67 protein-coding genes, 3 tRNA genes and 1 pseudogene (2 of these 71 running past the window's edge) are annotated in these 52679 nt (G+C 64.9%); 29 read left to right on the plus strand and 42 right to left on the minus strand.

The window, feature by feature from the left end; all coding sequences use genetic code 11:
• The 6 genes in view from nuoE to BN1313_RS09820 are tightly spaced (at most 7 nt apart) and all read right to left on the minus strand, a layout consistent with a single transcriptional unit that may run on beyond the window.
• Positions 1-483: the 5' portion of an NADH-quinone oxidoreductase subunit NuoE gene (gene nuoE / locus BN1313_RS09795; RefSeq protein ID WP_091739732.1), read on the minus strand. It extends 180 nt beyond the left edge of the window; the window shows 483 of its 663 coding nt (coding positions 1-483); its start codon is at positions 481-483; its stop codon lies beyond the left edge, outside the window.
• Positions 484-490: 7 nt separating this feature from the next.
• Positions 491-841, minus strand: a complete 351-nt coding sequence (locus tag BN1313_RS09800) for a nuclear transport factor 2 family protein (RefSeq protein WP_091739734.1) — start codon at positions 839-841, stop codon at positions 491-493.
• Positions 838-2094, minus strand: a complete 1257-nt coding sequence (locus BN1313_RS09805) for an NADH-quinone oxidoreductase subunit D (RefSeq protein WP_091739736.1) — start codon at positions 2092-2094, stop codon at positions 838-840. The genes BN1313_RS09800 and BN1313_RS09805 overlap by 4 nt, the downstream gene beginning before the upstream one ends.
• Positions 2091-2720, minus strand: a complete 630-nt coding sequence (locus BN1313_RS09810; RefSeq protein WP_091739738.1) for an NADH-quinone oxidoreductase subunit C — start codon at positions 2718-2720, stop codon at positions 2091-2093. The genes BN1313_RS09805 and BN1313_RS09810 overlap by 4 nt, the downstream gene beginning before the upstream one ends.
• A complete protein-coding gene (locus BN1313_RS09815) occupies positions 2717-3310 on the minus strand; it encodes a NuoB/complex I 20 kDa subunit family protein (protein ID WP_091739740.1) in 594 nt (197 codons plus the stop codon). Before BN1313_RS09815 ends, BN1313_RS09810 begins: the two co-directional genes overlap by 4 nt.
• On the minus strand, positions 3280-3657 hold the full coding sequence (locus BN1313_RS09820; RefSeq protein ID WP_091739743.1) for an NADH-quinone oxidoreductase subunit A: 378 nt from the start codon (positions 3655-3657) through the stop codon (positions 3280-3282). Before BN1313_RS09820 ends, BN1313_RS09815 begins: the two co-directional genes overlap by 31 nt.
• A 176-nt stretch (positions 3658-3833) precedes the next feature.
• On the opposite strand from BN1313_RS09820, the gene BN1313_RS09825 reads away from it, so the two are divergent.
• Positions 3834-3910 (plus strand) — tRNA-Asp (locus BN1313_RS09825).
• Positions 3911-3961: 51 nt separating this feature from the next.
• Here BN1313_RS09825 and BN1313_RS09830 read toward each other — a convergent pair.
• The 8 genes and pseudogenes from BN1313_RS09830 to clpX all read right to left on the minus strand — a co-directional run bounded on the left by BN1313_RS09830 (position 3962) and on the right by clpX (position 10914).
• Complete coding sequence (locus BN1313_RS09830) at positions 3962-4768, minus strand: MliC family protein (protein WP_176695955.1); 807 nt, start codon at positions 4766-4768, stop codon at positions 3962-3964.
• Between the two features lie 50 nt (positions 4769-4818).
• Entirely contained in the window at positions 4819-5739 is a 921-nt protein-coding gene (locus tag BN1313_RS09835) for an aldo/keto reductase (protein WP_091739748.1), read from the minus strand.
• Between the two features lie 58 nt (positions 5740-5797).
• Positions 5798-5874 (minus strand) — tRNA-Val (locus BN1313_RS09840).
• Between the two features lie 34 nt (positions 5875-5908).
• Complete coding sequence (locus tag BN1313_RS09845) at positions 5909-6220, minus strand: HU family DNA-binding protein (protein ID WP_281176476.1); 312 nt, start codon at positions 6218-6220, stop codon at positions 5909-5911.
• Between the two features lie 125 nt (positions 6221-6345).
• On the minus strand, positions 6346-8736 hold the full coding sequence (gene lon / locus BN1313_RS09850) for an endopeptidase La (protein ID WP_091739752.1): 2391 nt from the start codon (positions 8734-8736) through the stop codon (positions 6346-6348).
• Between the two features lie 244 nt (positions 8737-8980).
• Positions 8981-9142: a hypothetical protein gene (locus BN1313_RS16880; protein ID WP_245620157.1), complete on the minus strand. Its 162-nt coding sequence runs from the start codon at positions 9140-9142 to the stop codon at positions 8981-8983.
• A gap of 105 nt (positions 9143-9247) precedes the next feature.
• A pseudogene (locus BN1313_RS17105) lies at positions 9248-9538 on the minus strand (energy transducer TonB); the annotation flags it as partial.
• A gap of 113 nt (positions 9539-9651) precedes the next feature.
• Positions 9652-10914, minus strand: a complete 1263-nt coding sequence (gene clpX / locus BN1313_RS09860; RefSeq protein ID WP_091739757.1) for an ATP-dependent Clp protease ATP-binding subunit ClpX — start codon at positions 10912-10914, stop codon at positions 9652-9654.
• 263 nt (positions 10915-11177) lie between these two features.
• Here clpX and BN1313_RS09865 point away from each other — a divergent pair, with 263 nt between their 5' ends.
• Complete coding sequence (locus BN1313_RS09865) at positions 11178-11822, plus strand: HAD-IB family hydrolase (protein ID WP_091739760.1); 645 nt, start codon at positions 11178-11180, stop codon at positions 11820-11822.
• A gap of 21 nt (positions 11823-11843) precedes the next feature.
• Here the strand turns inward: BN1313_RS09865 and BN1313_RS09870 are convergent, their stop codons facing one another.
• Entirely contained in the window at positions 11844-12461 is a 618-nt protein-coding gene (locus BN1313_RS09870; protein ID WP_091739762.1) for an ATP-dependent Clp protease proteolytic subunit, read from the minus strand.
• A gap of 164 nt (positions 12462-12625) precedes the next feature.
• On the opposite strand from BN1313_RS09870, the gene BN1313_RS09875 reads away from it, so the two are divergent.
• On the plus strand, positions 12626-13885 hold the full coding sequence (locus BN1313_RS09875; RefSeq protein WP_141653112.1) for a glutamate carboxypeptidase: 1260 nt from the start codon (positions 12626-12628) through the stop codon (positions 13883-13885).
• Here BN1313_RS09875 and BN1313_RS09880 read toward each other — a convergent pair.
• Positions 13874-14503 (minus strand): hypothetical protein, encoded by a 630-nt coding sequence (locus BN1313_RS09880; RefSeq protein WP_176695957.1) that lies wholly within the window; start codon positions 14501-14503, stop codon positions 13874-13876. The two genes, BN1313_RS09875 and BN1313_RS09880, sit on opposite strands and share 12 nt — an antisense overlap.
• A gap of 97 nt (positions 14504-14600) precedes the next feature.
• Here BN1313_RS09880 and BN1313_RS09885 point away from each other — a divergent pair, with 97 nt between their 5' ends.
• Positions 14601-14819 carry a hypothetical protein gene (locus BN1313_RS09885; RefSeq protein ID WP_091739769.1) on the plus strand — a complete coding sequence of 73 codons (219 nt, stop codon included), beginning with the start codon at positions 14601-14603 and terminating at the stop codon, positions 14817-14819.
• A 5-nt stretch (positions 14820-14824) separates the two neighbouring features.
• Here BN1313_RS09885 and BN1313_RS09890 read toward each other — a convergent pair whose 3' ends face one another.
• Complete coding sequence (locus tag BN1313_RS09890; protein WP_091739772.1) at positions 14825-15178, minus strand: DUF6481 family protein; 354 nt, start codon at positions 15176-15178, stop codon at positions 14825-14827.
• A 76-nt stretch (positions 15179-15254) separates the two neighbouring features.
• On the minus strand, positions 15255-15674 hold the full coding sequence (ndk, locus tag BN1313_RS09895) for a nucleoside-diphosphate kinase (protein WP_091739775.1): 420 nt from the start codon (positions 15672-15674) through the stop codon (positions 15255-15257).
• A gap of 197 nt (positions 15675-15871) precedes the next feature.
• On the opposite strand from ndk, the gene BN1313_RS09900 reads away from it, so the two are divergent.
• Complete coding sequence (locus tag BN1313_RS09900; RefSeq protein WP_091742596.1) at positions 15872-17743, plus strand: ABC-F family ATP-binding cassette domain-containing protein; 1872 nt, start codon at positions 15872-15874, stop codon at positions 17741-17743.
• 60 nt (positions 17744-17803) lie between these two features.
• Here BN1313_RS09900 and BN1313_RS09905 read toward each other — a convergent pair whose 3' ends face one another.
• From BN1313_RS09905 to BN1313_RS09915, 3 genes are all read right to left on the minus strand, one after another.
• Positions 17804-18085 carry a hypothetical protein gene (locus tag BN1313_RS09905; protein WP_091739777.1) on the minus strand — a complete coding sequence of 94 codons (282 nt, stop codon included), beginning with the start codon at positions 18083-18085 and terminating at the stop codon, positions 17804-17806.
• Between the two features lie 69 nt (positions 18086-18154).
• Entirely contained in the window at positions 18155-18655 is a 501-nt protein-coding gene (locus BN1313_RS09910; protein WP_091739779.1) for a DUF192 domain-containing protein, read from the minus strand.
• A gap of 23 nt (positions 18656-18678) precedes the next feature.
• A complete protein-coding gene (locus tag BN1313_RS09915) occupies positions 18679-19245 on the minus strand; it encodes a cold-shock protein (RefSeq protein ID WP_091739782.1) in 567 nt (188 codons plus the stop codon).
• Between the two features lie 545 nt (positions 19246-19790).
• Between BN1313_RS09915 and BN1313_RS16555 the strand changes: the two genes are divergently transcribed.
• From BN1313_RS16555 to BN1313_RS09930, 4 genes are all read left to right on the plus strand, one after another.
• Complete coding sequence (locus BN1313_RS16555) at positions 19791-19946, plus strand: hypothetical protein (RefSeq protein WP_176695958.1); 156 nt, start codon at positions 19791-19793, stop codon at positions 19944-19946.
• Positions 19939-20298 (plus strand): hypothetical protein, encoded by a 360-nt coding sequence (locus tag BN1313_RS09920; protein ID WP_091739785.1) that lies wholly within the window; start codon positions 19939-19941, stop codon positions 20296-20298. The genes BN1313_RS16555 and BN1313_RS09920 overlap by 8 nt, the downstream gene beginning before the upstream one ends.
• A 31-nt stretch (positions 20299-20329) precedes the next feature.
• Positions 20330-20596 carry a hypothetical protein gene (locus BN1313_RS09925; protein WP_091739787.1) on the plus strand — a complete coding sequence of 89 codons (267 nt, stop codon included), beginning with the start codon at positions 20330-20332 and terminating at the stop codon, positions 20594-20596.
• Positions 20597-20741: 145 nt separating this feature from the next.
• On the plus strand, positions 20742-21485 hold the full coding sequence (locus BN1313_RS09930; protein ID WP_091739791.1) for an ATP-grasp domain-containing protein: 744 nt from the start codon (positions 20742-20744) through the stop codon (positions 21483-21485).
• Here BN1313_RS09930 and BN1313_RS09935 read toward each other — a convergent pair.
• The 7 genes from BN1313_RS09935 to BN1313_RS09965 all read right to left on the minus strand — a co-directional run bounded on the left by BN1313_RS09935 (position 21457) and on the right by BN1313_RS09965 (position 28859).
• On the minus strand, positions 21457-21744 hold the full coding sequence (locus tag BN1313_RS09935; protein WP_091739794.1) for a hypothetical protein: 288 nt from the start codon (positions 21742-21744) through the stop codon (positions 21457-21459). The two genes, BN1313_RS09930 and BN1313_RS09935, sit on opposite strands and share 29 nt — an antisense overlap.
• A complete protein-coding gene (locus BN1313_RS09940) occupies positions 21744-22136 on the minus strand; it encodes a hypothetical protein (protein WP_091739797.1) in 393 nt (130 codons plus the stop codon). Before BN1313_RS09940 ends, BN1313_RS09935 begins: the two co-directional genes overlap by 1 nt.
• Complete coding sequence (locus BN1313_RS09945) at positions 22133-22627, minus strand: M15 family metallopeptidase (protein ID WP_091739800.1); 495 nt, start codon at positions 22625-22627, stop codon at positions 22133-22135. Before BN1313_RS09945 ends, BN1313_RS09940 begins: the two co-directional genes overlap by 4 nt.
• Positions 22628-22651: 24 nt before the next feature.
• On the minus strand, positions 22652-22873 hold the full coding sequence (locus tag BN1313_RS09950) for a hypothetical protein (protein ID WP_245620158.1): 222 nt from the start codon (positions 22871-22873) through the stop codon (positions 22652-22654).
• 75 nt (positions 22874-22948) lie between these two features.
• Entirely contained in the window at positions 22949-25507 is a 2559-nt protein-coding gene (locus tag BN1313_RS09955) for a hypothetical protein (RefSeq protein WP_091739805.1), read from the minus strand.
• 63 nt (positions 25508-25570) lie between these two features.
• Complete coding sequence (locus BN1313_RS09960) at positions 25571-27190, minus strand: phage head spike fiber domain-containing protein (protein ID WP_091739808.1); 1620 nt, start codon at positions 27188-27190, stop codon at positions 25571-25573.
• 1 nt (position 27191) lies between these two features.
• Positions 27192-28859, minus strand: a complete 1668-nt coding sequence (locus BN1313_RS09965; RefSeq protein ID WP_091739811.1) for a phage tail length tape measure family protein — start codon at positions 28857-28859, stop codon at positions 27192-27194.
• A gap of 85 nt (positions 28860-28944) precedes the next feature.
• Between BN1313_RS09965 and BN1313_RS09970 the strand changes: the two genes are divergently transcribed.
• Both BN1313_RS09970 and BN1313_RS09975 read left to right on the plus strand, forming a co-directional pair.
• The gene (locus tag BN1313_RS09970) at positions 28945-29253 is read left to right on the plus strand and encodes a type II toxin-antitoxin system HigB family toxin (protein ID WP_091739814.1); all 309 of its coding nucleotides are present in this window, start codon (positions 28945-28947) and stop codon (positions 29251-29253) included.
• A 9-nt stretch (positions 29254-29262) separates the two neighbouring features.
• Positions 29263-29646: a helix-turn-helix domain-containing protein gene (locus BN1313_RS09975; protein WP_091739817.1), complete on the plus strand. Its 384-nt coding sequence runs from the start codon at positions 29263-29265 to the stop codon at positions 29644-29646.
• A gap of 39 nt (positions 29647-29685) precedes the next feature.
• Here BN1313_RS09975 and BN1313_RS09980 read toward each other — a convergent pair whose 3' ends face one another.
• Entirely contained in the window at positions 29686-30240 is a 555-nt protein-coding gene (locus BN1313_RS09980) for a hypothetical protein (protein WP_091739820.1), read from the minus strand.
• Between the two features lie 3 nt (positions 30241-30243).
• On the opposite strand from BN1313_RS09980, the gene BN1313_RS16560 reads away from it, so the two are divergent.
• Positions 30244-30588 (plus strand): hypothetical protein, encoded by a 345-nt coding sequence (locus BN1313_RS16560; protein ID WP_176695959.1) that lies wholly within the window; start codon positions 30244-30246, stop codon positions 30586-30588.
• 250 nt (positions 30589-30838) lie between these two features.
• Here the strand turns inward: BN1313_RS16560 and BN1313_RS09990 are convergent, their stop codons facing one another.
• The 8 genes from BN1313_RS09990 to BN1313_RS10025 form a co-directional block, all read right to left on the minus strand.
• Positions 30839-31381, minus strand: coding sequence for a hypothetical protein (locus BN1313_RS09990; RefSeq protein ID WP_091739826.1), 543 nt, complete (start codon positions 31379-31381; stop codon positions 30839-30841).
• A gap of 470 nt (positions 31382-31851) precedes the next feature.
• Positions 31852-32058 carry a hypothetical protein gene (locus BN1313_RS09995; protein WP_091739829.1) on the minus strand — a complete coding sequence of 69 codons (207 nt, stop codon included), beginning with the start codon at positions 32056-32058 and terminating at the stop codon, positions 31852-31854.
• Positions 32058-32336, minus strand: coding sequence for a hypothetical protein (locus tag BN1313_RS10000; protein WP_141653113.1), 279 nt, complete (start codon positions 32334-32336; stop codon positions 32058-32060). Before BN1313_RS10000 ends, BN1313_RS09995 begins: the two co-directional genes overlap by 1 nt.
• Before the next feature lie 31 nt (positions 32337-32367).
• Positions 32368-33348 (minus strand): hypothetical protein, encoded by a 981-nt coding sequence (locus tag BN1313_RS10005; protein WP_091739835.1) that lies wholly within the window; start codon positions 33346-33348, stop codon positions 32368-32370.
• A gap of 43 nt (positions 33349-33391) precedes the next feature.
• Positions 33392-33772 carry a phage tail assembly chaperone gene (locus BN1313_RS10010; protein WP_091739838.1) on the minus strand — a complete coding sequence of 127 codons (381 nt, stop codon included), beginning with the start codon at positions 33770-33772 and terminating at the stop codon, positions 33392-33394.
• 29 nt (positions 33773-33801) lie between these two features.
• Positions 33802-34239: a hypothetical protein gene (locus tag BN1313_RS10015; RefSeq protein ID WP_091739841.1), complete on the minus strand. Its 438-nt coding sequence runs from the start codon at positions 34237-34239 to the stop codon at positions 33802-33804.
• A gap of 82 nt (positions 34240-34321) precedes the next feature.
• Positions 34322-34801 (minus strand): hypothetical protein, encoded by a 480-nt coding sequence (locus BN1313_RS10020; RefSeq protein ID WP_091739845.1) that lies wholly within the window; start codon positions 34799-34801, stop codon positions 34322-34324.
• Between the two features lie 58 nt (positions 34802-34859).
• Positions 34860-35267 carry a phage tail terminator-like protein gene (locus BN1313_RS10025; RefSeq protein ID WP_091739848.1) on the minus strand — a complete coding sequence of 136 codons (408 nt, stop codon included), beginning with the start codon at positions 35265-35267 and terminating at the stop codon, positions 34860-34862.
• A 270-nt stretch (positions 35268-35537) separates the two neighbouring features.
• On the opposite strand from BN1313_RS10025, the gene BN1313_RS10035 reads away from it, so the two are divergent.
• The 15 genes from BN1313_RS10035 to BN1313_RS10100 all read left to right on the plus strand — a co-directional run bounded on the left by BN1313_RS10035 (position 35538) and on the right by BN1313_RS10100 (position 43188).
• A complete protein-coding gene (locus BN1313_RS10035) occupies positions 35538-36203 on the plus strand; it encodes a DNA cytosine methyltransferase (RefSeq protein WP_091739856.1) in 666 nt (221 codons plus the stop codon).
• Positions 36204-36220: 17 nt separating this feature from the next.
• Positions 36221-36934 (plus strand): hypothetical protein, encoded by a 714-nt coding sequence (locus BN1313_RS10040; RefSeq protein WP_141653114.1) that lies wholly within the window; start codon positions 36221-36223, stop codon positions 36932-36934.
• Positions 36934-37173 (plus strand): hypothetical protein, encoded by a 240-nt coding sequence (locus tag BN1313_RS10045; RefSeq protein ID WP_091739862.1) that lies wholly within the window; start codon positions 36934-36936, stop codon positions 37171-37173. Before BN1313_RS10040 ends, BN1313_RS10045 begins: the two co-directional genes overlap by 1 nt.
• Entirely contained in the window at positions 37163-37435 is a 273-nt protein-coding gene (locus BN1313_RS10050; protein ID WP_141653115.1) for a hypothetical protein, read from the plus strand. The genes BN1313_RS10045 and BN1313_RS10050 overlap by 11 nt, the downstream gene beginning before the upstream one ends.
• 187 nt (positions 37436-37622) lie before the next feature.
• Positions 37623-38144, plus strand: a complete 522-nt coding sequence (locus BN1313_RS10055) for a hypothetical protein (RefSeq protein ID WP_091739868.1) — start codon at positions 37623-37625, stop codon at positions 38142-38144.
• Positions 38137-38685: a DUF1281 family ferredoxin-like fold protein gene (locus BN1313_RS10060; protein WP_091739870.1), complete on the plus strand. Its 549-nt coding sequence runs from the start codon at positions 38137-38139 to the stop codon at positions 38683-38685. The genes BN1313_RS10055 and BN1313_RS10060 overlap by 8 nt, the downstream gene beginning before the upstream one ends.
• A gap of 17 nt (positions 38686-38702) precedes the next feature.
• Entirely contained in the window at positions 38703-38975 is a 273-nt protein-coding gene (locus BN1313_RS10065) for a hypothetical protein (protein ID WP_091742597.1), read from the plus strand.
• On the plus strand, positions 38972-39256 hold the full coding sequence (locus BN1313_RS10070) for a hypothetical protein (RefSeq protein ID WP_091739872.1): 285 nt from the start codon (positions 38972-38974) through the stop codon (positions 39254-39256). The genes BN1313_RS10065 and BN1313_RS10070 overlap by 4 nt, the downstream gene beginning before the upstream one ends.
• A complete protein-coding gene (locus tag BN1313_RS16565; RefSeq protein WP_176695960.1) occupies positions 39253-39390 on the plus strand; it encodes a hypothetical protein in 138 nt (45 codons plus the stop codon). Before BN1313_RS10070 ends, BN1313_RS16565 begins: the two co-directional genes overlap by 4 nt.
• The gene (locus BN1313_RS10075; RefSeq protein WP_091739875.1) at positions 39387-39641 is read left to right on the plus strand and encodes a hypothetical protein; all 255 of its coding nucleotides are present in this window, start codon (positions 39387-39389) and stop codon (positions 39639-39641) included. Before BN1313_RS16565 ends, BN1313_RS10075 begins: the two co-directional genes overlap by 4 nt.
• Positions 39622-40686: a tyrosine-type recombinase/integrase gene (locus tag BN1313_RS10080; protein WP_091739879.1), complete on the plus strand. Its 1065-nt coding sequence runs from the start codon at positions 39622-39624 to the stop codon at positions 40684-40686. The genes BN1313_RS10075 and BN1313_RS10080 overlap by 20 nt, the downstream gene beginning before the upstream one ends.
• Positions 40687-40761: 75 nt before the next feature.
• Positions 40762-40837, plus strand: a tRNA-Thr gene (locus BN1313_RS10085).
• A gap of 404 nt (positions 40838-41241) precedes the next feature.
• Complete coding sequence (locus tag BN1313_RS10090; RefSeq protein ID WP_091739882.1) at positions 41242-42486, plus strand: MFS transporter; 1245 nt, start codon at positions 41242-41244, stop codon at positions 42484-42486.
• 31 nt (positions 42487-42517) lie between these two features.
• Entirely contained in the window at positions 42518-42718 is a 201-nt protein-coding gene (locus BN1313_RS10095; RefSeq protein ID WP_091739885.1) for a hypothetical protein, read from the plus strand.
• 2 nt (positions 42719-42720) lie between these two features.
• Positions 42721-43188, plus strand: coding sequence for a c-type cytochrome (locus tag BN1313_RS10100; RefSeq protein ID WP_091739888.1), 468 nt, complete (start codon positions 42721-42723; stop codon positions 43186-43188).
• Here the strand turns inward: BN1313_RS10100 and BN1313_RS10105 are convergent.
• The 4 genes from BN1313_RS10105 to glpK all read right to left on the minus strand — a co-directional run bounded on the left by BN1313_RS10105 (position 43185) and on the right by glpK (position 49537).
• On the minus strand, positions 43185-43496 hold the full coding sequence (locus BN1313_RS10105; RefSeq protein ID WP_091739893.1) for a DUF1272 domain-containing protein: 312 nt from the start codon (positions 43494-43496) through the stop codon (positions 43185-43187). The genes BN1313_RS10100 and BN1313_RS10105 overlap by 4 nt on opposite strands.
• A 5-nt stretch (positions 43497-43501) precedes the next feature.
• On the minus strand, positions 43502-46723 hold the full coding sequence (locus tag BN1313_RS10110) for an efflux RND transporter permease subunit (protein ID WP_091739896.1): 3222 nt from the start codon (positions 46721-46723) through the stop codon (positions 43502-43504).
• Positions 46720-47898 carry an efflux RND transporter periplasmic adaptor subunit gene (locus tag BN1313_RS10115; RefSeq protein WP_141653116.1) on the minus strand — a complete coding sequence of 393 codons (1179 nt, stop codon included), beginning with the start codon at positions 47896-47898 and terminating at the stop codon, positions 46720-46722. The genes BN1313_RS10110 and BN1313_RS10115 overlap by 4 nt, the downstream gene beginning before the upstream one ends.
• 139 nt (positions 47899-48037) lie before the next feature.
• The gene (gene glpK, locus BN1313_RS10120) at positions 48038-49537 is read right to left on the minus strand and encodes a glycerol kinase GlpK (protein ID WP_091739899.1); all 1500 of its coding nucleotides are present in this window, start codon (positions 49535-49537) and stop codon (positions 48038-48040) included.
• Positions 49538-49621: 84 nt separating this feature from the next.
• On the opposite strand from glpK, the gene BN1313_RS10125 reads away from it, so the two are divergent.
• Entirely contained in the window at positions 49622-50416 is a 795-nt protein-coding gene (locus BN1313_RS10125; RefSeq protein ID WP_091739902.1) for an NAD kinase, read from the plus strand.
• Here the strand turns inward: BN1313_RS10125 and BN1313_RS10130 are convergent.
• Positions 50413-50646: a hypothetical protein gene (locus tag BN1313_RS10130; RefSeq protein WP_091739905.1), complete on the minus strand. Its 234-nt coding sequence runs from the start codon at positions 50644-50646 to the stop codon at positions 50413-50415. The genes BN1313_RS10125 and BN1313_RS10130 overlap by 4 nt on opposite strands.
• Before the next feature lie 117 nt (positions 50647-50763).
• Between BN1313_RS10130 and BN1313_RS10135 the strand changes: the two genes are divergently transcribed.
• A protein-coding gene (locus tag BN1313_RS10135) for a UvrD-helicase domain-containing protein (RefSeq protein WP_091739907.1) crosses the window boundary here: on the plus strand, positions 50764-52679 show its 5' portion. 427 nt of this gene lie beyond the right edge of the window; the window shows 1916 of its 2343 coding nt (coding positions 1-1916); it begins with the start codon at positions 50764-50766; its stop codon lies beyond the right edge, outside the window.

The following is a 52679-nucleotide window of genomic DNA, read 5'->3' on the forward strand; positions in this document are numbered from 1 at the left end:
GGTCTCGACCGTCAGGTCTTCGTAGTAATAGTCGTTGATCGCGGCCATCGGCGCGTTGGAGCAAGCGCCGAGGCACTCGACTTCCTGCCAGTAGAACTTGCCGTCCGCGGACAGGTGGTTCGCGGGGCCGATGCGGCTGCGGCACAGGCTCAGGAGATCTTCCGAACCGCGCAGCTGGCAAGGCGAGGTGCCGCACACCTGGATCAGGGCGACGTCGCCGACCGGCTCCAGCATGAACATGGTGTAGAAGGTCGCGATCTCCAGCACGCGGATCACCGGCATGCCGAGCAGCTCCGCGACAGTGCGGATCGCGGGCTCGGAGACCCAACCTTCCTGCTTCTGAACCAGCCACAGGGCGGGGATCACCGCCGAGGCCTGCTTGCCGGCGGGGAAATTGGCCATCCACTTTTGAACTTCGGCCAGCGTCTCGGCGCTGAAGGCGAAGCTCTCGGGCTGGACGGCGGCTAGTCTGCGAACGCTCACGGCCCGTCTACCTCGCGAAGTCCACGCGGGCGATCTTGCCGCCCGCGAGGGTGTAGATGCAGATGATCTCGAAGGTCTCGCCGCCGGGGCTGCGGACCACGCGCTCATGGTCGACGACCGTGCCGCCCACGTGCATGCGCGAAACCAGTTCGGCCTTGTTCTGCGGGAATTGGGCGAAGGTCGCCTCGTACTTGGCGCGATAGGCGGCGATACCGTTGACGCTGACCGCGCCATTCAGGTCGGCGACGATCACATCATCGGTGAAGAAGGCGCAGTAGGCGTCCAGATCCTGGGCGTTGTAGGCGTCGAACTGCGCCTGGATCAGGTCCTTGGCGGCGAGAACGGCTTGGGCGGTCATCGGTCAATCTCCCCGAAGACGATATCGAGCGAGCCCAGGACGGCGGAGACGTCGGCCAGCATGTGGCCGCGGTTGATCCAGTCCATGGCCTGCAGGTGCGGATAGCCCGGCGCGCGGATCTTGCAACGGTAGGGCTTGTTGGTGCCGTCGCTCACCAGATAGACGCCGAATTCGCCCTTCGGCGCTTCTACGGCGGCATAGACCTGACCGGCGGGCGGACGATAGCCCTCGGTATAGAGCTTGAAGTGGTGGATCAGGGCTTCCATCGACCGCTTCATCTCGCCGCGACGCGGGGCCGAGATCTTGTTGTCATCGATCAGGACGATCCCGGGTTCCTTCAGCAGGCGATCGCAGCACTGCTTCATGATCTTGGTCGACTCCCGCATCTCCTGCATCCGGCAGAGGTAGCGGTCGTAGCAGTCGCCATTGATCCCCAGCGGCACGTCGAACTCGAGCTGGTCGTAGCACTCATAGGGCTGCGAGCGGCGCAGGTCCCAGGCTATGCCCGAGCCGCGGACCATCACGCCGGAGAAGCCCCAGGCGACGGCTTCTTCTTTGGTCACAAGGCCGATGTCGACGTTGCGCTGCTTGAAGATCCGGTTCTCGGTGATCAGGCCTTCGATGTCGTCGCAGACCTTCGGGAAGGCGTCGCACCAGTCGGAGATGTCCTGGACCAGCTCGGTCGGCAGGTCCTGGCGCACGCCGCCCACGCGGAAGTAGTTGGCGTGCATCCGCGCGCCGGAGGCGCGCTCATAGAACACCATCAGCTTCTCGCGCTCTTCAAAGCCCCAGAGCGGCGGCGTCAGCGCGCCCACGTCCATGGCCTGGGTCGTCACGTTCAGCAGGTGCGACAGGATCCGGCCGATCTCGGAATAGAGCACCCGGACCAGCTGGCCGCGCATCGGAACCTGCACGTCCATCAGCTTTTCGATGGCCAAGCAGTAGGCGTGCTCCTGGTTCATCGGCGCGACGTAGTCGAGGCGGTCGAAGTACGGGATCGTCTGCTGGTAAGGCCGGGCCTCGATCAGCTTCTCGGTGCCGCGGTGCAGCAGGCCGATGTGCGGATCGACACGTTCGACGACTTCACCGTCCAGCTCCAGCACCAGACGCAGCACGCCGTGGGCCGCGGGGTGCTGCGGGCCGAAGTTGATGTTGAACTTGCGAACCTTGGTCTCGCCCCCGGAGGCGAGATCCACCGCGGACGGATCGAGGAAGAAGTCTTCGGATTTCGCGGGTGCGGCGTCGCCGGTCATTGCTTGGCCTCGCCTTCGGTCTTTTCGTCGCCCGGAAGGGGCGCGAAGCCCTTTTCGATGCCTTCCCAGGGCGACAGGAAGTCCCAGTTGCGCCACTCGACCGACTTCACCGGCTCATAGACGACCCGCTTCAGCTCGTCGTCGTAGCGAACTTCGACATAGCCGGTCATCGGGAAGTCTTTGCGCAGCGGATGGCCGTGGAAGCCGTAGTCCGTGAGGATCCGGCGCAGGTCGGGGTGGCCGTCGAAGAAGACGCCGTACATGTCGAAGGTCTCGCGCTCGTACCAGTCGGCGCAGGGGAAGACCGCCGTGGCGGTCGGGACGGCGGTGTCCTCGTCGGTCTGCACATTCAGGCGCACGCGCACGTTCCGCGTGAAGGACAGCAGGTGATAGACCACGTCGAAGCGCAGAGGGCGCTCCGGGTAATCCGCGCCGCACAGGTCGATCAGCTGCTCGAACTTCTCGACATCCCGCAGATGGGTAAGTGCGTCGACGATCCGGCCGGCCGGACCCGTCAGGTTCAGCTCGCCGAACGCCACATCATAGGACGCAATCGCGCCCAGGCTGTTGGCCACGCAGGCCTGGCCGATCGCTTCCAGATCGGCGCGGGTCGCGGGCCAACTCATCGAATGATCGTCCCGGTGCGACGGATCTTCTTCTGCAGTTGCAGAATGCCATAGACCAGCGCCTCGGCGGTCGGCGGGCAGCCCGGCACGTAGATGTCGACCGGCAGAATCCGGTCGCAGCCGCGCACGGTGGAATAGCTGAAATAGTAATAGCCGCCGCCGTTGGCGCAGCTGCCCATGGAGATCACGTAACGCGGCTCGGGCATCTGGTCGTAGACCTTGCGCAGCGCCGGAGCCATCTTGTTCACAACGGTGCCGGCGACGATCATCACGTCCGACTGGCGGGGGCTTGCGCGCGGCGCGAAGCCATAGCGCTCGACATCGTAACGCGGCATGGCGGCCTGCATCATCTCGACGGCGCAGCAGGCCAGACCAAAGGTCATCCACATCAGCGAGCCGGTGCGGGCCCAGGTGATCAGGTCATCGGCGGCGGCGGTGACGAAACCCTTGTCGGCGAGCTCCTGGGAGACGCCGTCGAAATAGGGATCGTGCAATTTCGGATCATAGCCCTTGACCGTCGAACGGCCGGCGGCCAGGGCCGGGGTTTGGGCCGGGATGACTACTCCCATTCCAGGGCTCCCTTTTTCCATTCGTAGACGAAGCCCACCGTCAGCACGCCCAGGAAGGTCATCATCGACCAGAAGGCGAATTGCGACATCTCAGGCGGCAGCTTCATGAGGCTGATGGCCCAGGGGAACAGGAAGGCGACTTCCAGGTCGAAGATAATGAACAGGATCGAGACCAGATAAAACCGCACGTCGAACTTCATGCGCGCATCGTCGAAGGCGTTGAAGCCGCACTCGTAGGACGAGAGCTTCTCCGGGTCCGGCGCCTTGGGCGCCAGGATCGCGGCGCCCAGCACGAAAACAAGTCCGAGAGCCGTCGCGATGCCGATGAGGATCACGATCGGAAGATACTGAAGGAGGAACGCGTTCATGGAATCCTCGGGGGAGTCGGCGCCCTTCTAGACCAGCGAGCGTTCGGTTTCAAAGCGCTGATTCCGCACTGCGAAGCGCTCGCAACTGCCGCGCCCTCAAGCGCCTAATTTCGCTCCAGATCACTCAGCCGTTGACACGATTCCGACCGGCCCTTATCAGACGCGCCTCGCAGCACGCGGATGTAGCTCAGTTGGTTAGAGCGCCGGCCTGTCACGCCGGAGGTCGCGGGTTCAAGTCCCGTCATTCGCGCCACTTCTCCTGGAGAGAAGGGGCGCGGATCTCCCCCATAAAGAACGCGCCGCCTTACGGCTTCAGCTCGATTTGGCTGATTCCCCAGAGCCTTTCCTGCGCCGTCGAACCCGGCACGTCATTGATCCGCTTCAGGATGACCTTGCCGGACTGGTGCAGTTCCGCGCCGTTCATCATGCGACCGTAGATCACGACGGGGACCTCAATGTAGAGGCTGCCGGCCGCGCCGTCCGTCAGGCCGGGCGCGCCGACCTGGGCGTTGTAGGCCGCATAGCGGGCGAATCCCTGGGCGAACTCCGCCTGGGTCTGGTTCGAGGCCGCGCCGCCGCCGCGCCACAGCTTCCAGGCCGCGGCGTAATCCTTCTCGCCAATGTGGGCGTAATAGGTCTGCACGACGTTGGCCGCGCCTTGCGCGCTGGTCGGGGTGAACGGCGCTTCCGAGATGGGCGTGCGATCATCGGGCAATCCGCCCGGCGCACCCGGCGCGGGAGGCTCAACGGCAGGGAGCGGCGTCGTCGAGCAATAGACGCCCTCGGCGTCGGCGACATCCTCGCCGGCCTTCAAGACGCTCAGGGTCCCCTCGGTCATGCCCTTAGTCCACCACTGGACACCCTCGCCCACATAACGCGCGCCGCTGCCCGAGCGGGCGACCTTCAAGGTCAACTTCCGCCCCTCCACCATTAGGACCGCCGTGTCGCTGTCCGGATAGGCCGCCCGCAGCGTCTTGCCGTCGAGGCAGCCGTAGATGGTCGCAGGCCCCGCTTTCGCCACGGTCGCGGCGGGCGCCGCCGCCTTGGGCGCGGCCGTCGGCTGCTCACAAGCGGCCAGACCCGCCAGGGCGATCAGATAGGCATGGCGCATGGGTGGTCCTCCAGACTGCCGCGCCATAACGCGCGAACCCGCTTATCCGCTCAGGCCACGGCCGCCTGCGTGCGCACAATCTGCGCGTGGAGGTCCGCGGGCAGAGCCACGCCCGACGCCTGCACATTTTCCGCCAAGTGCGCCGGGCGCGTCGTGCCGATCACCGCGGAAGCGACGTTCGGATCGCCCAGGACATAGGCCAGCGCGGCCTGCGAGCCGGTTATGTCAGACCGCCGATGCAGAAAGCTGAACGCCACGCCGGCCTTCACCTCGCGCCGGTGGCGCACAAGCCCGCGCGCGGCGTACCATACGTCCTGCAGGTCGCCGATCCTCGCGACCTTCAGGCCGGTGTGGCCCATCGCCAGCGGCATGCCGGCCAAGACGCCGAGGCCAGCTTTCACGGCGCGCGCGATGAGCGGCGCGCGCTCCGGCCGCAAGACATTGTAATCGACCATCATGACGTCGAAGACGCCCAGGCCGATGGCGTGCTCGAGCACGACCGGGTCGAAACTATTGAGACCCAGGGACCGCACCAGGCCCCTTGCCTTCAGCCCGGCGAGGGCCGCCAGCAGCTCGGCGGTGAGGTCGCTGCGCGCAGGGCCATGCAGTTGCAGGACCGGCAGTGCATCCAACCCGAGGTTGGCCAGGGACGCCTCGGCGCTGCGCACTACGCCTGCGGGCGTGAAGTCCCGGCCGATCCGCCCTCGCCCTGCGTGAAAAGTGCCGGCCTTGGTTGAGATGACAAGCGACGAAGCATCCCGGCCTTTCAACGCCCGCCCCAGCCGCGGCTCCGCCTCTCCTGCTGAATAGCTCGCGCCGGTGTCGAAGACGGTGACGCCGAGATCTAACGCCTGATGGACCAGGCCGATGGCCCTGCGTTCCGAAAACCGCGGCTTGCCCCAATAACTCGCGCAACCGAAGCCGATCTCAGAGACAGTGAAGCCCGTACGGCCGAGGGTTCGGTAGAGCATCCTGCTTCGCCTCTAGGCGTCGATCCCAATCCTGCGAGACCCCATGGGTGAAGCAGAGTGGTGGGCGGCGAGGGATTCGAACCCCCGACCCTCTCGGTGTAAACGAGATGCTCTAACCAACTGAGCTAGCCGCCCTCGCCCGCCTCGTATCTCACACGCGGGCATGACGCTACTGGCCGTTGAGCAAAGCCTTCAGCGCATCTCCCGACTTGAACTTGCAAGTGACCGTGGCGGCGCGTTTGACCGTTTCGCCGGTGCGCGGGTTACGCGCGACGCCAGCGGGACGCTTGACTGGGCTGAAACTGCCGAAGCCGACCAGCCGAACCTCGTCTCCGGTCTTCAGCGCCTCGCACATGGATTGCAGCATGGCGTCGACCGCCGCCTTGGCCTGGACCCTGGTGAGGCCCGCTTGGTCGGCCACCGCCGCTGTCAATTCCGCCCGCGTCATATGCGTTTCCCGACTGTTTTCGTTGTACGCCAAGACTTCGCGAGGGGGTTCTCGACCCTTCGGCGGCGGGGATTATCCCTGCCTGAGCCGACACGTCAAATGACAGTGGCGCGGAGGTCTCGCTCCGCGCCACGCCATATCGACCGAGTGGTCCGACCCTAATGCGTTATCACCGACTCCGAGTCGTCGGGCGGCGTCACCACCGGCGGGGTCGGCTCGGTCCACTCGATGGGCTCCGGCATACGAACCAGGGCCTTGGCCAGAACCTCGTCCATGGTGGAGACAGGGATGATTTCCAGGCCGTTCTTCACCGTGTCCGGCACGTCAGCCAGGTCCTTCTCGTTCTCAGCCGGGATCAGCACCGTCTTGACCCCTGAGCGCAGCGCCGAGAGCAGCTTCTCCTTCAGGCCGCCGATCGCCGTCACCCGCCCGCGCAGGGTGACTTCGCCGGTCATGGCGAGATCGGCGCGGATCGGAATGCCGGTCAGCACGGAGACGATGGCCGTGGCCATGGCCGCGCCGGCGGACGGACCGTCCTTGGGCGTCGCGCCATCCGGCACGTGGATGTGCACGTCGGTCCGCTCGAAGGCCGGCGGCTCGATGCCGAACTTCGTCGCGCGGCTGCGGACATAGCTGTTCGCCGCCGCGATGCTTTCCTTCATCACGTCCTTGAGGTTGCCGGTGATGGACATGCGTCCCTTGCCTGGCATCTTCACGGCCTCGATCGTCAGGATGTCGCCGCCGAACTCGGTGTAGGCCAGCCCGGTGATGATCCCGACCTGGTCTTCCGTGTCCGTCTCGCCATAGCGGTACTTCTTCACACCGGCGTACTTGGCCAGGCGCGCCTCGTCGATGGTGATCGACGTGACCTTCTCGCGCGTCAGATCGCGAACGGTCTTGCGCGCCAGATTGCCCAGCTCCCGCTCCAGCGACCGCACGCCCGCTTCACGGGTGTAGTAGCGGATCAGGTCGTGGATCGCCTTGTCCGGGACGATGAACTCTTCGGCCGTCAGCCCATGATCCTTGGTCAGCTTCGGCAGGACATGGCGCTTGGCGATCTCCACCTTCTCATCCTCGGTGTAGCCGGGGATGCGGATGATCTCCATGCGGTCCAGCAGCGGCTGGGGCATGTTCAGGCTGTTGGCCGTGGTGACGAACATCACCGGCGACAGGTCGTAGTCGACCTCCAGATAGTGATCGGCGAAGGTCGAGTTCTGCGCCGGGTCCAGCACCTCAAGCAGGGCCGACGACGGGTCGCCCCGGTAGTCGGAACCCATCTTGTCGATCTCATCCAGCAGGAAGAAGGCGTTGGTCGACTTGGCCTTCTTCATCGACTGGATGATCTTGCCGGGCATCGAGCCGATGTAGGTGCGGCGGTGGCCGCGGATCTCGGCCTCGTCGCGCACGCCGCCAAGGGACACTCGCACGAATTCGCGGGCCGTGGCCTTGGCGATCGAACGGCCAAGCGAGGTCTTGCCGACGCCGGGCGGGCCGACGAGGCACAGGATCGGACCCTTCAGCGACCCGACGCGCGACTGCACGGCCAAGTACTCGAGGATGCGTTCCTTCACCTTCTCCAGGCCGTAGTGATCCTCATCGAGGATCGCCTCGGCCTTCTCCAGGTCGATCGGCTTGATCTTTGCGGCGCCCCACGGGATCGACAGCAGCCAGTCGAGGTAGTTGCGCACCACCGTCGATTCCGCCGACATCGGGCTCATGTTCCGCAGCTTCTTCAGCTCGGACTGGGCCTTCACGCGTGCTTCCTTGGAGAGCTTGGTGCGCTTGATGCGCTTTTCCAGCTCCATCAGCTCATCGCGCTGGTCGTCCTGCTCGCCCAGCTCGCGCTGGATCGCCTTCATCTGCTCGTTCAGATAATATTCGCGCTGGGTCTTCTCCATCTGGCGCTTCACGCGCGAACGGATCTTCTTCTCCGTCTGCATGACGCTGATCTCGCCCTCCATCAGGGCGTAGACCTTCTCCAGGCGCTTCACGACGTTGAAGACTTCCAGCAGCTGCTGCTTCTCGGCGATCTTCACCGACAGGTGGCTGGCGATACGGTCGGCCAGTTCGCCGGCGGCCTCAATCTGCGGGATCGCCGCCAGGGCTTCCGGCGGCACCTTCTTGTTCAGCTTCACATAGTTGTCGAACTGCTCGATGACCGCGCGCGACAGGGCGTCGGCCTCGGGCGTACCCGCGCCGTCTTCCTCGACGTCGGTGATCTCGGCCTCATAGTAATCGGCCTGGTCGGTGAATCGGACGATCTGGGCGCGCGAACGCCCCTCGACCAGCACCTTCACCGTGCCGTCAGGCAGCTTCAGCAGCTGCAGGACGGTGGCGACAACACCGACGTCGTAGATCGCCTTGGGCTTGGGATCGTCGTCGTCCTTCTCCTTCTGGGTCGCCAGAAGGATTTCCTTGCCGTCGTCGCGCATCGCTTCTTCAAGCGCACGCACGGATTTTTCACGGCCCACAAAGAGCGGCACCGGTTGGTGCGGAAACACAACGATGTCCCGCAGCGGCAGGATCGGCAGAATCTTATTCTCAGACATGATGCCTCTACTCCTGATCGACCCCCGAGAGGCATCGACCCCGAGACCGTGGTCACTAGAGGCGATGCGCCTCAGTCGGACGGTCTGGCCGTTGGTATTGGGACGGCCTTTCGCTCACTTATGTGGCTGCTTCTCGACGTTGTTCAAGCTGAGCAAAAGCGAGAACCGTGCACCAGTGCCCGCACTGTCGTGGAAAAGTCACCAATGGCACGGCGGGGCGCGCTTGGCCGGGGCGAGTTCTTGCCTAGGCGCCGCCAAAGACAACCGGCACGGCGACGTTCAATCCGCCAGCCGTGCCTGAAGGCAGCGGCAGCGTTCTCACATAGTCCAGAGCTGCGGCGTTGAGGGCCGCTGACGTGGAATCGACGACGGCGCAGGCTTCAAATTCAGGCTTCGGCGTCGACATTGCGACCCGGCAGCGAACCGTGACCCGTCCACTCAGCCCATCCGCGCGAGTGAGACGTGCAACTGGGGTCCGTACAAGGGAGGGCAGGTCCCCGATCTGGAAGCGAATTGGAATAGTCACTGCGCCCCCCTTGGTCGGGTTGCCTCCGTAAAACTCCTGCATCTGGAATAAGCCTGCGAGCTTGAGCGCGGCGTCTCCGAAACCAGCGCCCTCAGGATCCTCAGACAGGACCTTACAGTTGGCGAGCATGCCCTTAGCGGCGACAGCACAACCTACTCTGGCTCGCCCCGCCTGATTCAGCTTCGCTGCGGCCCGCGGGTAAAACCGCTGGACATCATCAGCTGACGGCTTTCTGAGCCAACTTGGCGCAGGGGCAGCCTGCTTCGCGCTTACCACGTCAGGCGCTGACTGCAGCGCCGCCGCCAAGAGGATCGCAATGAGCAAACCGATCTCTCCAAACCGCGTGTTTGCTCAGTGAACCTGAACAGACGACCTGCTCAACGCTGCTCCTACGCAGCGCCGCCCTTGTCGCGGCGTTCGGCGTAAATGATCAGCGGCTGAGCCCGTCCTTCGACGACCTCCTGGTTGACCACCACTTCCTCGACGCCGTCGTAGGTCGGCAACTCGTACATCGTGTCGAGCAGGATGCTCTCCAGGATCGAGCGCAGACCACGGGCGCCCGTCTTGCGCTGGATCGCCTTGCGGGCCACGGCGTTCAGGGCGTCGTCGGTGAAGGTAAGGCCGACGTTCTCCATGTCGAAGAGACGGGCATACTGCTTCACAAAGGCGTTCTTCGGCTCGGTGAGGATCTTCACCAGGGCCTTTTCGTCGAGGTCGTCCAGGGTCGCCAGCACCGGCAGGCGGCCAACGAACTCCGGGATCAGGCCGAAGCGCAGCAGGTCATCCGGTTCCACCTGGCGGAAAATCTGGCCAGTGCGGCGGTCGTCGGGATCGGAAACCTTGGCGCCAAAGCCGATCGAAGTGCCCTGCCCGCGCGCCGAGATGATCTTCTCGAGGCCCGCGAAGGCGCCGCCGCAGATGAACAGGATGTTGGTGGTGTCGACCTGCAGGAACTCCTGTTGGGGATGCTTGCGCCCGCCCTGCGGCGGCACGGAGGCGACGGTGCCCTCCATGATCTTCAGCAAGGCCTGCTGCACGCCCTCGCCCGAGACGTCGCGGGTGATCGAGGGGTTGTCGGACTTGCGGCTGATCTTGTCGACTTCGTCGATATAGACGATGCCGCGCTGGGCGCGCTCGACGTTGTAGTCGGCCGCCTGCAGTAGCTTCAGGATAATGTTCTCGACGTCTTCGCCGACATAGCCGGCTTCGGTCAGGGTTGTCGCGTCAGCCACAGTGAAGGGCACGTCGATAATGCGCGCCAGCGTCTGCGCCAGCAGGGTCTTCCCGGTGCCGGTCGGGCCGATCAGCAGGATATTGGCCTTGCCAAGCTCGACGTCGTTGTTCTTGGCCGCGTGGTTCAGGCGCTTGTAGTGGTTGTGCACCGCGACCGAGAGGACCTTCTTGGCGTGGTCCTGACCGATCACATAGTCATCCAGGACTTCGCGGATCTCCTTTGGAGTCGGCACCCCGTCCTTGGACTTCACGAAGGAGATCTTGTGCTCCTCGCGGATGATATCCATGCACAGCTCGACGCATTCATCGCAGATGAACACGGTCGGTCCCGCGATCAGCTTGCGGACCTCGTGCTGGCTTTTGCCGCAGAACGAGCAGTAGAGAGTGCTCTTAGAGTCTCCGCTGGCGGCCTTAGTCATGGTGTGCTCTCACTCTCTCAGCGGCGGTGGTCAGTAGCCGGAAACCCGGATATCGAACCCCGGTATATCGAACCGTCGTCGCCAGCGGGCGTTCCCGAAGCGCGCAACCTATGCGCTGCGGATTTCCCAAGTCTTGACATTCCCCGATCCGGGCTCGGATCACAAGCTTTCGCTGGCTCCAGCGACATTTGGCGCTTCGCCTGCGCCAATTTTGACGCCGCAAAGTGCGCAACGCCGCACGACCAGATGGGAAACCCGCCCGGATGCCGCAAGACCAGGTCGATCCCGCGGAAGGCGCCGGCGATGGAAGACCCATCGTCGCCTTCGACTTCGACGGGACCATCACAGTCAGCGACAGCTTCACGGCCTTCCTTCGCTGGCGGGCTGGCCCCGCGCGTTACGCCCTGGGCATGACGCGACTCGCCCCTGCGGCGCTAGGCTATGTGGTCAATAAAGACCGTGGCCGGATCAAGGCCCGAGCCACGGCGGAGTTCTTGAAGGGCGCCAGGCGCAGCCAGCTGGAAGCCGAGGCTTCGCGCTTCGCGGCTGAAGTCTCCGGAGCCTTCATTCGGCCCGACGCCGCACTGGCCTGGCGGCGCTGGCGCGAGCAACCGGTGCGCCTGGTGATCGTCACGGCTTCGCCGGGGTTCGTCGTGGCGCCTTTCGCCCGCGGGCTGGGGGCCGATCACCTGATCTCGACAGAGATGGCCTACGACGCTGACGATCGGGCGACTGGGGCCTTCGCCACACCCAACTGCCGGGGCGAAGAAAAGGTGAAGCGGCTGCGCGCCGCCTTCGGGCCTGACGTCGAGATCCGCGCCGCCTACGGCGACACCGACGGTGACCGCGCCATGCTGGCGGTCGCCACCGAAGTCGCCGGCTTCAGGGTGTTCAACGGCCGGCCTTAGACTGACCTGCCGCTCCAGGCCCTAGTCGTCGGTGTCGCGCTTCTCCCAGACGTGATCGACGAGACCCCATGCCTTGGCCTCTTCCGCGCTCATGAAGTGGTCTCGGTCTAGCGTTTCTTCCACGACTTCAATCGGTTGCCCGGTGTGCTTGGCGTAGATCTCGTTCAGGCGGCGCTTGGTCTTGAGGATGTCTTCGGCGTGTCGTTCGATATCGGAGGCCTTGCCCGAGTAGCCGCCCGACGGCTGGTGCACCATGATGCGCGAGTTCGGCAGGGCGATCCGCTGGCCCTTCTCGCCGGCCATCAGCAGGAACGAGCCCATGGAGGCCGCCATGCCGAGGCAGAGCGTAATCACCGGGCTCTTGATGTATTGCATGGTGTCGTAGATCGCGAGGCCAGAGGTCACCACGCCGCCAGGCGAGTTGATGTACATCTGGATCTCTTTCTTGGGGTTCTCAGCCTCAAGGTGCAGCAGCTGGGCGCAGATCAGCGCCGCCATGCCGTCCTCAACCGGACCGGCCAGGAAGATGATCCGGTCCTTCAGCAGGCGCGAGAAGATATCGTAGGCGCGCTCGCCGCGGCTCGTCTGTTCGACAACCATCGGCACCAGGCCGAGCGCGGTGGTCACGGGGTCACGCATTTGGGGATAGCCCTTCCAGAAGTCTCTTGGTCGGGCGAAGCGCGCCCGAACACCTGACTGATATCGCGCGCCGTCAGGGCCTGCGCAAGGGAAGCGCCGCCGATGAGGGCTTGATCCTGCTGCAACCTCGGCCATCCTCGCACCCAACAACGGAGGGCGCCGAAATGACGGGCCGTGGACTCATAGCTTCCAGCTTGGCCTTGGTGCTTGTCGCCAGCGCTGCGATCGCTGCGTCGCCGCCGCGCCGTGACGCCAGGGTGTGGAGCGCCGCCCAACAGGCGCGGACCGGCCAGCTCGCCCTGCTGGAAAAGGCGGTGAACATCGATTCCGGCACAGGCGACGTCGACGGCGGCGCCAAGGTGATCGCGCTCCTGCGCCCCGAACTCGAAGCCCTCGGCATGACGGTTCGCACCGAGAAGGCCGAGGCGGAGGGATTGGCTGACAATGTGGTCGCCACCCTCAAGGGGACGGGCAAGGGCCGCATTCTGATGATCGGCCACCTCGACACCGTCTTCGAGGTCGGCGCTGCGGCGAAGCGGCCCTATCGCACCGATGCGGCCCGCGCCTATGGCCCTGGGGTGGGCGACGAGAAGGGGGGCGTGATCGAGGCGATCTACGCCCTGAAGATTCTCAGGGATCTGGGCTTTACCAACTATGCCCAGATCACCCTGCTGATCGAGAGCAGCGAGGAGCGCGGATCGCCGGGGACGCGTAAGCTGATCGACCAGTTGCTTAAGGACGCCGACGTCGAACTGAATCTTGAGCCGGGCGATCCGCCGGACCTGATCACGGTCTGGCGCAAGGGTTCCGCCACCTACTTCATCGACGTGAAGGGCCGGCCGGCGCACGCCGGCGTCGCGCCGCAGGACGGCCGCAACGCGGCGACCGAACTTCTGCACCAGTTGGAAGGCGCTGAAGGCTTTCCGAAGACCGGCGACCAGTTGACGGTGAACCTGACGATTTTGAACGCCGGCAGCCGCGTTAACATCATCCCGGAGGACGCGTCCGCAGGTCTCAATGCGCGGGGCCGCACCAAGGCCCAGCTGCAAAGCGTCGAGGACAAGCTGAACGAGAACGCCAAGATCACGGCGGTGCCCGACACCAAGGTGACGATTCGCCAGCTGGCCGCCTTCCCACCCTTGGCTGACAACCCCGACACCGCCGCGCTCGCCGAACGCGCCAAGGCGATCTACGCCGGGATCGGCATGACGCTGGGCGCCGGCGGCAACGGCGGGGCCTCGGAATCGGCGCTGGCCTATGAGGCGGGCGTCCCAGCGATCGACGGCCTGGGCCCGGTGGGCGGCAAGTTCCACTCGGAAGAAGAATATATTGAGCTTGGGAGCGTCACGCCACGGCTATACCTGCTGACCAAGCTGATCATGGAGTTGGGTCCGAACCCACCAAAGCCGGCGTCAGTCCGCTAGGGGCGCCGGCAGGCCCGCTGCAAGGCGGCGTTGCGTCTCAGCGGCCTCGGCCCGGTCAGCGAAACGCTGGAACACGCCGGGCAAGAGACTGGCGGCTATTTCGTTGCTGTTCTTCTGCAGCCCATCGGCCATGCGCTGCATCTTGCGCCCGAAGGATTGCGCCGCTGGCGTCGATAACAAGCGCATCGTTTCCCTTGACGGGCGAAACGCGGCCGGCGGCTCACCTGAGGCGACGGCCTTGAACATCGCCAGCACGTCGGGATCGGTCAACAACTGCTGGCCGGCGGCCAGTTCCTCAGACGTCACGTCGCGGACGATCTCAACGGCCATAAGGCGCGCCAGATAAGGCTCGTCCCGCTTCATCTGTTCGCTGAACGCATCGCGGAGCATTGGCTCCCATTCTGGACGAGCGGCGAGCAAAGCGGGGGGAAGGCCGGCCGACATCTGAGAGCCGATCACCTTGTTCATATCCAGTTGCCGTAACATGGTGCGACTAATCTGCTCGGCTACGGCGAGCCTGCCAGAATCCGCCGCCTGCGCCGCAGCGGCCGCGGGTATGGCGAGAGCAATCGCGAAACCGACCGCACGCATGGTCTGCAAAGTAAGCGGGTGCATCAAAAACTCCTCGCGGCGTCGCCATATCACGACCAGGCTTAGCCGTTGGAACGTTCCGCCTTGCTCACGCGCTAAAGCGCGAGCAGGTGGAGGCTATTCGATGATCCGCTACGCCGTAGCCATGAAAGATGGCGACTGGACCGTGTTTGAAGCAGGCGAACCGCTGAGCTCCGGCATAAGCCGATCCGCAGCGATCGAACTAGCCAGAAAACTGACCTTCGACGCGGAAGCTCGCGGAGAAGCCGTGGAGCTTCTCGTCCAGGGATATTACGGCGATGTCTTGAGCCGCCTCAGCGGCGGCGAAGAAGCCGCCCCCTAACCCGGTCAGCTGCGGCGCTGGGCTGACTTGGCTTCGCGCTTGGCGCGCGCTTCGGCCTTGGCGGCCGCCTTGCGCTCCTTGCGCTCTTCGCGCTTGAGGTCGAGTTGGGCCTGTTCGTCGTTCTCGAACGCCAGCCGATCTGCCTCGGCCTTCTGTTCAGCCGCGACACGAGCCGCTTCCTTTTCCGCAGCGCGGGCGGCGCGAACGGCTTCCAGTTCACGAGCCTTACGCTCGGCGCGGGTCTCGAGGACCTCGGCGACGACTGCGGGCTTGGGCTTGAATTTCGCGAGCAGGGCTTTGCGGGCTTCCGCCTGGCTTTCCAGGCGTTCACTGAAGCCGCCGATTTTGTCTGGTCTCATACGTCTCTTTTTTTGAAGTCAGTCGCAGGGTGCGGCCGTCATATGGGAAACCCGACGACGGCCGCCAAGGTTGCGGTCAGCCGACGATGTCGTCGGCGGTGAAGAATTGCGCGATTTCGAGTTCGGCGTTCTCAAGGCTGTCAGAGCCGTGGACCGAGTTCTCGCCGACGCTTTCGGCATAGAGCTTGCGGATCGTGCCGTCGGCGGCGTTGGCCGGGTTGGTGGCGCCCATGACTTCGCGATAGCGGGCCACGGCGTTGTCGCCTTCCAGCACCTGCACGACGACCGGCGCCGACATCATGAACTCCACAAGTTCGCCGAAGAACGGACGCTCCTTGTGGACTTCGTAGAACTTCTCGGCCTGGGCCTGGCTCATCCTAATGCGGCGCTGAGCAACGATGCGCAGGCCCGCGTCTTCGATCACCGTGTTGACCTTGCCGGTCAGGTTCCGACGGGTCGCGTCCGGCTTGATGATCGAGAAGGTGCGTTCGGTCATTGGATATGTCGTCTTCTTCGAAATGATGTGGGGGTCGGCGCTGGCGCGCCAAGCGCGCGCTCTATAGCGGCGCCCGCCCTCCACGCCAAGCCATCCCCGCCGCTTTCGCAGCGCAGCACATGACGCACGGGCTGGCCTCTGATATGGACCGCGCCCTCTCCGATCGCTTTTCGCTCGTTCCCCCGGCTCGCCGCATCATGCTGAAGATCAAGGATCTCGTGTTCGACTCGTGGGGTCGTCGGTTCTTCGACGGCGCCAGCGTAAACCTGCCGAAGGACGCCAAGGTCGGGTTGGTCGGCCGCAACGGCGTCGGCAAATCCACCCTCTTCAAGCTGATCCTGGGCCAACTGGTCCTGGGATCCGGCGAGATCAGCCTCCCTCGGCGCGCGCGTCTTGGGTCGGTGGACCAGGAGCATCCGGCGACGCCGACGCCCCTGCTGGAGACCGTGCTGGCCGCCGATCTGGAGCGCGCCGATCTGTTGGCGCGCCTGGAAACGGCCGAGCCGGAAGATCTCGGCGACATCTACACACGTCTTATCGACATCGACGCCGATCGCGCGCCCTCCCGGGCTGCAGAAATCCTCGCCGGCCTGGGCTTCAGCACTGAGGATCTCACCCGCCCCATGGCTGAGTTCTCCGGGGGCTGGCGCATGCGCGTGGCCCTGGCGGCCGCGCTGTTCGCAGAACCTGACATGCTGCTGCTCGACGAGCCGACCAACTACCTCGACCTGGAAGGCGCCCTGTGGCTTGAGGCGCGGCTACGCAAGTATCCACACTCGGCGATGGTCATCAGCCACGACCGCGAACTGCTGAACAGCTCCGTCGACCACATTCTGCATCTCGCGGACGGCAAATTGGAGCTCTATACCGGCGGCTACGACGACTTCGAGCGGCTGCGCACTGAGAAGATGCGCCTGACCGAGGCCACGCGCATCAAGATCGAGGCGAAGCGCGCCCACATGCAGTCGTTCGTCGACCGATTCGGCGCCAAGGCCTCCAAGGCGACCCAGGCCCAGTCACGCATGAAGATGATCGCCAAGCTGCCGACCACGGAAGCGATGGTCCAGGAACGCGTCGCGCCCTTCACCTTGCCCTCGCCCGAGCGGCCCCTGGCGCCGCCGTTGCTTCGGATCGAGAACGGCACGGTCGGCTACGACGACGCGCCGCCGATCCTGAAGCGCATGAACCTGCGCCTCGACATCGACGACCGCATCGGCCTGCTGGGCGTCAACGGGGCTGGCAAGTCGACCTTCGCCAAGCTGGTGGCCGGCGCGCTGACCCTGCGCGACGGTGATATGCATCGCAGCCCTCGGATGAAGGTTGGCTGGTTCCACCAACATCAGATCGAGGCGATGGACCCCAAGGACACGCCACTCAGCATTATCCGCCGCGCCATGCCGGAAGCGTCCGAGGCCGCGCGCCGTTCGAAGTTGTCCCAGTTCGGCTTCAGCTACGAGAAGGTCGAGACGACCGTCGCCAGCCTGTCCGGCGGCGAGCGCGCGCGTCTTCTGCTGAACATGGTGGCGATGGAAGCACCCCACCTGTTGATCCTCGACGAACCGACGAACCACCTGGACATCGACAGCCGTCGCGCCCTGCTGGATGCGCTCAACGATTATGAGGGCGCGGTCATTCTGATCAGCCACGACCGGTCTCTCACGCAGCTGGTCGCCGACCGCCTGTGGCTGGCGGCCGACGGTGGAATCGAACCCTTCGACGGCGATATGGACGACTACGCCAAACTGGTCCTCGACCGCGCTCGTATCGCCGCCCGCGCGCCCACTCAGGTCCATGCTGAAATCGTCGTTGCGCCGCCAGCGCCCCCGACGCCCGCGGCCCGAGCCAAGGCGCCGACCGGAACCGCCCGGCGACGCGCGGAGGCGGCCGAGACCGCGCTCGCCAAGGCCACCGCAGCGCTCAACGAGGTGGACCTAGCGCTGGCTCGACCGGACGCGTTCGCCAAGGCCGCCGAGCTAGGGAAGAAGCGCCAGGCGGCGCAGGCGGCCCTGGAATCAGCCGAAGCTGAATGGATGGACGCCCAGGAAGCCTACGCCGCGCTGACGTCCTAAATCGAAAAGGCGCGCCGGCTGTTAGCCAGCGCGCCTCTCATTCTGTGAAGCCGGAAGCGATCAGGTGATGTGCTTTGGACTGATAGGATCGCTGCCAGGATAGGTCTCTTCGATGGCTTCATCGAGGAGCGCTTCCTGGCGGTCTTCGCCATCCACCTGCTTCTCGGCCATGTGATCATGCTTTTCGCCGTCTTTCAGAGGCGGCACGCGTCGGGCGGCGGGCGCATCGATGTGGCGATCCTCAGGTTTCGGCTTACCCTCGACCGCCATGTCGGCCGTGGAGCTGCTGGACCCATGGCTGAAAGCCCGCTTTTCCTGGTCTTCGTTGGTCTTGCCGGTCATTCGGAACTCCCTCTCGTGTCAGAGAAGAAACCCACTCATGCGCTCAAGGTTGCGCAGAGGTGGCGCCCGTCAGCGACGATCGAACATTGGGTGTCGCACACGGTCTCCCGGCAGCAGGCCCAACTCTGCGGCGCGACCGCCGCGCAGTTCCAGAACGCCCAGGATGGCGCCGCCGCTGGGGATCAGGCTCTCATCGAGCGGCCGCGCATTGCGGGCGATCGACAGGATGCGACCGTCGGGCCGGATGTAGAGGATGTCGAGCGGGATTAGGGTGTTGCGCATCCAGAACGCCACCGCCTGGGGCTTCCGGAAGTCGAAGAGCATGCCGCGATCCGGGCCGAGGCTCATCCGGCACATCAGGCCGATCTCCCGCTGCCGGCCTGTCGCCGCCAGCTCGACCTTGAAGGCCTTTGCGCCGTGGGGCGTCTCGATCGTGAGCTGCTGGAGAGGCCGGATTTCAGCTTGTCCCGCGACGCACCGGGCCGGCTCAGCCATTGAGGGACCGCCCGCGAACGCCAGCAAAAGCGCGATCGCAGCGCCGGCGGCGCGCAAAGACAGATTCAGACCCATGGGGACTCCAGCAGAGACGAAAGTCAGCCTAGAGGCGACTCGATCTCGGCCACAACAAGACCCTTCGGCCCCGTCGCGAAACGGACCATGACGTCGTCTCCCGGCTGCAGATCCTCCATACCGGCACGCCGCAAAGTCTCGATGTGGATGAAGATGTCTCCCGGCTCGGTGTCGCGGACGACGAAGCCATAGCCCTTGGTCCGGTTGAACCACTTCACCCTCGCGCGTTCTGGCGAACCGCCGACGAGCACGGCCCCGCGACGGGCGGGGCCTGCGGTCCGGTCCATGCCGTCCTCGCGGACCGGGCGCTCCAGCGGCGCGGTGTCAGTATCGTCGAGATCGTGGATCTCAGCCACCTGCCACCCCTTGGCCCGGCGGATCACATCACAGATGACCAGGGCGCCCTCAGCGGCCTCCTCACGCCCCAGCGGCCGCAGGCTGGTCACATGCAGCAAGACGTCTTTCGTGTCAGTCTGATCGGGATCATCGGGCACGATGAAGCCATAGCCTTTGCCGGCATCGAACCATTTCACGCGCCCGGTAATGCGCACCGGCGCAGGCTCTCCTTGCTCAACTTCGTACACAGCCATCGCCCCCCGCGGCCTGCTGCGACATTACACCCAGACGTGGAACTATAACAACGTTCGCAAAACGTGTTTCCCGTCAACGCTTACAATCAGGGCGACGACGCGGCGAACCGTCGCGCGCCGACGATGAATCGGCCAATTTTTGGGAGATCGCGTGGCAGTCCCTAGGGGACGAACGCATCTGAGGAAGATCAAACAGATGCGCTGTCTAACCGCCTTCCAGCGCGCCGAGAAGCCGACTGTGCTAGTGTCTAACCTTTGAGGAGCGTCCGAACATGCCAGGCCTAAGCGACCCGCTCGCCCCCGAGGACTTTCCAGTCGTTGCCAACGGGCAGTACGTTTATCGCCGAACGACAAGCGGCGCTTTCGTCGGCCCAATCTCAATGCAACTGGCTGCGGACATCGCGAAGCGGCTTAACCGCGACGAGGAAATTCGGCTGAAGGCCATCCAGGCGGCGCTCCACGGTGAGCCGCTTCTTGTGCACGGATCGTTCAAGGGCGGTCCAACGGGTTGACTCCGACCGGCCCTGTGTTCTTTTTTCGTTCTCATGACCGCCGACAACGACAACCCTCCCGAACCCATCCCTCCCCGCACGCTCTACGGCTACCTAAGGCCTGGCAGCGATGAGGTGACGTTCTACGAGCGCGAGATGATCGAGCGCAGACGCGAGGCCGTGCCGCTTCCGAAGGCTGACGATGCCTGATCGCCTGACCGCGCCGTGGTCGGTGAAGCCCGACGAGCCGAACTACATCTTCCGGGTCGAGACGGCAGACGGCTTCCCGGTTGTCCACGTCCACCATCAGCGACCTTGGGATCCGAACAAGAACCACTCGGAGGGCCTGACCAGGGAGCAAGCCCGCGCGGTAGCCGTGGGAATCGCGCGCATACCTGACCGTCAGTGGCCGGCGGACGTGAAGGCGGCGCTTCTGGCGTTGCAGGCTGAGGTTCCGGATGCTCCGCGGGACTTCGATTCGTTCGTCCAGATGGTGATGCGCGACGCGCTGATCGCCGCCGGGAAGCTGGCGCCGTATGTCGATGATGGGATGGATCGGTAGACGGGTGCCAAAGCGATGCTAGAATCTCACCATGACCAGCCCTGATGACAAGTGGTTCGATCTGACCTCTGAACACGAAGGCACTCAGGCCTTCATTCAGTGGAAGGGCACCGATGTGTGCATGGACTTCTACTGTGATTGCGGAGCTGAGCCGCACGTTGACGGCTTCTTCGCGTCAAACGTGAAGTGCTTCCAATGCGGCACGATCTGGCAGATGCCGACGATGCTCTTCCCTCGCAAAGTGGAGGAGCCGCAGTCGCCGGTCTACGAAACGACTGCCGAAATGGCTGAGGACTAAATGACGAAAACCCGCCGCCTCCGGTTAGGGAGACGACGGGCTCTGGCCATGGTTCGTAGGTTCGAAGCGGACCCTGAGAATCGCACCTCACGGCGTCAGCGGCAAGCCTTGCTGAGGGGCGGTCAGGTGGTAAGATTCCGGCGAGATGATTGTTCTTCAGAACAACCTTATCGATCGCTTGACCGCGCCCCTCGCCATGTGGGCGCACGCTCACGGCATCGAAGTAATCGACCTCTCTTGGAATGATCGAACCCAGGAAGCGCTAGGCCAGATCGCGCCGGCGCAAAGCGTATTTATCTACGGTTCAACCGCGTTCGTTCGCGCGGCGCGAAACACCGCCCTAGCCAGCTTTGTACATTGGACGCCCGGTGCGTTTGTGGCGGCGCGCTGGGTGGATCGATTCGGCGCAGCTTATGTCGGTGTTGATGGTCGCACCGCTCTAGCCCGTGAAGTGCCCGCACTTCTGCCGGCCGCGATAAGGCCGAATGAGGAGGCGAAAGCATTCAACGGCGGCATCTACGATCAAACTTCATGGGGCGAATTAAGGCTGTCGCCCGACATTGAGTGCTTCGTAATGCCGATCAGTGAAATCTCAGAAGAACACCGCGCGTGGTTCGTTCGCGGTCAGCTGATCACCGCCTCGCGATATCGAAAGGACGGGCGTATGGACGTTGCCCCAAGCGACAACTGCGCCATCGACGCAGCTGTAGCCCTCTCAGCCTGTCTGCCCCTGCCGACGATTGTCATGGACATAGCCCTGACGCCAAGCGGCTGGCGGATGTTGGAGCTGAATTGCGTCAACACAAGCGGGTGGTATGCGGCTGATCCTGGTCTGATCGCCGGCGCCATCCTTGGGCAACCTATCGACAGCCGCGCAAAACTGGCCTGACCTCAGCCAACCACTGATCTCGTAGCAGCCGGCCGGCGGCGAGCAGCTTGATCAGATCATCCGGGCCAGCGGTCGCGCGCAGCGCCGCGTCAGTGTCGGGGAACGTCGGCTCCTGGCGCAGGGTCGTCGGGATGCAGGACCGCGAAACCGGGACCTTGACCTCGACCGTGCGGACGACGGGCTCGGGTGCAGTAGCGCACCCGGCGCCGGCGAAAACCGTCAATATCAGGCAGGATTTGACGAGATTTGACGAGCGCATCACTTCAACTCCTTCAGCACAGCCTCACGCGCGGCCACAGCGCGGGCGCAGGCGTCGGTTCCGCCGGTAGGGGTGGTGAGCAGCCGGTTCGCCCTCGCCTCGACGCTGGCGCGCCCCTTGGAGGCTGCTGAGAGCGCCTTGGCGGCGTCGGCGAGACGTTGGGCGTCCTGTTGCGACTTCTCGGCCAGGGCGGCGTTCTGGGCGGCAATGGAGGCTTCCAGGTCGAGGCGGCTGTCCTTGCAGCGGGACAGGTCGAGTTGGGCGGCTTGAAGCCGTGGGCGCCAGGACGCGGCGGCGTCGGATCGGCCCTTCAGGTAGACCGCGGACACGACGGCCAGTAGGACCAGGGCGCCGGCCAGCGGTCGCCAGTAGCGGACGATGAAGGCGATCATAGCTTGGCCCAACCCGGCGCGAGTTCGAAGTGAGGACTGTCAGTCTCCCCCTTCTCTCGGGGCTTGCCGTCACCGTCCCAGTCGGCTCCCCATCGGATGCCAACCTTCTCGACGACCGCAGCGGCGAGCATGGCCTTCGCCACAGCATCGAACGGTGGCAGGGCTTTCCAGTCGTAGGGCGCCGGCAGCAGATCCACGGCATGGCCATAGCCGTCGCCCTGGACGCGGTGTTTCGTGCTGAGCGGGTTGCGGAGCCACGTCACCTTCGCGGCGGCTGGCTGGGCGTATTTCCCGGCGACGCCGATCGCGACCAACTCTCCCTGTGTCCGACCCTTCCCCCAGTTGATGTAGGCCTGCTCGTCAGAGCGCACGCCCTCGATGACCTTGAAGTCGACGGACGTGAGCGTGATGGCTCGCTCGACGACACGGACAAGGTCCGGGTGAACGCCAGCAAGCCGCGACCGCGAGGCCGCGCCTAGAACGTAGGTCATAGCGATGTCCTTGGGTGGAGCGACCTAGCTGGCCGGGGTCTGCGCCTTGGCGATCTCGACGCCCGCGGCGGCCTTGTTCGTCTTGAAGACCTCGACGGCCTTGCCGATGTAGAGCGCCGCCACCCCGCCGTAGACCGTGCCCATGAAGAAGGCCCCGTCGTTTCCGTCGTTGACCCTGAGGGCGACGATGATGGTCGCGACCGCGGCGGCCGTGGACGTGATGATGATGGAGTAGGGACGCGCCAAGTCGCCGAAGAAGAGACGTGTCAGTGAAGGCGGTGTCGAGGGTGATAAAGGTAGCGCCGGCCATGATCAGGCTCCCTAGCTGGCAGTGCGTTTGAAGAATGGGAGCGCCCAATGCGGGCGCGTTCCGCCAGCGATGGCGTTCGTGTGGATCGCAGCGCTGTCGCGCAAATTACCCCAGGTGCCGGCTCGGCCGGTCGCACCCGCCCCGACCTTGTAGCAGTAAGCGACATCGACAGCCGCGCCAGGGTCGGCAGACAGGGTGATCCGAGCCTTCAGTTCGCCGGGTACAATTGCCACGCTGTTGATCGTCAGCTCGACGCCCGCTTGGTCATAGACCGCGAACCCATAGTTGCCGCCGTCAGGGAGCCACGTGGTGTCCAGCACCAACGGGCCAACGAGGTTGTCGGCGAAGAACTCGATGTCGATGACGGCGCCAGATCGGGTGACAGCCGATGGGCGAAAGCCCTTCCAGGTCCCGCCGCCCTCAAGGACGCGGATCACCTCGCCGATGTGCTCGCCATCCAGGCGATAGCCGGCATTGCGGTTGTGCAGGCCGCCGATTGTGCCTCCATCGGAATAGCCGCACTCATCTTTGAACCAGTATGGGCAGACCGCCACGAACACGTCGGAACGGCTTTCCGCGAGGTCCAACTGACCGCGCGGGATTTCACCGATGGCGACACCGCCGCCGGAGCCAGTGCGGTTGTTGCCCGGTGTCTCCGTTTGACTGACGATGAAGCGCGGCGCGCGAGCCTGCCCGGTGATCGCTGGAATGTCTGTCGCCAGCGACGTGCAGAGCGTGCCCATGGTTGACACCATGTAGGCGGCATTGCGCTGCGTCTGATCGTTAGTGCCCATCTTGAAGAAGAAGTCGCACTCGACTTCCCGACCGTACTTCGCGGCCAGATCCGTAAACTTGGCCAGCCACGCCATGGCGTTCGCGTAGAGTTGGCCGCCTTCCAATTGCTGGCCGGTTGTCGAGCCGGATGCGCCAGAGGAATAGTATGCCCGCGTGATCTTGTATTCGCCGGCGGCGACTTCCTGATCGATCAGGTAGCGCAGCGCGCCCGTTCCCTGCGTCTCACCCGGCGTGGCCTCCTCGTGTGCCGGCACGATGTCGTTCGCTTGCCCGCTGTCGAAAACAAAGGTGCCAGGCGTCGCCCTGATTGCCGGGTACTCCAGCATCAGCGCCTGGTAAGGATAGGGCGGCGTCAAGCTCTCAACAGGGTCGCCCAGAGCCGATCCCGAGCCGCCGGCCTCCTTGCTGTCCCCCAGTGAAATGATGACCTGAATAGGCCCGGTCGCCTCGGCGATGATCGAGCCAGGGTCGTCAACGTCGCGGCGCGTCTGGAAGACCTGAAGGTCGCCATCGACCTCCGCCATGAACCGAACGCCAGTTGAGCCCAGGCGATCGACCATCATCACCCGCTCCAAGCCGAGTGCGAGAGGTACATCGGCCGGCTCGCCCCGACCCAGAACCGTTTCGGGAATGGCCAGGGCGTCGCGGATTACGGCGAGCGTTGCGGGCTCGACCACTTTGGCGTCGAGACGCTGAACTTCGGTGACGCCGCTTCGCAGAAGCCGAAATGCGATCCGCTCGGCCGAGTCCTTTATCCCGAACGCAGTGTCGTACTGCTCAGCGACCGCCTGCACTGGATCGGAAGCAATCAACGCGGCGATCTGCGCCTTAACGCCGGTCACGATCCAATCAATGGACGATTGCGCCGCCGTGAAGACGGCGTGACCCGCACGGTCGAAGCCCAAGGCGACGTAGCCGTTCTTGTCCTTGACGAAGGGAAATATCGCCCATTCCCACGCGGGTAGGCTAAACTTGAGCGAGCGGACCACTGCCTGTCCGGCTTTCGTGATCCCGAAGGCAATCGCCCCGATCGTGTCTCTAATCCCAAAGACGAAGTCCTTGGACTCCATCGCCTTCAGCTTGGACGCCGCAGCGCGCGCCGCGTCTCGGGCGCCCAGGGCGCCAGCTTCGGCCGCCTGAGCGATAGGCACAGCCGCCAGGATCGCGCCGGCGCCAGAGACGACGTTAGCAGCGGCATCGCCCTGGTTGGTCGCGTACAGCGCCGCCGTGTTAGCGGCTTCCGCAGCGTCACCCGCCTCCCCTGCCCGCAGATTGGCGAGGGCGGCGGCTGTGAGGGCCTGCTGAGCCGCGATCGCCGCCCCGCCCGTGTAGCCGGTGACGACCTTGATCTTCACGCCTGCAACGATGCGAGCGCCAGACGATCCGCCGTCAGGAAGCTCGACGCCGCCCCCAAGCTCAGACACGAGCAGCAGCCCGCGCTTCATGGTCAGCTTGGCCGAGTATAGCGTCTCGTAGTTATCCGGGTCGGTCGTTCGCAGCAGATCGACGGCGTAGGAGCCGGGCGCGTAGGCCTCGGTCACGTTGCCCGCGATATCCACCTGCACCACGTTCGTCAGGTGCGTACCGGCCACGGTGTAGACGCGCTCGGCTTCCGGCTGGTGGAAGCCCATGGGCGCCATGACCAGGGCGAAGGTGTCCTCGTCTGCGAACAGGCGCGGGTCAGTCTCCGCAGCGTCGGCGAAGAACGACACCTCGAGCACCCATTGGGAGCCGGTCCGGATTGAAGGCAGCGGTGAGCTATCGACGGCAGACATCAGCCCTCCGGGGTGTTCAGGTCAGCGATGTGCAGGGGTGCGGCTAGGCCGCGGGCCGGGAGGTCAGACCTCCTCAATCTCCAGGTCGATCATGGCCGTGGTGACGGCCAAGCGGATGGAAAAGCGGCGATAGATGCCGCGCAGGAACATCGAGTCGAAGTAGACGTGGCTGGAATCTTCGATGCCGAACCACAGCCCAACCGCGGCATTCAGGAGCGAGCGCGCGACGCGAGCCGGGGCCACCTGTTCGGGGGTGCAGAACGACGTGGCGGATATGCGCGGGATGCTGCGCCGGGGGACGATCAATAGGGTGCCGAACTCGTCGCGCTCCAGCTTGGAGTAGTTCGTCGCGTCGTCTTCCGCGCCTTCCAGCGTCTCGCCAAGGTCGTAGGCGACGCCGACGTCGAAGGAGCCGAGGGTTACGTCGCCGTCGTCGCGCTCCAGGGTCAGTGTGATCGTGCAGTCGTCTACTTCGGGCAGATCGAACGCCGCCCGTGAGCGGGGCGAACCGCTGTCCAGTTCACCGCTTTCAGTGAGCACCACGGCGCCCGTCTCATCCTTGACCTCAAGGGTGTAGCGATCAGCGATGACGTTGGAGAACGCCGCCACGTCCACAGCTGTAAAGGGCGTGATGGCGTAGTACATGGGCGAGGCCGCCGTGGCGCCCGTCGAGCGGAACAGGTCGAACGGCGCCCAGCGGTTGGTCGCCCCGAGCGGGAACCAGTAGTCCAGGTCGGTCAGGGCGTGGCCGCTGTTGCTCGCAGCCAGGGATTCGAAGCGTTCGTGCTGGTTGTCGGTCGTGTTTCCTCGGACGATGTAACCCAGAGCATAGGATGTGACGGCGCTATAGACTGGCTCACTCTCAGCGACGTTCGACACCATCATGTTTCCATAGGTGTCGGCGGCCCTGGTCACCGTCGAAGACGTGGCGGTCGGGATGTAGGAGGAGAGCGTCGCCCCGGCCTTGGCGTCCAGGCCCCAGATCAGGATCCCGTTCGTGCCGTCGCCCAGATAGCTGACCGTCGTCGAGTTGGTGTCGGCGTCGGTGAAGTCGGTGAAACTCTGGATATAGACCCGGACCTGAACCTGCGTGACGTCGGACGCCAGCAGGACGTTCTCAAAACTGATGCGTTGGAAGCCGCTCGCGACCAGGGGGCGCTTGATCGTGCCGACCGATGCCCCGCCGACGCTCACCGTGGCGCCGGGCAAGAGACCAGAACTCAGCAGGAAGGTCTGCGCGACGGAGGACGTGGTCCCGTTGACGTTGCGGATCTCGACGCGGGCATAGGTGCGCCCTGCTTGTGCGAGGAATAGCTGAATGCTGAAGGGCTGGCCTGCGGAGATCGTGAACGTCGGGCCGTCCGTGTAATGCGGGGCCGTGGTGGCGCTCTCGACCAGTTTATCGGCGGTGTTGTTCGCGTCCGGCGCCGATGCGGTGTTCGTCGTCACTGTGGCGCCTGAGGCGGTCCACTGATCGACCCGTTCGGAATAGCCGATGAGGTTGGTCGCCGCCGTTTCCAGCAGCAGGGCGGTGACGCCGGTTCCGGGCTCTCGATTGAACCGCGGCTCGTCGATGGCGGCCAGGTGCATGACCAGCGAGCCGTCGAAATAGGTCGCCGTGGTCGAGCGTTCGAAGACGCCCGCGCCGTTGTCGGTGATCGGAACTGGAACGACGACGCGCATCTTAAGCCGCCGCCGTCGTGAGGGGCTGTTCACCCATCGCCGCGCCGACAAGCACCGTCGCGGACTTGGCCGTGTTCTGCATCGTGCCGACCTGGGCGAGGTTGCCCTTGTTCTGTGCCGCTAGCAGCTCAACCAGCAGTGCGTTCTGCTCGGCCAGGAGGGTGTTCGTGTCGGTCCCGTTGTCGTTCGACGTCGGGCTGATCGCCTCCATGTAGCTGAGGACCGCAGAGCCGAAGGACTGGAGGCCGCCGTCGATGCTCACCAGGACATCGTATTGCGATTTCAACACCTTGAGTTGCTGCTCAGCGATCGACAGTTCGCTCTCGGCCAGGGTCGCCGCATCGTCGGCCAAGCGGCGCACCTGAGCGCGGTCGCGGGCGTAACTCAACGCGTCCGTGGCCTGAGAGAGCGAAGTCTGAAGGTACGAATTGCCGACCGTCTGCACCTGATCCAGCGCGCCAATATCGCCCCGTCGGATGCGGGCCTGGAGGGCGGTGAAGGCGGCACGGCTGGAGGCCGCTTGAGCCGCCTCGGGAAGCCCCGCCATGCTAAGCCCAGCGCCGTACTGGCGCAGCGAAGAGGCCAGTTCGCGGAAACGATCGATCGTGGTCTGGATCGCTGAGGCTTCGCGGTTGTAGGCGTCGGTCAGGCCGCTGGCGGCTTCCGAGATCTTGCTCTTCATGAGGTCGGCGACCTCCAGGGCCTCAAGCTCCTTCAGTTGGTCGTTGATCTTCGACAACTGGTCGGCCGTCAGATAGCCAGCGCCGAAGGCCGTGTTGACCTCATCGCGGCGCAGACCCTGGGCCGTCTTCAGTTGCGACATCGCGTAGGCGTCGGGGTCCTTCAGCGCGAGGATGGCGTCAGCAAGGGCCTTCGGGATCGCGTTGGCCTGGGCGTAGGCGGCAAGTGCCTCCGTAACCGCATCAAAGCCCTTGCCCGCGGCCAGCATGCTCTCGACGAGCTTTTTCTGGGTGTCGTCAACGTAGGTCGCACCGTCGAGCAGCGCCTTCATTGCCACGTCCACGGCTGCGCCGCTGGCCTCCTCAGCAGCAGCCATTGCGCTGGAATACCGCTCCATAGCTGCGCGCGATTCTTCCGAGGACTTTCTACCCTCCTGGAAGGCGGACCTGAGCGCGTAGAAGCCCGCTGTTAGAGCCGCCAAAGGTCCGACAGACTGGACAATGCCCATCAGGGCGGATCGGACGGTGACACCGCGCGCGGCCATGGTCTGGAAGACGTCAGCGATCTGCGGGCCCTGGGTAATTAGGATCGCCATGGCGTTTGACCCCATCGCCCCCATGACCGCCACGTCGCTGAGTTGGCGCGATAGGTTCATGGCCTCGTGCGATTGTATCTTAGCGCCAGCAGCCGCGGCGGCGTGCGCCTTCCCCATGACCACCATCTGCGTTGTGGCGGTGGACGCGGTGGACGCGACCGCCGCCGCCGCCGCCTGTTGGGCCGCCGCAAGTTGGCGCGTCACCGCGTATTCGCCGCGCATAGCAGCCTCAGCTTGCTTGATTTGCTGCGCCATCTGACTCGTGGCCGAGCCGAGTTCACGCTCGGCTCGCTCAGCTTTGACCGCACTCGCCGAGATCTGATCCAGCGTCACGACCGCTTCCCGGCCGCCCTGCACACTGGCGCGCATGATGAGATCTGCCGCGTCCGACATGCTCGCCTCCCTAATTCAAGTGATGCGTTCCAAATAATGGAACATTCCGCTTGTTCCACCGTTGGGAACGCGATATCAAAGACGGATGAGGATCATCGCGCGGAAAACTTTGATCGAGTTCTGCGACACACTCCCTCCGAAGGAGCGCCAGTCTGCTACGTCGGCCATGATCGCATGGCATACTGCGGCTTCTGCCGTGGAGTGGTCGAGCTTCGCCGAGATTAAGGCGACGTTTAACACTGCCGATTGGGTCGGAGACGCAAAGGTCGTTTTCGATGTTGGTGGCAACAAATATCGGATCGTTGGTCTGGTGGGCTTCCGGTCGAAGCGGGTGTGGGTGTTGTTCGTCGGAACCCACGCCGCGTACGATGCAATCGACGTTTCGCAACTCTAGAGGTGCTCAATGTTTGACTTCAGCGCTGTGCGGGCCATCCGCACCGACGAAGAACACGAAGCGGCCCTGCGTGAACTTCGACCCCTATTCGAGGCGGATCCAGATCCCGCGTCGGAGGAAGGCGCTCGCCTGGACGCCCTCGCCCTCCTGATCGAACACTATGAAGAGGGCCGGTGGCCCATCGCCAAGGCGTCTCCGCTTGAAGTCCTCAAGTTCATGATGGAGCAGAACGATCGGACCCAAGCCGACCTGTCTGCGCTCCTAAATTCCCGATCGCGTGCGTCTGAAATACTCAGTGGGAAGCGTGAGCTGACACTCGATCAAATCCGCCTTCTTGCTCGAGAGTGGCACATTCCAGCGGCCGCTTTAATTGGCGAGCTTGAGCCAGCGTAAGAGGAATGAGGAGCGGCCTCGCGACCGCTCCTCCCCGAGTTAGTTGGCGGGGGCAACGCATCTGATATGGGCGTCAGCTGAACCTTGGTCACTCCCCGCCCTTCGCCACGCGACCCAAAGATCGCGGACGAATCTTTTTTCGACGTAGCGCTGCGCTCGGTTGTGGGCGTGGCCCTTCGTCTCAACTCTCTCAAGCTCGTACACCTTGCGGGCGTCGTAAACCGTCTTCAGCGGCCCACCGGCCTTCACGATGCAGGCGCCCACGTTCCACACCACAGAGCGTCTCGCCGGGCTGTAGCCGTGCGCCAGAGCGGCTTCTCCGCTGACCCTGCGCTGGCGCCCATCAAGCATCACCGCGAGGCCCATCCTTTTCCAGAGCTTGGCAACCGTCGAATAGTTCGACAGGTCACCGGCCTCACCGACGATGGCTGCAAGGGAGGCGATACCGACCCCTCTGACGCCGAGGACAAACTCAGCGACCGGAAGCTGGGCGGCCAGCTTGGCTAGGCGCTTCTCCACGGCCTTTCGGTGCTTCTCAACACCGTCACGGGCCTCGACCAGAGGGAAGGTCGCAGCAAAGGCGATCTCGGCCATAGGGTGGCTGCCCTTGCCATAGGCGGCTTTATAAATGACGTCCGCTTCGCCCTTGTCCCCGCCTTCTGCCAGCCTTCGGCACAGGGCTTTCGCTTGCAGCGTGAGCGACTTCTCGGCCCGGTGCCAGGCTTGCCGACGCCTCCATTGCTCCCGGATTTCGGCGATTACGGCGGGATCGACACTTCTGCATTGGTCGCTGCCGACAACTGGTCGATGGCCGATCCCGCCTACCTCGTCGCCGAGGATGTTCGCCGGATCGACGTTGCCGCATTGGTCCAATCGGACAGGGCAGCCATGGTCGATCCGGCCCCCGCTTTCGGCGGGGATTTGTGCGAGGCCAACAGTTGATCTCTGGTCGTCTCCGACACGTCTACCGTGGTCAGCCTCGCCCCCATCGCTGGGGATCTTTGCGAGATTGACAGGCCTCCTACGGCCCTGATGGGCACTGCCGGCAAGGTCAATCTCGCCCCCTTGCGGGGATTGTTCGCGAGCGGCCGACAGTGGTGCATTGGGGCCCACGTCAAGAATGGTCGATCCGCTCGCGTTGGCGACATGCATTGTACGGCCCTGAGGGGCGCGAGGATGATGGCCGCCAATCTCAGTCAGAGGCATGTGTCGCCTCCAGCTGCAATTCCTCCAGCCGCCGGTCCGACAGTACGTCCGAGACGCGCTTGCCGTCCGGTAGGCTTTGCCCAATGAGCCGAAGCCAGCGGGCCTTGGTCCCCATATCCGCCGACTGGCGTGAGTAGAACTCCGCCGCGGCGCCCACTTCTTCGCGGGTCGCTTCGCCGAGACGACGGCCGCCCGGTAGCGGGAACATTAGCAATGTTCCGGCGGCCAACTGGACGACGCGGGCTCTCTGTTCCGCCATGACCTCCGGCTTTGACGCGCCGGCAGTGTGGCTCTTCGTTCCCGTCCAGACCTCGCGCCGGACGTCTTGAAGGTGTCTCCTGATCGCCTCGCGGCAGGCCTGGGCGACCCACGGTTCAAGCAAGGCGCTTCGGAGCGTCGGACTCTGATCAACTGCGATCTGCAGCATGTCAGCGGCCTTATTCATGTCGCCGTTGGCGTCCTCAAGCGCCGCGATGACCGCCGCGCCGACCAACTCCTCGGGCTTCATCTTCCGGGCTGCGGCGGGCATTAGATGGCCTCCGCTTCATCAATGGTCGCCTTGCGGGCGAACCGAGGGATGCGTCGGGGCTCGCAGCAGAGCCCGCTGCATATCGGCAGCGACCTTCAGATCGTTGAGCGCCGCGAGTGCGGCGGGGATCGGATTATGGGCACGCCGGGGCGTGCTACTACGCGAGGTAGCCATGTCTCGATCTCCGTAGGATCGTTTCGGGTTAGGACCGGTGCCAGCGCGTCAACGCTTGCCCGGTCCGTCATTTAGGGATAGTCCTAAATCATGACCGCGTCAAACAAAAAGGATGAGCCTAAAAAGAGAGGCCGACCCGCTACCGGGAAGGACCCTATGCTAGGCTTTCGTTCACCCCCCGATTTGACGCAACGCATTGATGCGTTTGCCGAAACAATGGCTGCGCCCCGTGCCGCCGCTATTCGCAACCTTGTCGAGATCGGCCTAAGCACAGTGGATTCGAAGGCCGACTGACGTCACTTCTTGCGCTCAGCGTCGAGGTAAGGCCGAAAACGCTCTAGCTCCGCATCTAGCACTCGAGCGCGTTCCTGACGCGCCTCCTGCTCGGCCTCCGCCTTCCGCATCGACACCCCAATCGCCACCACGGCGATAGCCGCCACGACCACAAAGAACACGATCACCAGCACGCGGTTGATCTCGCCTCGCAGCTCTTGCCGTTCCATCAGACTTGCCCTTCGCCAATGGCGGGCTTGGCGGGCTTGGCGGGCTTGGTGCTGCCGATCGCTCCGACAGCCTCGACGATGGCATTGGCGCCGATCAAAACGATGCCTGCCAAGAAGGCCACTGATCCGGCCTGAAAGATCATCTGCTTCACCGTAGTGAGCCCGATGTTCACAATGCTTCCGAAGCCGTCACTCGACGGCACGCTCGCGTCGTAGAAGAACCCCCAAATCATCGTCAGCGCGCCGAACCCGGCCAACAACCACCCTGTCGTTCTCATACCCACCCCTCCCTTTGACGTTGGGAGGCTATCAGGACTGAGGCGACGCGCTAGGTGGCAGGAGGAAGGACGCTTGCCCCTCGATCCGCGCGTCGAACTCCTCATACTCGCGGATCGCCATGACCAGGGTGGCGCGAGTTTCGACGTTGCTGTCGCTCTGAAGGCGGACGTGGATTTTGTGGATCCGTCCGTCTTCCAGGTACACAGGATCAGACGATCGCAGCGCGTTGTCTGATGGCGCCAGGTTGAGAACGTACGGCAGAAGCGGCGAAGAATTGTAGTTCCGGTAGGCGACGATCCAGTAGCCGAGGCTGTCGGCGCTGATGCTTCGCGCCGGAACAGGGCCGATATAGCGACGCACGCCAATGACCCGGCCCTCGGACTCAATCCAGTCAACAAACAGCGAACACACCGGCAGGTCAGTGTCGCTCAGGTTCTTCACTGTGAGTAGCGCTCTCGATTGTTTCTGAGCAGTGGCCTGCCCTCGGGGTCGGGCGTCGGCCAGGTTGCGAACGAATGACCTCGCCTCGACATGTGCCCGTGCGACCTTTTCGCCGTCCTGGACCAGCAGAAAATCGGAGGGACCGAACATCCTATCCACGACAGCCTTGGGTAGCGGAGCGCTGAGCGTCTCATGTTGCACCGAGACTGTCACATCGAGGTCGCGCGCACGCTTCGCGGCCACATTGATGATCTGCGCGACGCCCTGTTCTAGCGCTTCGTCTTTGGCCTCTTTCCTCTTTAGCCACGTATCGAGCCAAACCCCCGCGCCAAATCCCGTAACCAGAGCGGTCGCAAGGGCTGACGACCACAGGAACCAATCCGCGGTGATCACGCTCAGAACGAAATTCACGACTGCCGCCACTTGGCCGCGAGGGTCTTTAAGAAGGCCGAGTTGATCAGCCAGCCTAGTAAGCCAGGGACCGAAAAAGCCCGTTGTGAAGATCGCGCCAACGCCAGCGATCGCCCAGGGGACGCCTTCGCGAATCTTTTTTCGGCTCGGTCGCTCCATGGCGCGATCCTGCCTGGACTCAAGTCGGCATAGCAACGCTGTGTCACTGCGCCTCCTTCGCCCTGGTGGGATTGAGCCGTTCGGCCATGCCGCGGAAAAGCGAGCGCATGCCTTTTGTATTCTCGACTGGCACCTGAGAGGACTGGGCTTCCGGCTTAGACCGGGCCGCCCTCTCCTCCCCGACGACGGCTAGGAAGGTGTCGTCGATCCGCTCGATCAAGCGTGTCTGCCAGGCGGTCAGGGTGATCAGAGCCTTCCGCTCGAAGGCCTCGATCTCCTGGAAAGTGAGCGGGTTTACAGTCATGCCGGACTGACGCCGGCGGTTTAGCCTGCCGTACCACTCCAAGATCGGCCCGAGTTGGATCGGGGGATCGGGGAGAGGGTGGTGGTCGCGTTCACGCTTGATGTTCGAGTTGCGGAACACGACCTCGGCGTAACCGATCAGGCTGTCGGCTAGCCCTTCAAAAAATTTGAGCGGTCCTCGATAAACGCGACGACCTGCTCGCGGACGAAGGACATTTTGGGATCCGAGTAGAGCGCCGCGGCGGCCTGTTGGGAGAACTCTGCGGTGTCGCTGCCCAACTCCATCTTCCAGCCTGTCGTCAGCTTGGCGAGGTAGCTGGCATTGTCCGTGTGCATGCCTTCAGCGGTGATCTTCACGCGCTGTCCGGCCTGAATCCGGCGGTTCGTCTGCGAGTTTCGGGTGGCGACGGCTATGTCGCTATCTTCGCCCAGCAGGTAGATCACCATCGGCGACTTATCGCTGTTGAAGAGTTGAGCGCCGTCGATGCCGCGCAGCTCAAGAGGGCTCGCCTCATCGGGCAAGTAGACCTTGGTTGGCGGCTTCGGGGCCGCGACCTGCGGGGCGTGAGTGTCAGCGTATTCGTCCATGGGGCTTGCTTCCTAAAAAGCAGTCGGGTGCGACCCGACCATGAGTTGAGGGAGAGACTTTTGTTCGGCGGTGCGACGCCGCTTAGGCGACCACGACGCTCGGGACTTCCACGATCGCGGAGTCGATAGCGCCGACAAAGTTGCGGCGGATGTTCGAGTTGCCATCGCCGGGGTTCAGGCGCGCCGACATCCACTTCACTCGGAAGTAAAAAATGCTGTCGGTGTCGTTGGCGTCCGCACCATCTGCGAGCAGGACTTTGATCGGATAGCTGAAATTGTTTCCGACCATCGCGCGCACCGCGTTTTGGCTGGCCGACAGCGGATCTTGGAGAACGGTGATGGTCAGGTCGCCAGCGTCAGCGATGCCGGCCGCCTTGCGGACGCGGGCTTCGGCGAGCAGCGTGGCGGTCACCGCTTGAACTTGGTCGCCGAACTCGCCGATGGACTCGACGCCCGTGAGCTCAGTCCAGGTGAGCGCCGCATAAGCGGAAACGGTTGAGACGGTGGAGTTGGGTGTAGCGCTATAAAAAACCTGGGCGCCTGCGCCCGTGCTGTAGGCCATCTGGTGGCTCCTTTCGGATTATGAACGAAGCCGTGCCCAGCTCGGCTGTTAGGGCGGGTCAGGTGGCCGAGACGGTCCAGCTGATAGTCACGGGCACGCGCACGTCGGCGGCCCCGATGATTGGTGCGGCCTGCCACGAGGCCCGGTTAATCTTGACGGCGCCCAGACGTTTGCCTTGGGGAAACGCAGCGATGATCTGGTCAGCCGCCCGCTTAGCGTCGACGAGGCCTCGGTTCTTTGGCCAGACCGCCGTGATCTGCATGAGGCCTTGGTCAAGGCGACCTGCCTTGAGACCTTGCGCGAGAGGTGCGTTCGGAAAGTCGGCGACCTCAAGATAGGGCTCGTCGTCTACGGGAACGAATGTCTCTCCAGGCTCCGGCATGACAACGTCCAGCGTCGGCGAGCCGATCGAGAGCGTCAGGACGTAGTCGGTAAGGGCGAGGAAGGTATCAGCGCCGCTTGCCATCACCGCCCCCTCCTAATTGCGCCTCAGCCGCCCTGACGGCTTCAGGCCATCGTTGAGCGGCTAGGTCTCGAAACTTGGTCCCTGCCCTGCCCCTGGCGCCGTAATTGACGTGGCGAGCATAGGCAGCAGTCCACGCGATGGTGATGACGTCGTCCATGTCAGCGTTGGCGAGGACGAGGGTGAGCTGGCCTCCGCCGTCATAGGTGAAGCGAGCGTCGCCCTCGGGCTTTTCGCGCTTCGGCGGAACTGTCCCATTCGCCGTGGGGGCCAATGAAACCGCGGCTTATCGACCTCTTCTGCTGCGCTGGCGGCGCAGCCATGGGCTACCACAAGGCGGGCTTTGACGTGGTCGGCGTCGATATCGTGCCGCAGCCGAACTACCCGTTCCCGTTCATCCAGGCGGATGCGACGCGGATGGACGTGCGGTTCCTCCGCACCTTCGACGCGGCTCATGCCAGCCCGCCTTGCCAGAAGCATTCACCCCTGGCCGCGCTGTCGCCGCACAAGACCTACCCCGACCACATCGACGCGACGCGTGCTCTGCTGATCGAAAGCGGCCTTCCGTGGATCATGGAGAACGTGATGACGGCGCCGCTCGACAAGGCGCGCTCGGTCGTCCTGTGCGGCGGGATGTTCGGCCTTCGGACCTATCGTCACCGGCGGTTCGAGAGCCACCTGGATCTCGTCGCTCCGCCGCATCCGAAGCACGTCGCGCTCACCGCCACGAAGCAGCGGAAGCAGCGCTGGGCCGAGGGCTGGCACGTTTCGATCACCGGCGACGTCGGCACCTATGTCGGCCCTGAAGCCATGGGCATCGACTGGATGTCCGGCAACGAACTCTGCGAGGCGATCCCGCCTGCCTACACCGAGTTCCTGGGCCGTCAGCTCCTGTCGCACGTCAACGAAACGGCTCACGCCCGAAAGGCCGCAGCATGACCCCCAAGGAGCCTGACATGGGCGACACCACCCCTATGCGAGAAGAAATGTTGGGCATCCCGGAGTTGCCGGCCCGTGTCGCCCAAGAGCGACACCCGGTTGAGCAGTGTCGAAACGACGTTGTTTCGCGGGCCGAAGTGGTGCGCATCCTGCGTGAGTTGGGCGCTACCCACGCCGACCTTGCGATCTACGGTGAGGCTGACAGTGCGCGCAACCGAGAGTCGGCAGAGGCGGCGTTCACGCTCGCGCGCTGCGCCGTAGCACTCATGCCCCCAGCCTTCACCCCCGCGAACACGGCAGCTGTGGCCGCGCAACTTGACGAGGCGGCTGAATGGCTGGCCGACGATATCCCGGCCGGCACGCCCGAAATCGAGCATCTTGAAGGCGACGTGCGGCTCGACGAATTGGACCTCTACTGCGTCAACGTCATGCGCCGCGCTAGCGCCGCCCTCCGCGCCAAAGACGCCGAGATCGCCGCGCTGAAGGGGGCGACGGCTTGGCGGCCTATGTCGGAAGCGCCGAAGGACGGGACGGCGATCCTCGCGACGGTGCGCGTCTTCAAGGCCGGCGAGTTCTCACACCACGACACCCACGTCATCTACGCGGACGATGAGACCGGCGAGGTCCAGTACGAGTGCGAGGCCGGCTGGGCGTGGGACGACTACGAGTTCTGGCTTCCACTTCCTGACGCCCCTGTTGGCGCGGAACGCGACCACGAAGGGGGGAAGTGATGTCCTACAGGCTCTTTGGCGAAGACAGCGATCATGCGGGCGACGCGATGCATGATTTTTATACCCGAGATGACCTGCTCGATGGTGGCGACTTTGCAGAGATGTTTGCGCGCCCGCCTTTGAGACGCGTGCGGGCGGCTCAGTGCTGGCCGTGCGGCTGTGCGTTTGTCAGCGGCTACGTTCATCGGTGCGAGCAGATCGCTCCCGTCCTCAACGATGGAGGCGAGCGTGGCCGGTAAGCTGACACCTCGCCAAGCCGCCGAAGCCATTGAGCAGTTCGGCGAAGACCTAGCCAAGCTGATCAACGCCTTCGACGCGGTCGCCAATCGAATGCCCGATGGCTTCGTGGACGTGATTAACGGCATCCCGCATCAAGACCAATTAGACACCATCGCGGAGGCGTTCAGGGAGCGTGGCGATCAGCTTTGCCGCGACAGCGATGCTGCGGACGAAGCGGAGGAGTGGGCCGCCCTCGCCTCCCATGATGGAGGGGAAGGATGACCTATCCCGAATGGATTTGCAGCCCGTGCGGCGAGCAATTCGGATCGCGCATCCCAAAAATGGCGACGTGGCACGAGGGCGAATGTGGATGGTGCGCCTCGCGAGACGTGCCCGTCACTGAGCCGCGTGACTTCGGCCATCCGCCCGCGCCCAGCGCGCCTGTCACGCGTGTAACGAGCCCCCGCCCATGACCACCTCCCCCAAGATCACCGAGGTTAAACTTATTGAGCGGCTGAGGCGGTCGGCCGACTGGCAGCGCAGGCACGACGTCGGCGCGTCGAACGGATATGTCACGGCAGACGATCTTGACCACGCGGCCAACGCCCTCGCCGACCGCGAGGCCCTGGAGCAAGAGAACGCGGAACTACGGCTTGCGATCTGCGGCGGCGAAGATGCACCGGGCCATAATGCAACGATCCCGCACGCTCAAATTCTGGCGACGCTAGCCGAGAACTACGCCGGCTCGCGCGCCTGGGCCGAAGCCGAGAAAGCCCGCGCCGACCGGCTGGCGGAAGCTCTGATCAAAATTGAGCGCTGGTTCGGTGAATTTCCTGACACCGGAAAAACCTGGCCGAATGGCTCGCCTGTTTCTTACGGAGCAAGCTGGGGCTCAAATGGCGAACGGGACTTTATGCGGGTTGTCGCGCGCCAAGCCCTCGCCGCCTTCGACACCTCCCGGCCTGATGACGCGGAGGGCGGGGATGCCTAATCACGTCGTCAACGAACTGATCTTCCGAGACGTCGCCGAGGACGATCAGGAGCGCATCCTACGAGCCGCGTGTGGCGAAGGCGATAAGGTCGATTTCAACGCCCTGGTACCCGCGCCGCTGAACATGTGGTGGGGCAGCGTCAGCGACCGACACGAAAAGGCGTTCGGACGCACCCATCTCGCCTGGGCTCGGGACCATTGGGGCACCAAGTGGAACGCCTACAGTCATCGGCCCGTCGAGCGCACCGAAGATAGCCTGACGCTCCGCTTTGAAACGGCTTGGCGACCGCCCTATCCATGGCTGGCCGCCATGTTCAACGCGCTGCGCCTGTCCTTCGACCACAACTGGCTGAGCGAGGGCGACGGTATCGGCGTTCATGGGCGCTTCGACGCCACCCAGGTTGAAGATTTGGGGTCCGATCCCTGGCGCGAAACGTCCGCCGAGGGCGACCTTCAGAAACACCTCCACGTCCTGCAATGGGGCGTGGAAAGCTTCGATGACGACGATGACGCCACCCACCAGCCCGGAGGCCCGGAATGACCGGAGAGAGCGAGAGCATGACTGAACGCTTGGTTATCCGGCGCATCGCTGAGGTGGCGGCCGGCGTGGCTTCGCAGGCGGGCGTCCCAGGCGCCGATGTCGCTGGGCTGATCGTGTCGTTCCTGGCCGCCAACCCCGAGCACGTTTCGCGGTTCATGGCCGAAGGCGGCGAGCTTTTCATCGACGGCACGATACGCGCCGAGCACGGAGCCCTGAGTTTCGGGGCGATGAACGGCAAGATGGTCACGCCGGCCGAGTCGCGCGCGCTCAAGGGGATGCCCGACCAATGACCCACGCGCAGACTATCATAGAGCGCGTCGCGAGGGCGCTATGCATCGCTTCGGGCCACGATCCCGATAGCGATTGGCGGATCGTTGACGGCGTGATGCTGACAGTCGCCATCAAGCCTGGGCACGAGAAGCGTTGGCGAGCCTATGTGCCTGTGGCCCGCGCCGCCATCAAGGCGATGCGCGAGCCGACCGAGGCTGTCCTAGAGGTAGACGAGTGGACCGGCGGCGATCTGTGGCGTCTGTCGATCGACGCCGCTCTCAGCCAGGGCGACGAGAGATGAGCGCGCGCTTCGGTTCACGCGAGCATATCAACGCCGTCGCCGCATTCCTCGTGAGTCGGTGCGGCATTCCGATTGAGGATGCCGGCTGGTTCGCAGTCGAGATCGTCAACGCTGCACGGGGCGTCCGAAAATGACGGCCCGCCTCCTGACTGACCGCGCCCTAGCCGAATACCTCTCTCTGCCGCTTACGAGCGCGCGGAAGGTGGCGGCCGGCCGCGTGATGTTGGGAGGTCGCGTGCGTTGGGACCGGATCGCCCTGGACGCTTGGCTTGACGAGATGCAGGGCGTGACGGCTCAGTTGCCGGCCAACGAAAACCCCACGCCCGCGGACGAAGCCCTTGCCCGGTTCCTTGAAGGCCAGCGCCATGCTCCCCGGCGTCCATAGGGTCAAGATCACCCTCGCTGGCGGGCGGGTCGGAGAATATTGGTATGCTTGGCGCGGCGGCCCTCGCATCCTGAAGGCGGTCGCCAAGACCACGGCGGCCCTCCTGCGCGAGGTTGAAGCCCAGGCCGCCGAGGCGGCTATCGCCTACAAGGCCGCCGTGAAGCCCGCGCCTTCTGGCGCGTTCCTCGACGGGCTGATCACCAAGTTCCTGTCGCCGCCCGAAGGCCACGAGTTACCGGCGCACCTGGCCAAGCTATCGCCGCGGACTGTCGGCGACCTTCGCACCGCTCTTGATGTCGTGCGAACCGACCTGGGCGAACTTGAACTGGCCGCCCTGGCCGCTGACGGCGCCCGTAAGGTCTTGCTCGACTGGCGCGGGCGCTATGCATCGACGCCGAAGACCGCAGACACGCGCATGGAAGCGCTGGCGAAGGTGCTGAAGTGGGCGAAGGACAACGACGAGATCAGGTCCAACCCGATCGAGGAGTGGCCACGCCTCTACCACGCCAATCGGGCAGAGGTCGTCTGGACGAAAGCGGATCTGATCAAGCTTCTGCGCGGCTCGCCGGCGCCATTCCGCACAGCAGTGCTGCTGGCGATATTCACCGGCTTCCGGGGCTCCGATCTGGTGCGCGTCGCCTGGCAGCACGTCGGCAAGGACGCCATCGCTCTGCCAACGGGCAAGAGCCGTGGGAAGCGCGTGGCTATTGTGCCGATCACGCCGAAGCTGCGGGCCCTGCTGGACGCCATCGGCCGCAAGGACGTCGGAACCGTCCTCACCAGCTCGACGGGCGAGCCCTGGACGCACTCAGGGCTTCAGACGGCGATGCAGCGGGAGAAGCGAGAGCGGAAGATCAAGGGCCTGCGCTTCCACGACCTGAGAGGTACCGCAGCGACCAACTTCATCCGCGCCGGTCTGCCCATTCCCGACGTCGCGACCATCATGGGCTGGGACAAGGTGAAGACCGAAACTCTCGCCTCCTACGTCACGGCCGAGGCGGTTGCGGAAGGGATGTTGGAGCGGCTAAGGAAGAACAGACGGTGACCCGGATTTGTAAAAGATCTGGGCGGCTGTAAAAGGCTGCACGTCACCGCCAGAATTGTTCAATCAATTCAAAGCGCCGGTTTAGCTCAGCTGGTAGAGCAGCGGTTTTGTAAACCGAAGGTCGCGGGTTCGATTCCTGCAACCGGCACCATCGCCTCCCATGTTCCCAAGCTTGGCTGCAGTTGTCGCCGCATCTGGCCGACGCAGCGAGCCGTAACGCGCCTATCGCAGCTAGACTGTGCCGGTCGACCGCGAGGTAAGGCGCAATGAATGAGTGAGACTTCCAGGCCCACGACCGTCCGGTCCACGCTCGCCACGGTTCAGCGCCTGTCAGGTGCGTTCTGCGAGGAAGAGGGCAGAGGTTGCGGCCTTAGATTCTCAGCTTCGTCGCTTCTGATCGCCGGCGCCGCCCTGGGCTCGACGGTGATGATCCTTCGATAGCGACGCGCCCTGGCGCAGCGTTCAGTTTTTCTTGGCTCATGCCGCCGCCGGCGCGGCCTAGACTGGCGAAGACGCTCCGCAGGCTGAGCGCGGGTGCGGGGGAGAGTTGTTCGTATGTCATCCTTGGCGGCCGAGCGGCCGGACAATCCCCTGGCCGTGCCGGTTTTGCTGGGCATCGTCTTCATGAGCCTGATCGGCTTTGGCATCGTCGTGCCGCTGCAGCCCTTCTACGCCACGGTGTTCGGCGCGAGCCCTCTGCAGGTGACGGCGATGTTCTCGCTCTTCGCCTGCGGACAGTTTTTCGGCGAACTGACCTGGGGCCGACTGTCGGATCGGCTGGGCCGCAAGCCCGTGCTGATCGGCACGATCCTGGCCTCCTCCATCGGCTATGTCGCGCTGGCCTTCGCACCGAACATCTGGGCGGCGCTCGGAGCCCGGGCGCTGACGGGCTTTTTCGCCGGCAATATCTCTACCGTGCAGGGCTATGTCGTGGACGTGTCACCCAAAGACCGGGTCGCCGGACGGCTCGGCCTCGTCGGTTCGGCCCTGGGCCTGGGCTTCATCGTCGGTCCGGTGATCGGCGGCCTGCTGGCGAGGCCCGAACTGGGCGCCGTGGGCTTCCGCCCGCCCCTGCTGGCCGCCGCGGGCCTCTGCGTCGTCTCAGCGCTCAGCGCGACGATCATCATCCGAGAAAGCCTGCGCAAGGGCGATGGCGCGTCCCCGCACCGTCCCGGCCCGATCAGCGCGCTCCGCCAGGCGATGGGGGACGCCGTATTGAGACCCCTGCTGGGCACGACCCTGTTCTCGTTCGGCGGCTGGTCGATGATCTGGGCGAGCTATGGGCTTTGGGCCCATGCCCGGTTCGGCTGGGGTCCGCAGGAGATCGGCGTCCTGCTCGCCGGCACGGGGATCGCCACCGCAGGCAGCCAAGCGCTGTTTTCGGGGCTGACCGCGCGCCGCCTGGGGGAATCGCGCACCGTCATCGCCAGCCTGTCGATCACGGCGCTTCTGATGCTGTCGCAGGTGCTGCCGCTGTCAGCGCTCGTTTCGTCGGCGATCGTTCTGCTGTTCGTCGTCACCTACAATGTCGGCCAGCCGGCCAATACGACGATGGTCTCGCGGGCGGCGCTGGAGGGGCAGCTCGGCGCGAACAACGCCTCCAGCGCTGTGGCGCGGATCTTCACGCCGATGCTGGGCGGCCTCGCCTTCTCGCATATCGGCATCTGGGCGCCGTTCTTCTTCGGCGCCGGCTGTCTCGCCTTGGCCGCGACCATGGGCTACGTCGGATCACGAGCGCTCGCCCAGCGCCTGAAGGACGCCAACGCCGCCGCCGTTGCGCGTTCTCAGCCGGTGGCGTAGGCCGGTTCTCAGGCGCACAGGAGTTCAGGTGATGGAAGACGAGATCGTGAGTTGCACCAGCTGCGGCTGGACGGTCCTGACGATCAAGCCAAAGTCGATCGTCGTCCACGCCGGACCCAACGGGGAATCGAGCGAATTTCTCACCGGCCCGGGCTCCGATCTGGTGGGCGTCAAATGCCCGAAGTGCCGGGTGATCGGCGCGACCGTGTCCGCCGACCGGTTCCGCCGCTAGGCATGCGCGCCACCGCTCTGATCGTGGGTTTGAGCCTCCTGACCGCCTGCGGCCCGAAGCCGCCAGGAGAGGCCGCTGCGCCCCCGCCGCCGGAGGCGACGCCCGCGGAAAAGCAGGCCCTGCTGGCCGCCCTGCCCGCGCCCTACAACACCGGCGATCTGAAGAACGGCGAGATGCGCTTCGCGCTCTGCCGGTCCTGCCACACGATCGCGCCGGGCGGCGCGAACATGACCGGTCCGAACCTCTACGGCGTGTTCGGTCGTAAGGCCGGGACGCATCCGGATTTCAACTACTCGCAGGTGGTGAAGGCCGCGGGCTTCACCTGGGACGCCGAACACCTGGACAAGTGGCTGGCTGATCCTCGGGGCTTCATGCCAGGCACGAAGATGAGCTTTGCGGGCCTGCGCGACGAGAAGGATCGCGTCGATCTGATCGCTTATCTGAAGGTCGAGACCGGCTACGCGCCCTAGCGGTCTTCCGGGGGAATCTCTCGCAAACGGGCCGAGAATTCAGCAATGGCGTCTCGTTCGTAGCTCAAACCCACGCGCTTGGTCGAGGGCGGCCGTTCGCTTACCGAGAGGCCAGGGCGCCATGGTCCCGCCGGGCGGATCGGCCGCGGCGTAAAGCCGCCGCCGCAGTTGGGGCAGACATTGAAAAGCACCTCTTCGACGCACGTGGCGCAGAAAGTGCATTCATAGGTGCAGATGCGCGCGTTGGTCGCCGCCGGCGGCAGGTCGACATCGCAGCACTCGCAGTTGGGTCGAAGCTCCAGGGCCATCGGGCCTACTCCGCCGGATGACCTTCGATGTAGCGCTCGTCACGCTCATAGGCCTCAAGCTGCCGGGCGTTAGCCTCCGGCGACTTCGTGAAGCGCGCCAGGAGATTGTAGAACACCGGCACGATGAAGAGAGTCACGAGGGTCGCGAAAATCGCCCCGAAGAAGATCGTGACGCCGATGGTCTTGCGGCTTTCACCGCCGGCGCCGCCCCAGAGAATCAGCGGAATGGCCCCGGCCGCAGCCGAGATCGATGTCATGACGATCGGGCGCAGCCGAAGGGTGGCGCTCTCGATGACCGCCTCGCGGATCGAGCGGCCCTCGTCGCGCAACTGGTTGGCGAATTCGACGATCAGAATGCCATTCTTGGCGGCGACCCCTACGAGAATGATCAATCCGATCTGGCTGTAGGTGTTCATTGTGGAGCCGGCGAGCAGCAGACCGAACAGGCCGCCAAGCGCCGCCACCGGCACAGTCAGCATGATCACCGCCGGGTGGATCCAGCTTTCGAATTGGGCGGCGAGCACCAGGAACACCAGAAGAAGCGCGACGCCGAAGGCCACGCCAACCGAGCCTGAACCCTCGAGGAAGTCGCGCGCCAGCCCGCCCCATTTGAAGCTGACCGAAGTTGGCTGCTTGGCGATCTCGGCCTTGAAGAAATCGACCGCCTCACCGACAGAATAGCCCGGATTCAGTTGCACGGAGAGCGTGATCGACCGCATCCGATCGACCCGCGGACGGTTGGCCGTGTCGCCCGTCACCTGGGTGGTCACCAGCGACGACAGGGGTACGGCGATGCCAGAGGCCGACCGGACATAGACGCGTTTTAGGTCACCCTCCGACTGCCGTTCAGCGCGATCGGTCTGCAGGATGACATCGTATTCCTGGCCGTTCTTGATGTAGGTCGTCACCTGGGCCGAGCCGAACAGGGTCTGCAGGGCCTGGCCCACGGCGTTGGCCGAGACGCCGAGCGCGGCGGCCTTATCGCGGTCCATCGACACCAGAACCCGCGGGCTGGTCGGTTCGTAGGCCAGGCGCGCCCGCGCCATGCCGGGATTGTCCTCCGCCGCCGCAAGCAGCGGTTTGATCTTGGCTTCGATCTGCGGATATTCATTGCCGAGCACGATCAGGTCGAGGTTGGCCCCGCCGCCCGGCCCGCCGCCGCGTTGAATGCTGGGCCGCACGCTGGCGATGACTCGAGCGCTGGTGATGTCGGCGAAGTCGCGGTTCAGCTGCGCGGCCAGTTCCTGCGATTTCACCTTGCTGTCATGCGGCAGTTCCACGTTGCCGCCGCCGGTGTTGAACTGGTTCTGCCCGAAGCTCGGCTGTGAGAAGAAGTAACGGCTGATCTCGCCCTTGTCGTAGAGCGCCTTGGCGCGACGCTCGACCTCGAGCACCGCACGGGTTGTGTAGTCGAAGCCCGATCCTTCGGGCGCCTGGAAGTTGAAGTCGACGCGCCCACGGTCTTCGAGCGGCACCAACTCCTTGGGCAGCTTCATGTAGATCAGGCCCGCGCAGCCCATCAGGGCCACCACCAGGAGGCTGGTGATCACCGCCGTCGCGCGGTGGCCCAGCATGTCCTGCAATGACCGCTCATAGGACCGCCGGACCGCGTCCACGGCCCTGTCGACGTTGCGTGCGAGCCACCCGCCGCCGGTGGCCGGACGCAGCAACTTGGAGGCCAGCATGGGCGACAGGCTGAGCGCCATGAGCGCCGAGAAGAACACCGCCCCGGCGACCGCAACCGCCAGCTCGACGAACAGGCGGCCGATATAGCCCGGCATGAACATCAGCGGCGCGAAGACCGCCATCAGCACCGCGGTCGTGGCGACGACGGCGAAGAACACCTGGCGCGCGCCACGCTCAGCGCCGAGCAGGGGCGGCTCTCCGTCGTCGATACGGCGCTGGATGTTCTCGACGACCACGATCGCGTCGTCGACGACAAGGCCGATCGCCAGGACCAAGGCCAAGAGGGTCAGGAGGTTAAGCGAGAACCCAAGGGTCGCCAGGACAATAAAGGTCGACAGGATACAGATCGGCGCGACGATCGTCGGTATCAGCGCCGCGCGCCAGGATCCGAGGAACAGGATGTTCACCAGGGCCACGAGGCCAAGCGAAATGCCCATGGTGATCCACACCTCGTGCAACGCCTCTCGTGTGAACTCGGTGTTGTCGACGCCGGCGACCAGCTTCATGCCCTTGGGCAGGGTCGGGATGATTTCGGCGACCGTGTTGTTCACATCGGTGGCGATCTGCAGGTCGTTGGCCTGCGACTGCCGTTGGATCGCCAGACCGACCTGGTTCATGCCGTTGGCGCGGAACAGGCGGCGCGGCTCGTCGGCGCCTTCCTCGATCCGGGCGATATCGCCGAGACGGACGATGTAGTCGGCGTTGTTCGTCGAGGACTGCACCTGCGGCAGCGCCCCCGCCGCGGCCCCTGCACCGGCCGTGCCGAGGGCCGCCGAGACCTGGGTGTTGACGCGGTTCGGTAGCGCGATCGGCATGAGCGCGAACTGGTCAGGACGCGAGTAGCCGCGCGCGACGCGGACCGTGAAGTCCTTGTCCTTCGCTTCGAGGGAACCGGCGGGAAGCTCCAGATTCTGCGTCGTCAGCGCGGTCTGCACGTCCTGGACGGTGACCCCGCGCGCGGCCATGGCCTCCGGGTCGAGCCAGACGCGCATGGCGTAGTTCAACGCGCCGGCGACATTGACCTGGGCGACGCCCGGCACCGTCGACAGACGCTCCACCAAGTAGCGGTTGGCGTAATCCGTCAGCTGCAGCCGGTTCAGCGTCGTGGAGCTCAGCTGCAGGATCATGATCGGCTGGGCGTCTGCGTCGGCCTTGGCGATCTGCGGCGGATCGGCCTCGATCGGCAGACGCGAGGTGACACGGCTGACGGCGTCGCGGACGTCGTTGGCCGCCTCGTCCAGATTGCGGTCGAGGGTGAAGGCGACGTTGATCCGCGAGGTCCCGTCGCGCGACGAGGAGTTGACCCGGTCGATGCCCTGGATGCCGGAGACCTGGCGCTCGATCACCTCAGTGATCCGCTCTTCGACAACCTCGGCCGAGGCGCCGCGGTACGTCGTGCTCACCGAGACGCTGGGCGGGTCGATGTTGGGCAGTTCGCGGACGGGCAGGACCATGAAGGCCGCCGCGCCGATGACGCAAAGGATGATCGCGGCCACCGCCGCGAACACCGGCCGCCGGACGGAAAGGTCGGAGAGGGTCACAGCCGCAAGCCTGGCGGCGGCGGCGGGGCTGGCCGCGAGGGACCGACCTTAACCGGCTGGCCGGGCTGGATTTTGTTGAGGCCGTCGGCGACCACGCGATCGCCGGCGTCGAGGCCCTCACGGATCTCGACCATGTTGTCCTGACGAAGGCCTGTCACCACGGGGCGCTGGTCGGTCAGCGTGCGCTCGCCCTGTTTGACAATCACGAAGGCGAAGGTGGATTCGCCGGAGATCTGCAGCGCCGACTCCGGGATGGCCAGGCTGTTGCGCTGACCGCGGACGACCTGGACGCGGATCATCATGCCCGGCTTCAGGCGACGGTCGCCGTTGGGAAATTCCGCACGGGCGGTGACGGCGCGGGTCCGCTCGTCGATCCGTGTGTCGATCGTGGCGATGCGGCCGGGGATCGGCTGGTTCGGATAGGCGTCGGCGAACGCAGTGATCGCCTGGCCTTGACGAAGATTGTTGATGAAGCCTTCGGGAATCTGGAAGTCGACGCGGATCGCCGACACATCGTCGAGGGTGACGATGGCCGCGCCAGGATTGACCAAGGCGCCGGGCGCGATGTCCGACAGTCCGACAACGCCGGCGAAGGGAGCGCGGATGATACGGTCGTTCTCGCGGGCCTGGGCCGCCTCGACGTCAGCGCGGGCCGACAGGTAGTTGGCCTGGAATTGATCGACCATGGCCTGGGACGCCCAGCCCTGCTGACCCAGCTTGCGGTAACGTTCATAGGCGCGTTCGGCCTGCACGAGGCGCGCGCGCGCCTGCACGATGGCCGCGTTCTGTTCGGTGGCGCGCAGTTCAACCAGCACGGCGCCGCGCGGCACGGACTGGCCGTCGCGGAAGCGCACCCGATCGACCAGCTGGGTCGTCGCCGCGGACAAGGTCACGGACTGTCGCCCCTTGGCTACGCCGATGACATCGAGCGTATCGGTGAACACTTTGGATTGCACAGCGGCCGCGGAAACAATCGCGCCGCCGCCCGGGCCGCGTCTTCCGCCGCCCGGACCCTCGCCGCCTGGGCCCGCGCCGCCGCCCGGCCGCCGCTGTTCAGCCTGTCCGCCGCCTTGTCCCGGCGAACCTGTTCCGCCCATAAGCCTTAAGGCGCCGACCACGATCATCAGGACCAAAACCGCCACTGCGCCGACAAGGAAGAAATGGCGTTTCAACAAGCTGGCGGGCTCCATCAGCGGCTTGGCCGGGGCGATTGCGGGTCAGTACGGGGATGGTGGGCATACACCTGCCGCCGTAACAGAACGATGGCGTCGTGTTGCGAAGTTGAAACAGGCGACCGCGATGCTCGCCGCCCGCTCAGCCGGCGGAACGCAACCGCTCAATGGTGTCTAACCATCGGGCGTAACGACCTTCGCGGTCGTGGCTATCCATCAAGGGCTTGAAGCCCTCCGTCTTCAAGTGCGCCGCCGCAGCGGCCTCTACATCGGCGTAGAGGCCGACACCCAGGCCGGCGAAAAGCGCGGCGCCAAGCGCGGTAGCCTCCTGGTAGGTCGCACGCTGGACACCAACGCCCGTCAGGTCCGCGAGACGCTGGGAGAACCAGGCGCTACGCGACATTCCGCCGTCAATCCGCAGTTCAGCGCCGCGATGGAACGCGCCAGGCGCATCAGCCCGCATCGCCTCGACAAGATCGCGGGTCTGCAACGCACAGGAATCGAAGGCCGCCTCGCAGATTTCCGGCAGCCCGGAATCGCGCGTGAGACCGACGATCGCGCCGCGGGCGCCCGGATCCCACCAAGGCGCGCCCAGGCCCGTGAAGGCCGGCGCGACGATGACCCCGTGGTTCGTGCGGGCGCGCCTGGCCAGGGCCTCCGCGCCTTGCGGGCCGCCCGGCACGCCAAGCTCCTCACCTAACCATTGAATCGCCGCGCCGGCGACGAAGATCGACCCTTCCAACGCATAGGTCACGTCGCCGCCGATACGCGCGGCGACGGTCGTCAGCAGACGTGAACGGGACAGAGCAGCGTCCTTGCCGGTGTTGACCAACAAGAAGCAGCCGGTGCCGTAGGTGGCCTTCATCTCGCCAGGACGGATGCACCCCTGGGCCATGAGCGCCGATTGCTGATCGCCGGCCACGCCGCGAATCGGAATGGACCGGCCCAACCACTCTGTGTCCGTCTCGCCGAAATCGGCGGCGCAGTCGCGCACCTCCGGCAAGAGAGCGGCCGGCACGTTGAACAGCTTCAGCATCGCCGGCGACCAAACCTGGGCGGTGATGTCGAACAGGAGCGTGCGCGAGGCGTTCGTCGCGTCGGTGGCGTGGACGCGGCCGCCGGTCAAACGCCAGATCAACCAGGTGTCGATGGTGCCGGCCAGCAACTCGCCGGCCTCGGCGCGTGCGCGCGCGCCGTCAATGTGGTCCAGAAGCCAGGCGATCTTGGTGGCGGAAAAGTAGGGATCCAGAAGCAGGCCGGTGGTCGCCGCCACCTCCGCCTCAGCTCCCTCCGCCGCCAGGCGCTCGCAGACGGCGGCGGTGCGCCGGTCCTGCCAGACGATGGCGGGATGAATCGGCCGACCGCTCTGGCGTTCCCACACCACCACGGTCTCTCGCTGATTGGTCACGCCGATGGCCGCCACATCGGCGATTTCACGGCCGGACCCGCCGATGCATTCGCGCATCGATGTCACGGCGGCGTCGAAAATCTCGTCGGCGTCGTGCTCGACCCAGCCGTCGGCAGGGTAGCTCTGGCGGAGGGGCTGGCCGGCGTTGGCGACCGGCTGGCCGGTCAAGTCGAACAGGATGGCGCGTGTGCTCGTCGTGCCCTGGTCCAGCGCCAGGATCAGCGGCTCGCCCATGCATATCCTCCCTGTCGTTGAACCTTCGGTACAGCAGTCGACTCGTTTGACAAGGCCGGTCGGATCGCGGCCATTGGCCGTCGCATGTCCGAGCGTTCGACCCCCAGTTCATCACCCCCGGCCAATCTCGCCTTCGTCGCCAGCGAACGGCCGGAGGCCATGGAAGCGCGCGCCTCCTTGGCGCGACGGTACGGCGACGCCGACCCGGCAGACGCCCAGGCGATCGTCGCCCTGGGCGGCGATGGTTTCATGCTGGAGACGATCCACCGGTTCCTTGGCATGGGAGTTCCCATCTACGGCATGAACCGCGGCTCGGTCGGCTTCCTGATGAACGAGTATGTCGAGGAAGGGCTGCCCGAACGGATCGCCTGCGCTGAGCAGGCGCAGATACACCCCTTGCGCATGACGGCGGTCGACGCCAGCGGTCAGCGTCACGAGGCCTTGGCGTTCAACGAGGTCTCGTTGCTGCGCCAGACCCGGCAGACGGCCAAGCTGCGTATCACCGTCGACGGCCGGGTGCGGTTGTCGGAGATGCAGTGCGACGGCGCTCTGGTGGCGACCCCGGCGGGGTCCACCGCCTACAACCTGTCGGCCCATGGCCCGATCATTCCGCTGGACGCGCGCGTCCTGGCGTTGACGCCGATCAGCGCGTTTCGTCCGCGCCGTTGGCGCGGGGCGCTGCTGAATCACAAGGCCCAGGTGCGCTTTGAGGTGCTGGAGGGCGACAAGCGCCCGGTCAGCGCCGTGGCCGATAACTTCGAAGTGCGCGACGCGCTGGACGTGGTCATCGCCGAGGATCGGGAGATCGTCATGACGATGCTCTTTGACGCTACCCGCAGCCTGGAAGAACGCGTCACCGCCGAGCAGTTCCAGGCCTAGCGCGGCGTCGGTATCGGAGTCTCCGGGATCGTCGGCGGCGAACCCGGCAGGACCGGCAAGGGAAAGTCCGGCGTCCGCGCCGAATTAAGGGCGAGGACAGCGCCATCCACGGCCCTCTGGCTGCGCGACACCAGCGACCATCCCATGAAGCAAACCGCAGCGACCAGGACGAAGGCCACGACTCCGTACCAAGGGTTGGCGCGATCGGATGACTTGCGGGCGCTCTTCATGGCGGCCTCCTCTCGTCTCGGCACAGGAACGGAAGGCGGGCTGCGGCGGTTCCGGAACTGGAACGCAGGGCGAACACTTGGCTGGCTTGGCCGACGCCCCATGTTAGACATCCTGCAATGTCCGAATCCGACGCTTTCCCCTCCCCCACGCCGCGCATCAGCGACCTCGCCAGGGCCGATCCGCGGCCGGCTGACTATCTCGCGGGCCTGAACCCTGAGCAACGCGAAGCCGTAGAGGCTGTCGACGGGCCGGTTCTGGTGCTGGCGGGCGCCGGCACCGGCAAGACCCGCGTACTGACCACACGGCTGGCGCACATCCTGGCGACGGGCCGGGCGCGGCCATGGGAGCTGCTGGTCGTCACCTTCACCAACAAGGCCGCGCGCGAGATGCGCGAGCGGATCACCCACATCATCGGCGGCCAGGCCGAGGGCCTGCGCTGGCTGGGCACCTTCCACTCGGTGGCGGCCCAGATCCTGCGCCGGCACGCCGAGCTTGTGGGCCTGAAATCGAACTACACCATCCTCGACACAGACGATCAGGAGCGGCTGCTCAAGCAGGTGCTGGAGGCCGAGAACGTTGATTCCAAGCGCTGGCCGGCCAAGGCGCTCGCGGGTTTGATCGACCAATGGAAGAATCGCGGCTGGACTCCGGAGAAGGTGACGCCGGGCGAAAGCGCGCTCTTCGCCAACGGCCGGGGCCAGGCGCTGTACCGGCTCTATCAGGAGCGCTTGCGGCTGTTGAACGCCTGCGATTTCGGCGACCTGCTGCTGCACAACATCGAGATATTCACCGGCCATCCGGACGTGCTGGCGGAGTTCCACGACCGCTTCCGCTACATCCTGGTGGACGAATACCAGGACACCAACGTCGCCCAGTATCTGTGGCTGCGGCTGCTGGCCCAGGCCCGCCGCAATGTCTGCTGCGTCGGCGACGACGACCAGTCGATCTACGGCTGGCGCGGCGCCGAGGTGGACAACATCCTGCGGTTCGAACGGGATTTCCCTGGGGCCAAGGTCGTCCGGCTGGAGCGCAACTACCGCTCGACAAGCCACATCCTGGGCGCCGCGGCGGGGTTGATCGCCACCAACAAATCTCGGCTGGGCAAGACGCTCTGGACCGAGGCGGAGGGCGGCGAGAAGGTCGTCGTCCGCGGGGTCTGGGACGGCGAGGCCGAGAGCCGGCTGATCGCAGAGGAGATCGAGCGCGCGAAGAGAGGCGGAACCGACAAGGACCCGCGGGCCTATGCCGACGTCGCGATCCTGGTGCGAGCCTCGCACCAGATGCGGGCCTTCGAAGAGCGTTTCATCCTACTGCAAATTCCCTACGTCGTGATTGGCGGGCCTCGGTTCTTCGAGCGGGCGGAGATCCGCGACGCCATCGCCTACCTCAGGCTGATCAGCTCGGAGGACGACGACCTGGCTTTCGAGCGGATCGTCAACACGCCCAAGCGCGGCCTGGGCGACACCACGGTCCAGCGGCTGCTGCAGATGGCGCGGATGCAGGGGATCACCGGCATGACCGCCGCGCGGCGGATCATCCTGACTGACGAACTCCCCTCTCGTACGCGGACCAGTCTCGCCAACTTCGTCCGCGACATCGACCGCTGGCGTGGCCAGGCGGCTGACGTCGCGCACCCTCGCCTGATGGAGACCGTGCTGGAAGAAAGCGGCTACGTCGAAGCGCTCAAGCTTGACAAGAGCCCGCAGGCGCAAGGCCGGCTGGAGAACCTCAAGGAGCTGGTCCAGTCGATGGCGGGATATGAAACGCTCGCCGCCTATCTTGAACACATCGCCTTGGTGATGGACCTGGAGCAAGCCGCTGGCGGCGACCGCGTGCAGATCATGACCCTGCACCAGGCCAAGGGGCTGGAATTCCCACTGGTCTTCCTTCCCGGTTGGGAAGAAGGGGTCTTCCCGTCGCAGCGTTCGGTGGACGAGAAGGGCGAAAAGGGCCTCGAGGAAGAGCGACGCCTCGCCTACGTCGGCATCACGCGGGCGCGGGAAGAGGCGCGAATCTCCTTCGCCGCCAACCG

It is taken from the genome of Phenylobacterium immobile (ATCC 35973), assembly GCF_001375595.1.
Lineage (GTDB): Bacteria > Pseudomonadota > Alphaproteobacteria > Caulobacterales > Caulobacteraceae > Phenylobacterium > Phenylobacterium immobile.

Excerpts from the sequence above, each read along its gene's own strand:
- BN1313_RS10125 (WP_091739902.1), top strand. The coding sequence starts at position 49,622 with ATGTCCGAGCGTTCGACCCCCAGTTCATCACCCCCGGCCAATCTCGCC.
- BN1313_RS09920 (WP_091739785.1), top strand. The coding sequence starts at position 19,939 with ATGCCTGATCGCCTGACCGCGCCGTGGTCGGTGAAGCCCGACGAGCCG.
- BN1313_RS09935 (WP_091739794.1), bottom strand. The coding sequence starts at position 21,744 with ATGCGCTCGTCAAATCTCGTCAAATCCTGCCTGATATTGACGGTTTTC.
- ndk (WP_091739775.1), bottom strand. The coding sequence starts at position 15,674 with ATGACCGAACGCACCTTCTCGATCATCAAGCCGGACGCGACCCGTCGG.
- lon (WP_091739752.1), bottom strand. The coding sequence starts at position 8,736 with ATGTCTGAGAATAAGATTCTGCCGATCCTGCCGCTGCGGGACATCGTT.
- BN1313_RS09875 (WP_141653112.1), top strand. The coding sequence starts at position 12,626 with ATGACGGGCCGTGGACTCATAGCTTCCAGCTTGGCCTTGGTGCTTGTC.
- clpX (WP_091739757.1), bottom strand. The coding sequence starts at position 10,914 with ATGACTAAGGCCGCCAGCGGAGACTCTAAGAGCACTCTCTACTGCTCG.
- BN1313_RS09835 (WP_091739748.1), bottom strand. The coding sequence starts at position 5,739 with ATGCTCTACCGAACCCTCGGCCGTACGGGCTTCACTGTCTCTGAGATC.
- BN1313_RS10095 (WP_091739885.1), top strand. The coding sequence starts at position 42,518 with ATGGAAGACGAGATCGTGAGTTGCACCAGCTGCGGCTGGACGGTCCTG.
- BN1313_RS10045 (WP_091739862.1), top strand. The coding sequence starts at position 36,934 with ATGTCCTACAGGCTCTTTGGCGAAGACAGCGATCATGCGGGCGACGCG.
- BN1313_RS10105 (WP_091739893.1), bottom strand. The coding sequence starts at position 43,496 with ATGGCCCTGGAGCTTCGACCCAACTGCGAGTGCTGCGATGTCGACCTG.
- BN1313_RS10035 (WP_091739856.1), top strand. The coding sequence starts at position 35,538 with ATGAAACCGCGGCTTATCGACCTCTTCTGCTGCGCTGGCGGCGCAGCC.
- BN1313_RS09830 (WP_176695955.1), bottom strand. The coding sequence starts at position 4,768 with ATGCGCCATGCCTATCTGATCGCCCTGGCGGGTCTGGCCGCTTGTGAG.
- BN1313_RS10130 (WP_091739905.1), bottom strand. The coding sequence starts at position 50,646 with ATGAAGAGCGCCCGCAAGTCATCCGATCGCGCCAACCCTTGGTACGGA.
- BN1313_RS09915 (WP_091739782.1), bottom strand. The coding sequence starts at position 19,245 with ATGGCTGTGTACGAAGTTGAGCAAGGAGAGCCTGCGCCGGTGCGCATT.
- BN1313_RS09820 (WP_091739743.1), bottom strand. The coding sequence starts at position 3,657 with ATGAACGCGTTCCTCCTTCAGTATCTTCCGATCGTGATCCTCATCGGC.
- BN1313_RS09885 (WP_091739769.1), top strand. The coding sequence starts at position 14,601 with ATGATCCGCTACGCCGTAGCCATGAAAGATGGCGACTGGACCGTGTTT.
- BN1313_RS10040 (WP_141653114.1), top strand. The coding sequence starts at position 36,221 with ATGGGCGACACCACCCCTATGCGAGAAGAAATGTTGGGCATCCCGGAG.
- BN1313_RS09910 (WP_091739779.1), bottom strand. The coding sequence starts at position 18,655 with ATGGGTCTGAATCTGTCTTTGCGCGCCGCCGGCGCTGCGATCGCGCTT.
- BN1313_RS09965 (WP_091739811.1), bottom strand. The coding sequence starts at position 28,859 with ATGTCGGACGCGGCAGATCTCATCATGCGCGCCAGTGTGCAGGGCGGC.
- BN1313_RS10065 (WP_091742597.1), top strand. The coding sequence starts at position 38,703 with ATGACTGAACGCTTGGTTATCCGGCGCATCGCTGAGGTGGCGGCCGGC.
- BN1313_RS10100 (WP_091739888.1), top strand. The coding sequence starts at position 42,721 with ATGCGCGCCACCGCTCTGATCGTGGGTTTGAGCCTCCTGACCGCCTGC.
- BN1313_RS09810 (WP_091739738.1), bottom strand. The coding sequence starts at position 2,720 with ATGAGTTGGCCCGCGACCCGCGCCGATCTGGAAGCGATCGGCCAGGCC.
- BN1313_RS16565 (WP_176695960.1), top strand. The coding sequence starts at position 39,253 with ATGAGCGCGCGCTTCGGTTCACGCGAGCATATCAACGCCGTCGCCGCA.
- BN1313_RS09960 (WP_091739808.1), bottom strand. The coding sequence starts at position 27,190 with ATGCGCGTCGTCGTTCCAGTTCCGATCACCGACAACGGCGCGGGCGTC.
- BN1313_RS09940 (WP_091739797.1), bottom strand. The coding sequence starts at position 22,136 with ATGATCGCCTTCATCGTCCGCTACTGGCGACCGCTGGCCGGCGCCCTG.
- BN1313_RS09805 (WP_091739736.1), bottom strand. The coding sequence starts at position 2,094 with ATGACCGGCGACGCCGCACCCGCGAAATCCGAAGACTTCTTCCTCGAT.
- BN1313_RS09905 (WP_091739777.1), bottom strand. The coding sequence starts at position 18,085 with ATGACCGGCAAGACCAACGAAGACCAGGAAAAGCGGGCTTTCAGCCAT.
- BN1313_RS10005 (WP_091739835.1), bottom strand. The coding sequence starts at position 33,348 with ATGGAGCGACCGAGCCGAAAAAAGATTCGCGAAGGCGTCCCCTGGGCG.
- BN1313_RS10020 (WP_091739845.1), bottom strand. The coding sequence starts at position 34,801 with ATGGCCTACAGCACGGGCGCAGGCGCCCAGGTTTTTTATAGCGCTACA.
- BN1313_RS10025 (WP_091739848.1), bottom strand. The coding sequence starts at position 35,267 with ATGGCAAGCGGCGCTGATACCTTCCTCGCCCTTACCGACTACGTCCTG.
- BN1313_RS09815 (WP_091739740.1), bottom strand. The coding sequence starts at position 3,310 with ATGGAAAAAGGGAGCCCTGGAATGGGAGTAGTCATCCCGGCCCAAACC.
- BN1313_RS10090 (WP_091739882.1), top strand. The coding sequence starts at position 41,242 with ATGTCATCCTTGGCGGCCGAGCGGCCGGACAATCCCCTGGCCGTGCCG.
- BN1313_RS09955 (WP_091739805.1), bottom strand. The coding sequence starts at position 25,507 with ATGTCTGCCGTCGATAGCTCACCGCTGCCTTCAATCCGGACCGGCTCC.
- BN1313_RS10000 (WP_141653113.1), bottom strand. The coding sequence starts at position 32,336 with ATGAGAACGACAGGGTGGTTGTTGGCCGGGTTCGGCGCGCTGACGATG.
- BN1313_RS09995 (WP_091739829.1), bottom strand. The coding sequence starts at position 32,058 with ATGGAACGGCAAGAGCTGCGAGGCGAGATCAACCGCGTGCTGGTGATC.
- BN1313_RS09925 (WP_091739787.1), top strand. The coding sequence starts at position 20,330 with ATGACCAGCCCTGATGACAAGTGGTTCGATCTGACCTCTGAACACGAA.
- BN1313_RS09980 (WP_091739820.1), bottom strand. The coding sequence starts at position 30,240 with ATGGCCGAGATCGCCTTTGCTGCGACCTTCCCTCTGGTCGAGGCCCGT.
- BN1313_RS09945 (WP_091739800.1), bottom strand. The coding sequence starts at position 22,627 with ATGACCTACGTTCTAGGCGCGGCCTCGCGGTCGCGGCTTGCTGGCGTT.
- BN1313_RS09970 (WP_091739814.1), top strand. The coding sequence starts at position 28,945 with ATGAGGATCATCGCGCGGAAAACTTTGATCGAGTTCTGCGACACACTC.
- glpK (WP_091739899.1), bottom strand. The coding sequence starts at position 49,537 with ATGGGCGAGCCGCTGATCCTGGCGCTGGACCAGGGCACGACGAGCACA.
- BN1313_RS09870 (WP_091739762.1), bottom strand. The coding sequence starts at position 12,461 with ATGCGTGACCCCGTGACCACCGCGCTCGGCCTGGTGCCGATGGTTGTC.
- BN1313_RS09975 (WP_091739817.1), top strand. The coding sequence starts at position 29,263 with ATGTTTGACTTCAGCGCTGTGCGGGCCATCCGCACCGACGAAGAACAC.
- BN1313_RS09890 (WP_091739772.1), bottom strand. The coding sequence starts at position 15,178 with ATGAGACCAGACAAAATCGGCGGCTTCAGTGAACGCCTGGAAAGCCAG.
- BN1313_RS09930 (WP_091739791.1), top strand. The coding sequence starts at position 20,742 with ATGATTGTTCTTCAGAACAACCTTATCGATCGCTTGACCGCGCCCCTC.
- BN1313_RS16555 (WP_176695958.1), top strand. The coding sequence starts at position 19,791 with ATGACCGCCGACAACGACAACCCTCCCGAACCCATCCCTCCCCGCACG.
- BN1313_RS10075 (WP_091739875.1), top strand. The coding sequence starts at position 39,387 with ATGACGGCCCGCCTCCTGACTGACCGCGCCCTAGCCGAATACCTCTCT.
- BN1313_RS09990 (WP_091739826.1), bottom strand. The coding sequence starts at position 31,381 with ATGCCCGCCGCAGCCCGGAAGATGAAGCCCGAGGAGTTGGTCGGCGCG.
- BN1313_RS10070 (WP_091739872.1), top strand. The coding sequence starts at position 38,972 with ATGACCCACGCGCAGACTATCATAGAGCGCGTCGCGAGGGCGCTATGC.
- BN1313_RS09800 (WP_091739734.1), bottom strand. The coding sequence starts at position 841 with ATGACCGCCCAAGCCGTTCTCGCCGCCAAGGACCTGATCCAGGCGCAG.
- BN1313_RS09865 (WP_091739760.1), top strand. The coding sequence starts at position 11,178 with ATGCCGCAAGACCAGGTCGATCCCGCGGAAGGCGCCGGCGATGGAAGA.
- BN1313_RS10015 (WP_091739841.1), bottom strand. The coding sequence starts at position 34,239 with ATGGACGAATACGCTGACACTCACGCCCCGCAGGTCGCGGCCCCGAAG.
- BN1313_RS16880 (WP_245620157.1), bottom strand. The coding sequence starts at position 9,142 with ATGTCGACGCCGAAGCCTGAATTTGAAGCCTGCGCCGTCGTCGATTCC.
- BN1313_RS10060 (WP_091739870.1), top strand. The coding sequence starts at position 38,137 with ATGCCTAATCACGTCGTCAACGAACTGATCTTCCGAGACGTCGCCGAG.
- BN1313_RS09900 (WP_091742596.1), top strand. The coding sequence starts at position 15,872 with ATGCTGAAGATCAAGGATCTCGTGTTCGACTCGTGGGGTCGTCGGTTC.
- BN1313_RS10055 (WP_091739868.1), top strand. The coding sequence starts at position 37,623 with ATGACCACCTCCCCCAAGATCACCGAGGTTAAACTTATTGAGCGGCTG.
- BN1313_RS10080 (WP_091739879.1), top strand. The coding sequence starts at position 39,622 with ATGCTCCCCGGCGTCCATAGGGTCAAGATCACCCTCGCTGGCGGGCGG.